This is a genomic window from Limimaricola cinnabarinus LL-001, assembly GCF_000466965.1.
GTDB classification, from domain to species: Bacteria; Pseudomonadota; Alphaproteobacteria; order Rhodobacterales; family Rhodobacteraceae; genus Limimaricola; species Limimaricola cinnabarinus.
The window spans coordinates 1-51,292 of record NZ_BATB01000019.1 but is presented as its reverse complement, the minus strand read 5'-3'; the positions used below and the strand labels follow the sequence as shown (position 1 = coordinate 51,292).

Genomic DNA, 51,292 nt, shown 5'->3' with positions numbered 1-51,292 from the left:
GACCGCCAAACCGCCGAAATCCAGATCCGCATCGCCATCATGAACCGCTTCTCAGCCCTCGGGCGGGCCGAGATCAAGGCCGTCCGCTGAAGAAAGGCGGGAAAGGGGGCAGTCATGCCCGAGGCTGATTTGCGCAACATCGCCGTCTACTGGCAAGGAGGCCCCATTACTCAATCCCTTCAGCAGGAGCCGAGAGTAGCTTAGAAAGCACCAGATTTTGTCGAGGGACCGGGGCAGCAGCCCAGATCAGCCGATCTCCGCCCTCAATACAGACCTTCGATCTCGAGCGGCAATTGACGCACTTCACGTTGAGTCAATAAGGGTCGAGGCAGGGGCGTGACATCTGCGGCCTGCAGTTTGTCATAGCGTTGCTCGGCCGCTTCGCGGATGTCGCCGCGATCGCGGAGGATCGTCGGGCGTAGGAACACGAACAAGGTACGCGTGGTCTTCTGCGCATTGCGCGATTTGAACAGGTTGCCGATCACGGGAACATCGCCCAAGCCCGGTACCTTATTGTCCTGCGATTGGCGATCGTCGGTGATCAGCCCGCCTAGGACCACCGTCCCGCGATCGTCAGCGAGAACCGTGGTGTTGATCACGCGGCGATTGGTGATCAGGTCGGCGGCCCCTTCGACATTGGCGCTCATGAGGCTCGACACTTCCTGTTCGATCATCAGTTGCACCACATTGCCGGCGGTGATGCGCGGCACGACGTTCATCGTGATGCCCACGTCGCGGCGCTCGATCGTGGTGAAGGGGGTGGCGGTGTTGCCGTCGGTGGCAAAGCTGCCGGTGCGGAACGGCACGTTCTGAGCGACCACGATAGTCGCGGGTTCGTTGTCGAGCGTGGTGACGCTCGGGGTGGACAGAAGCCGGGCCCGGCTCGATTGCGCCAATGCCTGCACCAGCGCGCCGAAATCATTGTTTCCGGCCCCGACGGTCAGACCGGTGGACAGCGCCACCGAGCTGGTGGCCCCGAGGGCGGCGAGCACGCCTTGCAGCGATACGCCGCCATTACCGAAAGAGGTGGCGGCGATGCGGCCCGGCGGCGCGGCGTCGCCGAAGCCGAGTTGCACGCCGAGCCGTTCCGCCACATCACCCGAAACCTCGACGATCGCGGCTTCGATCATCACCTGCGGGCGGCGCACGTCGAGCGCATGGATCAGACGGCCGGCCTCGGCCAGTTGGGCCGCGGTGCCGCGGACAATGACCGAATTGGTCTCGATCGAGGCTTGGATCGCGACCGAGATGGAGGCGGCGGGCGCGGCGCGGTCGAGCGCCACGAAGCCTTCTCCATCCTCGCCTGCGACGGCCGCGCCCTGATCGGCAGCGACGGGATTGCTCAACTCGACCGCGTCGCCGAGGGTGCCGCGAAGGATCTCGGCCACCACGGCGGCATCGCCGAACTGCATGCGAAACACCTGGGTCGAGATCGCCACCTGCGGGCTTTGCCGCTGCGCCACGTCCATGGAGCGGGCGAGGTCGCGGATCTCCTGGATGTCATCGGGGCTGCCGCGCACCAGAAGCTGGTTGGTCGAGGCGTTGACCGACAAACGCGCGCCGGTGCCCGCCTCGCCCAGCACTTCGACGATCGCGGCGCCGACGGCGACCGCATCGGCATTGGCGAAACGGATCACCTCGGCGCGGACGTTCTCGTCGCTGTCGAAGGCGCGGGCAATGGCGGAGATGCGGTCCACATTGGCGCGGGTGTCGGTGATTAGCACGGCGTTGGGATCCGCGATCGCCTCGATATACCCGGAGTCCGCCACGAGCGGCGCCAGCACGCGCACCGCTTCGGCCGATGGCAGGCGGTCGAGACGCAGCATCGTCGTCACGAAATCCTGGCTGCCCGCGTCGGCGTTGGTGGTCGAGCCGCTGATCGTGCGCGCCCGCGCTTCGGGCACCACCTGCCACGCCGTACCCGATTGCACGGCGACGAAGCCGCGCACCTGCAGGATCGACTGGAACAGGGCCCAGACGCCATCCTCGTCGAGAGGCTCGGCCGAGACGACGCTGACATCGCCGGAGAGGTTCGGGTCGAGCACGAGCGTCCGTCCCGTGATCTCGGAGACCTGCTCGGCCAGCACCGAGATCTCGGCGCCGCGCAGGTTGATGACGAAGGTGTCCTGCGCCTGTGCCGGCAACGCCACCGGCAGACACAAGGCGAGACCCAGAAACGATCGCAAGGAAAAGGTACTCATCGAAGCGGGAACGACATGCTGATGAGACGTCCATCGCGCTCGATCTCGATCTGCGCGAGGCCCGAGGCCGCGACCTCGTCATAAAGGCGTCGATCGCTGTCGACGTCTCCGACGGTCTGTCCATTCACGCGTGTCACTAGATCCCCTGCCAGCAGGCCCGCGCGGCCAACGCCGCTGTCGTGGTCATCCGCTATCCTATAGCCCTCGTCGGTCGGGATCAGCCCAATGCTGTCGAGAACCTCCGCGGGATTCTGTCTGATGCGTTCGCGCCACATGTCGATGTAGTCCTGAGGCGTCTCGGGCCCGCTGTCCTGATCGTCCTCGGGGGCATCCGCCGTTTCGGCCCCGGCGGTCTGCGACGCCACGAGGGCCTGCAATCGTCCGAGCCCCGCAAGATCCTGCTCGGGCGGCGCATCCGCGGGCCCCTCGGTTCCGGGAAAGGACAGCGTCTGCAATTCGCCTCCGACATCGAGCACCACATGGCCCGATGCGACCTCGATCAGCGTGGCGGCACCGGCCACGTCTTCACCCGGGCGGTAACCTTCATTGGTGCCGTTCGTGCCGATGAAGGCGATCGACCGGGCCGGATCGTCACGCACCACCACGCCGTGCAACACCAGATCGAGCGTTGTCTCGCCAACAGGGCCGGTGGGCTCGGGTGGCGGCGCCGAGACGTTGCCGAACGGCCCAAGCGCGAGAATCGGGCCGAGATCGGCGGGAGCGATCTCAGAAGTGTCCGGAGCAGGTGCCGTCGGGGCGGCGCGGGCGGCAGGGCCTCGGAATACCCCGCCAAATGCCACAGTACCGGCGGCGCGGTCACTGCGGTCCCCAGCAGCACCGCGAGCGTCGCAAGCGACCGCACCGGCAATGGAAAATGTGTCAGAGAAACGCCCATCCTGTCAGTCTATCCGTCGCGCGCCGTATCAATATAGCCCGTCAGCCTCACATTCGCGCCATCCGCCTCTGCCGGGGCCACACGGATCTCGAGCCGGTCTAGCGCAGCATCCGTCGTGGGCGTGGCCTCCACCGTCACGCGCCACGCCCGGCCGAACATCTCGACCTCTGCGCGGGTATGGGTCTCGTCGATCTCGGGCAGGCCGAGCCGCCATGCTGTCAGCCGCTCCTCGGCAACCCAGCGCGCGACGGTGCGGTCGGTCAGGTCGCCGATTCGGGCGCTGTGCCCTTCGGTCGCCCCGAGAAGCGATACCGCCCCCACCGCGAGCACGGCCATCGCGATCAGCGCCTCGATCATCGAGAACCCCGCCTGCGGGTCGCGACCGCTCATGGCGCAGGCTCGCGACGCGCCGAAGCCCCGTCCCAGACCAGCCGCTCGGCCCCGCCTTCGCCGACGCTCAGCACAAGCGGCGTCCCTTGGGCGGGCAGGAGCTGCGCCGTGACCACGAACACGCCTTCGCGCGCGTCCTCCTGGCGCAGCCGGACCGCATCGGGAAGCTCGTGAGGGGTGCCGAGGATCTCGACCCTGTGGGGGGCCCAACCCGCCGCGGTCCAGCCCAGAAACCGGTAGCCGGTCCCGCTCCAGGCAAAGGCCACCGGCGTCCCGGCCAGAAGCGCCTCGTCCGAGGCGCGCTCCATCCGGGCGCGCAGCAGCGCCAGCTCCGAATCGAGCGTTGCCTCGCCACGCCCCGGCCCGAGGTTGAGCCCGACCGCGCCCGCAACCGTGGCGATCAGCACCAGCACCACCAGCACTTCAACCAGCGTCAGACCGGCAGCGCCGTCGCGGGACACGGCGGGAGCGGTCAATTCTCGACCATCGCCTGTCCGTGGATGATGTCGGCATTCGCGCCGTCGCCGCCGGGCTGCGCATCCGCCCCGAGCGAGATCAGGTCGAAGCCGCCAGTGTCGCCGGGCGAGCGGTAGGTATAGGCGTTGCCCCAAGGGTCGACCGGCACCGCCCCGAGATAGCCACCCGCGGCCCAGTTGGGCGGCTGCGGCGGCGCGACGGGTTCTTTGACAAGGGCGTCGAGCCCCTGCGAACTGGTCGGATAGGTGCGGTTGTCGAGCCGGTAGAGTTCGAGCGCCGAGCCGATGGCGCGGATGTCGGTCCGGGCCACGGCAACCCGCGCCTCGTCGGGGCGGCCGATCACGTTGGGCACGATCATCGCGGCGACGAGGGCGATGATCACCAGCACCACCATCATCTCGATGAGGGTGACACCGGCGTCAGGTGATCGGGTCGCGGGAGACCGGGTTTCGGGCATGCGGCGCGCGCGGCGCGCCTTGGCTCCGATAAAGAGCTGGCGGATCATGAAACCTTTGCCTCTTGGGGGACGTACATATAGTAAGACTACACCAGCGGCGAGGTCTTGGAAAAGGCAAAAGCTCGTGAGAAATCAGGTGGTTCCAGAGGAAAAAGCGGCTCCTGAGCCGAGGCGCGAGGCGTTGTCCGACGGCCTTTCGACGCCCGTGACGCCGTTTCCCCGCTCCGGCCCGCCTTCCGCTCCCCTGTTCGAACGTTGCGCGGCGGCCATGGCCAAGGCGCGCCGGCCCGCTCCGGTGCTGATCGGATCGGAAGCCGTGACCGCCCTGCGCGTGGATCTTCCCGACGCGCCGGCCCGGCAGCGCCGGGCCCTGCTCACCTTCGCGGTCGAGGAGCGGCTTGCCACGCCGATCGAGGCGCTGGTGGTGTTGCCAGGGCCGTTGGCAGGCGCGCCCAAGGCCGAGGCGCTGGCGTTGGTGATCGACCGCGCCACCCTTGCCGCCGCCGAGGCGACGGCACCGGAGGGGGCGGCGATCCTGCCCGACTTTCTGGCCATCCCGCGCCCCGATGCGGCGGCGGACGGCCCGGGCTGGGCGGTGTGGCGCGACGGCGCGCGCTGCGTGGTGCGGGTCTCGGACGGGACCGGCTTCGCGGTGGCGACCGAGATGCTGGCGCTGGTCTGGCGGCGCGGCGGCCAGCCGTCTCTGACCAGCCTCGGCGCGGCGCTGCCCTCGGGCCTGCCCGCGACCGACCTGTCGCAGACCCCGCCGCCGCCGGACTCCGCCGATCTGGCCTTCAGCTTCTCGAATCGTGCCCGCGGCGAGGCGGCACAGGCCCTGCGCCGCCGGAGCGTCGTGGCCGCGGGCATCGTGGCGCTGGGGCTATTCTTGCAAGTCGGGCTGGCGGGGGCCGATGCCGTGGCACTGAGCCGGATCGCGCAGGCCGAACGGCGGGCCGCCGAAACCGCGCTGGAGCAGGTTCTTCCCGGCGCCGTCATCCCGGCCGATCCGGCACCGATCCTCGCACGGCTCGCCCCGAGCGTCGCCCGGCCCGAGCGCGGCGACCTGCTGCCGCTTTTGTCGGAGGTGTCCGAGACCTTGAACGCGGCGGATGAGACGGCGTCGTTCCGGCGGATGTCATGGGGCAAGGCCGACGGGGCGCTGATCGTGCAGGTGCAGGCGCCGGGGCTGGAGGATCTGCAACGTGTGCAGCGGGTTTTGCAGGCGGGCGGGTTCGGCGTGACCAGCGGGGCCGCAAATGCGGGCGACGGCATGGCCGAGGTCGAGATGCGCATCCAAAGGGAGGCGGCGAAGTGAGCGCTCTGTCGAGGCTCAACCCGCGAGAGCGGCTTCTGGTGCTCGGGGTCCTGCCGGTCGTGGCGGTGCTGGCGCTGATCTGGTATGTCTGGCTGCCCTTGCAGGACCATCGCCGCGCGCTCACGGAGCGAATCGCTGATTACCGGCTGGTCGAGGCCAGCGCACGGGCCGCCGCGGCCCGACCCGGGACCCAGCGCCCCGAATTGTCGCAAGACCGCGCACCGCTCGCCGCGCGGGTCACCCGAAGCGCCGAGGCCGCGGGGCTGCTGCTGCGGCGGCTCGAACCGGATGGCGGGCTCTTGCGGGTCACCATCGACGAGGCGGCCTTCGACACGGTGCTCCTGTGGATTTCGGATCTCGAAACCGACGAGGCGGTGGGCATCGCCGCGATCGAGGCCGAGCGACGGATCGAACCGGGCGTGGTGTCGCTGCGCCTGACGCTGGAGGAGATGGAATGACCGAGGCGATGACGGGCCCGGGCGCGAGGTCGCGACCGGCAAGGCGGATGGCACGGCGGAGGCCGCGCTGCCTCGGCTCGGCTACGGCTTTGCCAATGCGGGCGGTGTGATCCTGATGCGCGACGCCGAAGGACGGCCGGTCTGTCGTCATCGCCCCGAGGCGAGCCTTGAGGCGATGATCGAGGCGCAGCGCGTGGCAGGTCGTCTCGTCGCCTTCGAGGAGATCGACGCGAAGGCCTTCGAGGAGGAGCTTGGCCGCATCTACCGCGACAGCTCGTCCGAGGCGGCGCAGGTTGCAGCGGATGCCGATGGCGACCTTGCCCTGCTGGCCGACAGCGCCGCCTCGGTGGACGACCTGCTCGACCAGAAGGACGACGCCCCCGTGGTGCGGCTGATCAACGCGCTGCTGCTCGAGGCGGTGAAGGAGGGCGCGTCGGATGTGCATATCGAAACCGAGGAGCGCCGCCTGGTGGTGCGGTTCCGCATCGACGGTGTGCTGCGCGAGGTGATCTCTCCCAAGCGGGCGCTGGCCTCGCTTCTTGTGAGCCGGATCAAGGTGATGGGCAAGCTCGACATCGCCGAAAAGCGGATGCCGCAGGACGGGCGGGTTTCGCTGCGGGTCGGCGGCTACGATCTCGACGTGCGGGTCTCGACCATTCCCTCGCAATTCGGCGAAAGGGTCGTGCTGCGTCTTCTCGACCGGGGCCAGACGCTGCTCGGGCTCGATCACCTCGGTCTGTCGCCGCGCGATCTCGAGACGTTCAAGAGGGTGCTGGGCCGCCCCGACGGGCTGGTTCTGGTCACCGGGCCCACCGGTTCGGGCAAGACGACCTCGCTCTATGCCGCTCTCGATCTGCTCAACGATCGGCAGCGCAACATCATGACGGTCGAGGACCCGATCGAATACACGATGGACGGCGTCGGGCAGATGCAGGTCAACGCCCGCACCGAGCTGAGCTTTGCGCGCGGGCTTCGCGCGATCCTGCGACAGGACCCGGACGTCATCATGATCGGCGAGATCCGCGACCGCGAGACGGCGCAGATCGCGGTGGAATCCGCGATGACCGGCCATCTCGTGCTCTCGACGCTGCACACCAACACCGCCATCGGCGCGGTGTCGCGCCTCGTTGAGATGGGGGTCGAGCGGTTTCTTCTGGCACCGATGCTGCGCGGGCTGGTGGCGCAGCGGCTTGTGCGGCGGATCTGTCCCGATTGCGCCACGCCGCACGCGCTGACCGACACCGAGAGCGGGCTGCTCAACGGACTTTTGCCAGCGGGCGCACCGGTGTCGCGCGGGACGGGATGCTCACAATGTCACGGCAGCGGCTATCGCGGGCGGCTGCCGATCTACGAGATCATCGAGATCGACGGCGCGCTCGAGCGGCTGGTGCATGAAGGCGCCTCCGAGGCGCAGCTCACGGCGGCGGCGCGCAAGCGCGGCCCGGGGCTGCTTCAGGACGGTGTCGAAAAGCTGCGCGACGGGCTGACCACGGTCGAGGAGGTCGCGCGGGCGGTCCGTGAGGACACGACGCTGCCGGAGATCGCCTGACATGGCGGCCTTCGCCTACCGTGCCGTCGATGCGAAGGGCCGCAGCGCCAAGGGCATCGTCGAGGCGTCGAGTTCGGCCGCCGCGCGGCAGGCGCTGCGCGCGCAAAAGTTGTTGCCGGTCTCGGTCGAGCCGACGGCGGCGCGGCGGGCGCCGGGGGCGGGGGCCGCACGGCAGGGGCGCGGTGGCATCGGGCTGCGCACGCTGACCCTCGTGACGCGCCAGCTCGCCACGCTCATCGGATCGGGCATCCGGGTCGAGGACGCGCTGCGCACCGTGGCGGCGCAGGCGGGCTCGACGCGCGCCTCGTCGCTGCTGCTGAACCTGCGGGCCGCCGTCCTCGATGGCCGCAGCTTTGCCGCCGCGCTGGGAGATTATCCGCAGGTCTTCGGGGATTTCTATCGCGCCTCGGTGGCGGCGGGCGAAAGCTCGGGGCAATTGGGACATGTGATGGAGCATCTGTCGGGATTCGTCGAAACCCGCGCCAAGAACCGCCAGACGGTACAGCTCGCGCTGCTGTATCCCGCGATCCTCGCGCTGGTCTCTCTGGCGGTGATCGTGGCGCTTCTGACCTTCGTGGTGCCCGACATCGTGCGCGTCTTCACCTCGCGCGGGGCAGAGTTGCCGCTTCTTACCCGGACCCTGATCGGGCTGAGCGATCTCATCAATGACTGGGGCCTCGTCATGGGCGCCGCGATTGCGGGCATGGCGGCGGGGGCCGCGCTGGCGCTCCGGCGGCCCGCGGTGCGGATGCGCTGGCATCGCCTGCTCGCCACTGCGCCGGTTACCCGGCGCTTCGCGCTCAAATCCAACGCGGCTCAGTTCGCAGGCACGCTGGCCACCCTCACGGTAAGCCGGGTGCCGCTGATCGAGGCGCTGGGGGCGGCGGCGCAGACCGTGCCCAACCTGTATGTCCGCAAACGGGTGGAGATTGTCTCCACCCGGGTCCGCGAGGGGGTCGCGCTATCGGCCGCCCTGACCGAGGCGGGGGTGTTTCCGCCCATGATGATCGCCATGGTCGCCAGCGGAGAGGCAGGCGGCGTGCTGGGCCAGACCCTGACCCGCGCCGCCGAGGACCAGTCGCGCGATCTCAACGCGCTGGTCGCCGCCCTCGTGGCGCTGGTCGAGCCTGCGGTCCTGCTGATCATGGGGGGGATCGTGATGCTGCTGGTGCTGTCGATCCTCTTGCCGATCGTCAATCTCAACAGCCTCGTGGGCTGAGGCGGCCCGACCCCGGCCGGCCTTCTCAGAACGGCATGGCAAGCGAGGTCGGAGCCGAACTCGGCATGCCGGGCACGAGGGCGGCGCCCTGCGGCTCCACGGTCACACGCAGCATGCGCTCGCCGGTGACGGCAAGGCGGGCCAGCGTGGTGCCCGTGTCATCGCTCAGCACCGCGTTGGCGTCCGCGCCTTGGGTCGAAAGGCCCATGACCATGGCGGGCACCGGGATTTCCGTGCCGTTCCGGTCGAGGCAGACGCCCTGCGACGTCTCGATCGCGCCCTGCGCGGCAAAGGCGCGACGCCCGGCCGAGAGGCTGTCGATGGCGACCACCGCGCGCGGGCTGCAGCTTTCGACCGCGAGGCGTGGAAACAGCGCCAGCAACCCGGCCCCCGCGCGCCCGCGCAGGTCGTGGGCGGAGACCGCGAAAGGCGTCGCCTCGATCCGGCCTTCGAGACGCGTATCGGGACCCTGAAGTTCGACCCCGGCGGCGATCCGCCCGGTGAGCAGATCGCCCGGAGACCATGTCCAATCAAGCGTGTATCCGCCCAGAAGTCCGGCCCGGCCACGGCTCAGGCTGCCCGATAGCGTCTCGACTTGAGGGGGCAGGACAACTAGGGTCCGCACGACCGATGCGGGCATCGTCATGACCAGTGTCGCGCCAAATACGAGGGCCGTGAGACATGCCAGGGCAACCCCTGTTCCAATCCCCTTCAGCCAGCGCCGGGCGCGGTCCTTCGGGGTGGTCGCGTCGTGGGTTTCTGGGGCGTCTAGCTGCATCATCGGCCTTTTGGGTGTGGCGGGTTGCGGCGCTGGCGGGGCTGGTGGTGAAGCCACAGTGGCGCCGCCCGGGACGGTGGGGCGCGCGGCCCTGCTCGCGCCGCTCTCCGGCCCGCAGGCGAGTATAGGCCAGATCATGCGCGAAGCCGCAAGCCTCGGCGGCGCGGTCGGCGGTCCCGGAGCCGAGATCGACCTGCGCGACGCCGGCACCACCGAGCAGAGCGCCGTCGATGCGGCGCGCCAAGCGGTCGAAGCCGGGGCGGCGATGATTCTGGGGCCTCTGTTCTCGGGACAGAGCCGGGCCGTGGCGCAGGCGGTGGGCCGCAAGGTGCCGGTGGTCTCCTTTTCCAACGACAGCGCCATCGCCGGCGGCAATCTCTACGTCTATGGTGTCACGCCGTTGCAATCGGCCAAATCGGTGATGGGTTTCGCCGCGGCGCGTGGCCTGCGGCGCATCGCCGTCGTCGCCCCGCCGGGAGAGTTCGGCACCAGATCCGTCGCGGCGGCGCAGGCGGCGGCGCAGGGATATGGCATCGCCCTGTCCGAGCCGGTCGTCACCGACAGCGCCGAGAGCCTTGCCGCCCGGCTGAGCGCCGCGTCGGGGGGGCAACTGCCCGACGCCGTCTACCTGCCAAGCGTGCGCGGCGGGTTCGAGGCGCAGGCGGCGGCGATCAGCGCGGCAGGGGTGCAGATCCTCGGCTCCGACCAATGGGCGGCGATCACGCCGCAGCGGATTCCAGCGCTGCAGGGGGCGTGGTTCGCGGCCCCCGATCCGATCGGCTTCGAGGCCTTTGCCATCGCGTTGGAAGAGCGGGTCGAGACCGAGGCCGGGATCGTCGCCGGGCTGGCTTTCGACGCGATCGAGATGGCCCGGCTGCTGGGGCGGCTCGGACAGCAGAGCGCCGAGGGGCTCCAGCGCCCGGCGGGCTTCAGCGGCGTGCTCGGACCCTACAAGATCCTGCCTTCGGGCCTTGTCGAGCGTGGTCTCGCGGTTCTCAAGGTGGCCGATGGGGCCACGACGTTGATCGGTGCGCCCTCGGTATGAGGCGCACCGCGTCCCGGTGCCGGACCCGTCGGGAATGACCCCGCTCTGCGGCCGGGCGCAGGAGGGGCAGGTACATGAGGGGCAGGCGCGAGACGGGCAGGCCGGGTTCACCCTGATCGAGATGCTGGTGGCGCTGGCGCTCTTTGCGCTGGTGGGGCTTGCCTCCTTCGCTGTGCTCGACACGGTGATCCGCACGCGCGAGCGCACCGAGGGTCGGCTCGAGGCGGTGGCGCAGATCGACCGGGCCCTGATCCTGTTTGGCCGCGACGTGGCGCAGGGCCGGGCCGCCGACCTGCGCCTCGAAGAGGGGCGTCTGATGTTGACCGGGCCGGAGCGCGGCGCGCTCGACTGGACGGGCGAGGCGGGTGTGCTGCGTCGCCGCGCGCTGGGCCCCGATGGCGGTGTCCGGGTGACGCAGGCGCTGGTGTCCCCCGTTGACGGGGTGGTCCTTCGTGTTCTCGACAGCGGGGGACAGTGGCACGAGGCGTGGCCCCCCGAGGATGGTCCCGCCTCGCCACAGGGGGTGGAGCTGCGCTTCGACATCGCCCCCGGCGGACCGTTGGGCCGCGAAACGCTCAATGTGCGGCGTCTGGCCGAAACCGTGCGTCCGGTCGAGCCATGAGGGCACGCGGCACCGAAGATGGCGTGATCCTCGTCAACGTTCTGGTCACGCTGGCCATCGCCTCCTCGCTCGTTGTTTTGATGCTGACCTCGCAGGACAGCCTGCTCGACCGCGCGCGCCGGGTCTCGGCCACCGCGCAGGCCGAGGCGCTGGCGCTCGGGGCCGAGACATCGGTTCTGGTGGCGCTGCGGCGCGACATGGAGGCGGGCCCCGAGACCGACCACTATGCCGAAGCATGGGCGCTGGCGTCGCAGCAGGAGGTGGAGCTTGAGACGGGCCGCTTCTCGGTCGAGATCCGCGACGCGCATGCGCGGCTCGACCTGAACGGGTTGGCGGCGGGGGGGATCGCGCAGGTGCAGGTCCTGTCGCGGCTGATCGATGAACTTGAGCTGCCGCCCGAAACCGGGCCGCGCATCCTGACCTTCCTGCGCGACCGCGGCCCGGCGGCGTCACTTGAGCAGATCCCCGGTCTCGACGCCGTGGCGATTGAGCGTCTGCGTCCCGTGGCCGATGTGCTGCCGGTGCCGGGAAAGATCAACCTAAACACCGCCGACGCGCAGGTGATCGGAGCGGTGCTCCAGAGCCGGACGGCGGCGCGCCGGCTCGTGGCGCTGCGCGAGCGCAATGGTGGGTGGGTGGAGAGCGGCGACGTCGCGGCCCTGGGGCTGATCGGAGCCGGGGTGGGGCTGGTGTCGGACCTCTTCGACGTCACCGTGAGGGCCGAGGTCGACGGCATGGAGGTCCATCTCGAAAGCAGGCTTCAGCGGCGGCGCGGCATGGGCACGCGCGAGGTGGTGGTGATCTCGCGGCGGTTCGGGCCGGAAAACGGCGGGATCCCAACGCCCGACCCTTAGGACTTTCGAACGGGAACCGGCGCCCAAGTCCTCGAAAATGCGACAGGCGCGGCCCTTTCGGGGCCGCGCCTGCTCTTGATTTGTCTATCGAACGATCAGGGATTGAACGGCTCGATGGACGGGGTCATCGCAAGCTCGAGATCCGTGATGTCGATCGGCTCGGCATTGCGATCCTGGTTGAACACCTCGAGGAAGCCCAGTCCCAGCGATCCGATACCGCGCGTGCCGTTGGAATCGTCACAGGCCGCGACAAGCAGGACCAGCGATGACAGGCCGATGAGGCTCAGTCTGGTTTTCATGGCGTATCTCCTTTCGGCCCCTTAGGAGCGTGCGCCGGGGAGCGGCGTGTTCAGATAGGGGAACGCGTTCATGAATTCGGTCGCCTTGAGCGGCGCGCCGTCGGTGAAGGGCTGATTGCCCACCGGTGCGTCGGAGGGCTGGCACAGACCGAGATTCACGAAATCGCTGGAGGTGTCTTCCTCGGCCCCATCGACACCGAGTTCGGCGCCGAGCGGCACGTCGTAGCACAGCGCCCCCATGACGACCCGCAGCGCGATATCGACGGTGTCGTCACCCGGACGACGACCGTTCGGGAAGCCGGCGAGATCCTCGGCCACGACGCCGAAGGTGTGCTGCTGCTGAATCGGGGTGGCGGGCACCGCGGTGTTCAGACGCATCATCTCGGACGGCACGGCGTCGGGGTTGGACGAGGCGTTGAAGCCCGGGAATCCGGTCAGGAACGCCGCGACGAGGTCGTTGCGCGGGAAGTTCGACGGCGCGATGTTGTCGTCGGCACCGTCGGCACCGACGGCGTCGCGGAACAGCAGATCGAGCAGGGCGGGAAGGGTCGGGTTGGTCACGTAGGTGGCCAGCGCCCCGTCCTGGGTCGGCTCGGCGGCGTTGAACAGGTTCTTGTCGGGCAGACCGATGACGACCTCATTCACCAGCGGCGCCGAAAGACGCGACTGCTGCACCCACGCTCCGCCGAACTTGCTGTCCTGCTCATAGGTAGGCGAGGGATCCTCGACCTGGCCCTGCGGCAGGCTGGCGGTGGTCCAAGCGCCGATCACAGGGTCGTCGCCCTCGGTGAGGCAGGAGATGGGCACCTCGATGGCGATCGAGGTGACGTTGGCCTGACCGATCAGGTCGTCATTGGCACGATCTTGAGTGATTCCGCCGGGGAAGGGGTTGGCGGTGTTGTATTGCGGCCAGTCACCGCTCGGCGCGCCCTGGACCGGCACGAGGTTCACAAGGTCGAAGACCTCACCGAGATTGACGGCGAAGGCCTCGGCGCGCTGGCCTACGAAGACACGTGCATCGCCTTCGCAGCCGGGCAGGGCAACATCGTCGTAGATGAACCGATCGGCGTAGTTCTCGTAGTCGGGAAGAGTCTTGTTGCCGATATTGTCGACGGGCTTAACAAAACGCTTGCCGGTGCGGGGGTTGCTAAGATCCGATCGCTCGCCGCTGCGGCGATCGCCCTTGATCATCCTGAGAGTATAGCGTTCGTTCTCGTTGAGTGCGCCGAAGGGGTCCTTGGCGGTGATCTGTCCGGCCTGACGCAGCGGGATCGCCACGTCCTGCCCACCGATGTCCAGGGTGATGCCCTTGCCGTCGTTGGTCAGATCGTTGTCGAAATCGAATTGGAAGGTAATGTCCTCGATCGCATCGCCGTCGTTGTCGACATGGATCTCGTAGATCGCGTCGGGGTCCATCGTGAAGTAGTTCGGACCGCCATAGGGGGCTTGTATGGGCTGATAGTTGGCGATCAGCGTCACGTAGTCCTCACGGCCCGGCTCATAGCTGCGGAACATGTAGAAGTCGGTGCCGTCGATCTTGGGCGTCTCGGTGATCGCGGGGGCTTCGCGGTGGGACGACGCCCAGGCGGACGAGGCCGCAAGAAGGGCGATCGCCGTCATGGCCCCTGTTTTGACGGTCGTTGGTTTAATCAGCATTGCTCATACACTCCCATGACCCGTTCACCGCGCGGTTGAACGGTCTGTTTTCCGCCAGTATTCGCGATCGTTGTTCCAATCTGCGACCCGACGTCACAGACACTTAGCCCGAGGGATAGAAGTTTCAGCATCACAAAAACTTTTTTTGCATTGCATTCCCAACCTCTATGGTTCTCAACGATAAAAACGACACAGCCATGATCGAGACGGCATGAGCGAGATATGGCTCACCTTGGCTCTTGGTGGCGGACTTTTGCTGCTGTGCCTGATCGATATCCGGCAGCGGCGGCTTCCGGATGTGATCACTCTCCCGTTGATCGCAGCCGGGCTCATCCAAGGGGCGCTGGAACTGGGCGGATGGCCTACGGCGCGGATCGTCGGCGCCTGCTTGGGCTTTGGTGTCTTCTGGGTGATCGGCGAAGCGTTCTGGCGCTGGAGGGGGATCGAAGGTCTCGGGCAGGGCGATGCCAAGCTGCTTGCCGGGGCAGGGGCATGGCTCGGCTGGACGGCGCTGCCGACCGTCGTGCTTGTCGCGTCCCTCGGCGCCTTGCTGATGGAGCTTGGACAAGGTGCCGTGGCCGGACGGCGCATCGCGTTCGGTCCATGGCTGGCGGGCGCTTTCTGGCTTTACTGGCTATGGCAATCGGGACTGCGGTGAAACTCTCGGCCCCCATCCTGCTTGGTTGATGGCAGAAGAGAGGGGGGGGTCATCAGGGCCCCGCTCGTGCCGAGATGCCGGGGCCTTCGCCATTGGTCTTGACGAAGCGCGATACCTTCGGCGCAATCCTTAGCCGCACCACGGCGTCGGCGGTGATGCAGGCACTGCCGTGGTGATGCCCCCGCATCCAAGCCCCCGGATCGCAATCGTTCTGCCGGTATCCCTCGGGGAGAATGCGGATCGCCGCGCCGGGGCCATCCACGGTGCGGCGATACCGCTACGACGTGGCACCCGGACGGCGTCAGCCGGGCGACGGGTCCGCGCCTGCGTGCTGCGCGTCGCGCGCCAATGCGGCAAGGCTTCCGTTGAGCGGGCCCAGTGGGATCAGGCAGGCCTGAAGCGCGTGATAGATGTCGGGCTTGCCGTGAAACGGGTCCGACGACGGGCGGCCATCGGCGTCGATCTGCGGGTGCCAGCCACCCGCATCGCGGTCGATCAGGTGCCGTGCGGCAAAGTCCCAGAACCGGCGGTACCATGCCTCGAAACGCGGATCGCCGTCGAGTTCCGACAGCGCATGCGCCGCGCCGATCCCCTCGCAGACCGGCCACCAGTAACGCTCGGAGATGGCGGCACGGTCGTCCCAACCCAAGGTGTAATAGAGCCCGCCCTTCTGCGCGTCCCACCCGTCGGAAACGGCGCGCTCGAACAGGCGCGCGCCGCCTCCGGGGCCCAGCCGAGCCTGCGGCCTCCAGTCTCGTAAAGCTGCACCAGAAGCCGCGCCCATTCGAGAGAATGGCCGGGCGTCAGCCCGGCGGGGCGGAACATCGGGTCGCCATCATAGTCACGATCGACGCTCCAGTCGGCATGGAAATGCTCGGCCAGACGCCAGCCGTTTTCACGCGCGCGGCGGTTGACGATCAGCTCTGCGATGCGCTCGGCCATCGCCAGATGCGTCTCGTCGCCGGTGGCCTCGAAGGCCGCCATCAACGCCTCGGTCAGGTGCATGTTGCAGTTCTGGCCGCGATAGGCCTCGGTCTCGTGCCAGTCGGCGTCGAAGCCCTCGCGGATCGCGCCATGCGCCTCTTCCCAGAACCGCTCGCGGATCAGCGGCGTCACGTCGGCGATCATGCGCCGCGCCTGCGGGTGACCGGCCATCTCGGCGCTGGCGGCGGCGAGAAGAACGAAGGCATGGCCATAGCCGGTCAGCCGCGGATCGGGCACGTCGGTGGCGGTCACGCCCCAGGCATAGCCGCCGCCGGGCTGGCGGTGCCGCTCCCACAGGAAGCGCATTCCGTGATCGACGATCGCCATCGCGCCGGGGCGGCCCCCGAGCGCCGCTATGGCAAAGCAATGCACCATGCGCGCGGTGGCGTGGATCTCGCGCAAAGGCGCGTCGCGCAAGGCGTGCCCGCCGGCGTCGAGAACGAAGAAACCGCCTTCCGGATCGACGCTTTCGGCCTCGAACAGGCGCAGCAGGTCGTCGGCCTCGCGTGCGAGCCAGCGGCGATGGTCGGGCAGGGTGGTCCAGCGGGTGGTCATGTTCGTCTGCTCCTGATGGGTCGGCGGGGCGAGGGAGGGGCGGTCGTGTCGCGCGGCACCAGCGTGGCGTCGATGCGCAGCGTCGTCGGGGCGGCGGCGGGGTCGGACATGCGGGCGAGCAGGCGCTCGGCCAGGCGCCGCCCGAGATCGTAGGGCATGACCGAAAGCGTGGTCAGCGCCGGTGTCGCCAGCGCCGCCTCGGCCACGTCGTCGAAGCCGATGATCGACACCTCGCGGCCCGCCCGCTCGCCGCGGCTCGCGAGGCCGAGACAGGCGCCGAGTGCCACCATGTCGCCATTGCACACCACCGCGCCGATATCGGGATGCGCGGCGCGCAGCGACAGGATCGCGTCGCGCCCGCCGCGCCTGCTGTCCTCGCAAGGCCAGACCAGCGGCGCGCCGAGGCCGCGTTCGGCCACGGCCGCGAGATAGCCCGCGATCCGGTCCGTGCGCGGCGCGCGCGGCGCGGTGCCCCCCAGAAAGGCGATGCGGCGATGGCCGAGATCGGCCAGATGCGCCACCGCGTCGCGCAGCGCCCGCGCGTTGTTCAGCTCGACATGGTCGAGATCCGGTGACACCCGGTGCAGGAAGGTGACGACCGGCAGGCGCTGCGCCGCGAGAAGGTCGAGCGTCGCGGCATCGGTGCCGCTGGCCGGGACCCAGATCAACCCGCCGCGCATGTTGGCGATCAGGGCGCGCAGGTTGCGCTCCTGCCGTTCGGCGTCATCGCGCGAATCCAGCACCGAGACTAGGTAGCCGTCGCGCTCCAGCCTGTCGCTGACGCCGCTGACCAGCTCCGCGTTGAACGGGTTGGCGAGGTGGTGCAGCACGAGGCCGATCTCGCGGTTCTCGCCCGAGCGCATCGCCGCCGCGCGGCCATCGGGCAGATAGTTCACCGCGCGCGCCGCTTCGAGAACCCGGGCGCGGGTCTCTTCCGAAATGCGGCCCGTGCCCCGCAATACCTGACTGACCGTCGCGGGCGAGACGCCGGCCGCCGCGGCGACGGTGCTGAGTTTGGGTCTATGGGCCACGGATCGCGATCAGCCTGCCATGCGGTCTTTCAATGGCTTTAATATAACGATATATCAGAGGGGCGCAACGCCCCTTCACTGTGCCATTGCCTTGGCCCGATCTGCCTGCAAGGAGACCCCCGATGCAGCCCGTTTCCCCCCCGTCGCAGGACCCGCGCGGCTTTCTCGAAACGCTCTTCGCCGCCGCCGTGGCGCGCGCCGACCCGATGCAGGTCGTCGCCGCGTATCTGCCGCCGCGCCCGGAGGGGCGGCTCGTGGTGATCGGCGCAGGCAAGGCCAGCGCCCGCATGGCCGAGGCGGTCGAGGCGGTCTATGGCCCCTGCGAGGGGCTGGTGCTGACGCGCTATGGCTATGCGCGGCCCCGCCAGGGCATCGAGATCGTCGAGGCGGCGCACCCCGTGCCCGACCAGGCCGGGCTCGAAGCGACGGCGCGGCTTCTCGACCTGCTCTCGGGGCTGGGACCCGAGGATCACGTGCTGGCGCTGATCTCGGGGGGCGGCTCGGCGCTTCTCTGCGCGCCGATCGAGGGGCTGACGCTCGAGGACAAGAGGGCGGTGAACGCGGCCCTTTTGGCCTCCGGCGCGCCGATCTCGGCGATGAACGTGGTGCGCAAGCAGTTGAGCCGCGTGAAGGGCGGACGGCTCGGCGCGGCCTGCGCCCCGGCGCGGCTTTTGAACCTGATCATCTCGGACGTGCCCGGCGACGACCCGTCCGAGATCGCCTCCGGCCCGACCGTGGGCGATACCAGCACGCCCGAGCAGGCGCTCGAAATCATCGAGCGTTGGTCCATCGACGTGCCCGAGGCGGTGCGCGCCGCGCTGGAACGGCAGGGGGAGCAGGGGCCCGACCGCGTGGTCCCGGACGATCCGCGCCTCGCCCGCTCCGAGACCCGCATCGTCGCCGCCCCGGCGCAGTCGCTCGAGGCCGCCGCCGAGATCGCCCGCGCGGCGGGCTGCGAGGTGCGGATGCTGGGCGACGCGCTCGAAGGCGAGGCGCGCGATCTGGCGGTGACGCAGGCGCGGGCGGCGCGAGAGATCGCCGAGGGCCTCGCGCCGGAGGCGGCGCCGGTGCTGCTGTTGTCAGGGGGCGAATGTACCGTGACCCGGCGCGGGCAGGGGCGCGGCGGCCCGAATGCCGAGTTCGTCCTTGCCGCGGCGATCGAGCTTGCGGGCGATCCGCGCATCCACCTGCTGGCTTGCGACACCGACGGTGTGGACGGGGCGGACGAGGTGGCGGGCGCCTATGCCGGGCCCGCGACGCCCCTCGACACGGCCAAGCAGGCGCTCCGGGACAACGACGCGCATGGCTATTTCGGCCGGATCGGCGGTCAGATCGTGACCGGCCCGACCCTGACCAACGTCAACGACTTCCGGGCGCTGCTGGTGCTGCCGCCGGTCTGATCGCCGTCGCACCGCCGCCCTTCATGCGGCGGTGCAGCGACGAATATCGGTCGCGTTAACGAAATACCAATTGCCGAAACCGGTTTCGGAACTGAACTTCGACTCAAGGGAGATTCGAAGTGATCCAGACCGTTCAAGATCGCGGACCGGCCGACAGGCTTTCGGGGCGGGTGACCATCACCCAGCTTTCCGAGGCTCTCGGGCTGAGCAAGAGCACGGTCAGCCGGGCGCTGAACGGCTATCCCGACATCTCCGAAAGCACCCGGCTCAGGGTGCGCCGAGGCGCCGAGACGATGGGCTATCGGCCCCTGAGCCACGCACAGGCGATCCGCACGGGGCGGGTGCGCGCGCTCGGGCTGGTGGTGCAGATCGACGATCACGACTCGCAACGCCCGTTCCTCGCCGATTTTCTCGCCGGGATCTCGGTCACGGCCAGCGCCGAGGGCTGGACCCTCACCGTGGCGACCGCCGACAGCGAGGCGCGCACCGTCCGCACCATGGCGCAGCTGGTCGAGGACCGGAAGGCCGACGGCTTCATCCTGCCGCGCACTTTGTCCGACGACGCGCGCGTGACGCTGCTCCGGACGCATGACGTCCCCTTCGTGATGTTCGGCCGCACCGCCGAGCCCGAGGCTGCGCCTGGTTCGACATTCTGGGCGAAGACGCGATGCGCGACGCGGTCGTGCATCTGGCGCGGCTCGGTCATCGCCGGATCGCCTTCGTGAACGGCGGGGCGCGCTACAATTACAGCCGCCTGCGGCTCGCGGGCTACCGCGCCGGGCTCGCCGTCGCCGGGCTCGAGGAAGACCCCGCGCTGATCCGCGGCGACGCGCTGCGCACCGAGGATGGCGCGCGCGAGACCCGGGCGCTGCTGGCGCTCGACGCCCCGCCAACGGCGGTGGTCTTCGCGGTCGATCACGCGGCGCTCGGGCTCTACCGGGTCTGCGCCGATCTCGGCCTCGCGGTGGGGCGCGACCTGTCGGTCATCAGCTATGACGGCGTGCCCGACGGGGCCTATGCCGATCCGCCGCTGTCGTCGTTCAAGGTCGACACCCGCGCGGCGGGCCAGCGGCTTGCCGAGATGCTGATCGCGCGCATCCGGGGAGCGGCGCCCGAAGAACTGCGCGAAACGGCGCCCGCGATCTTCGACGACCGCGGATCGGCCGGGCCGCCGCGGCTGGAACCCGAGGCGCTGGCACGGCGCCTCCGGCAAGAAACGACATGATTTTCACCATGGGAGGAGAAACCATGACCACGACCCGCAAGACCCGACTGCTGACCGGTGCCGCGCTGATCGCGCTCACCGCAGGAGGTGCCCAAGCCGAAAGCCTGCGCTTCTGGACCACCGAGGAGCAGCCCGAGCGCCTTGCCGCGCAGCAGGAGCTGGCGGCCGAGTTCGAGGCGGCCTCGGGCCACACGGTCGAGGTGATCCCCGTCACCGAGAGCGATCTGGGCACCCGCGCCACGGCCGCCTACGCGGCGGGTGATCTGCCTGACGTGATCTATCACACGCTGCAATACGCCCTACCTTGGGTCGATGCGGGCATTCTCGACATCGATGCGGCGACCGACGTGATCGAGAACCTCGGCGGGGACAGCTTTGCCCCCGGCGCGCTCGCCATGGCCGAGCTCGAAGGCGGTGGCTATGCCAGCGTGCCGGTCGATGGCTGGACCCAGATGATCATCTATCGCAAGGACCTGTTCGAGGAGGCCGGTCTCGAAGCGCCGACCTCCTTCGACGCGGTGCGCGCGGCGATCGAGGCGCTGCACAACCCGCCCGAGATGTACGGCTTCGTCGCCGCCACCAAGGTCGACGAGAACTTTATGAGCCAGGTGCTCGAGCATGTCTTCCTCGCCAACGGCGTCTCGCCCGTGGGCCCCGACGGCGCGCAGCCGCTCGACGAGGCGGCGACCACCGAGGTGCTGGAGTTCTACAAGGCGATCGCCGAAGCCTCGCCTCCGGGTGAGCTCTACTGGGACCAGTCGCGCTCGCTCTACTTCTCGGGTGATGCGGCGATGATCATCTGGTCGCCCTTCATCCTCGACGAGCTCGCCGGCCTGCGCGACAGCAACCCGCCCACGATCAACGACGATCCGACCTCGCCCGAGCTGGCCTCCAAGACCGGGATCGTCACCAACTTCTCGGGTCCGTCCAACCCCGAGGGCGCGGCCTGGGCCGACATCCGCTATTTCGGGATCACCAACGACGCCTCGACCGACGCGGCGATGGAGTTCGTCGAGTTCTCGATGAACGAGGGCTACACCAAGACGCTGTCGATCGCGCCCGAGGGCAAGTTCCCGGTGCGGCGCGGCACCGCCGAGAACCCCTCCGAGTTCTCGGAGGAATGGGCCAAGCTGCCGATGGGCGTCGATCGCAAGAAGCCGATGTCCGAGCTCTACGATCAGGCGATGATCGACGAGATCGTCGGCGGGCTCGACGTGGCCCAGCGCTGGGGCGTCGAGGACGGACAGCTCGCGCTGGCCTCCAAGATGATCAACAGCCAGGCCATCAACCGCGTGGTGCGCCAGTACATCGACGGGCAGGTCGACGCCCCCGCCGCCGTTCAGGCCATGAACGACGAGCTGGCCGCGATCCAGTGATCGCGGCCGGGCGGCCTATCGCGCCCCTCCCCGCGAGGGGCCGCCCCCCATACCTTCATTTTCATCCGCCATCCGCGAGGACCGGACCATGACCGCCCAGACCCCACGAAGTGGGTCGGCACCGCTCGGCCAGAGCGCCGAAACGAGCCGACCCGCGCCGACACCGCCCAAGGGCCGCAATCCGCTGGAGCGCCGCGAGGCGCGGCTGGCCTGGGGCCTGCTGCTGCCGACCGTCACCGCCGTCACGCTTGTCGTGGTGCTGCCGCTGCTCGCGATCTTCTGGATCAGCGTGAAGCCCGTGGGCCTTGCTGATCTGCGCCCGCCGGTGCCGGTGGTCAGCGAGGATCTGCGCGGCCGCCCGGAGGCCGTGGGCGACGCGGCCACCCTGCGCTACCGGCTGCGAAATTCGAGCCAAGACCAGGTGATCTCGGGCGTGCTGCTGACCGACACGCTGCCCAAAGGGCTGGAGATCGGCGATCTCGACCCGCGCTGCGTGCTCGACGGCCGCGAGATGACCTGCGACCTCGGCGATTTCGAAGGCGGCTACCGCGAGACCATCGAGATCCCCGTCATCATCGGTCAGGCCTTCGCCGATGCCGGGATGGAGCTCCCCGACAGCCCGCCGGGCCTGACGGGCCGCGCCTCCAACGTGCTGACCTCGGGCAGCTTCACCTTCGAGAACTTCGCCCGCATCTTCGACGGGGCCGAGTTCTGGGGCGTGCTCTGGGTGACGCTGGTCTACACCGTCTTCGGCACGATCGGCGCGCTGCTCTTCGGGCTGTTCGCCGCGCTGCTTCTGGACAAGTCGTTCCGGGGGCAGGGCGTGCTGCGCGGGCTCTACCTCTTTCCCTACGTCGCGCCGGTGATCGCCGTGGCCTTCACGTGGATCATCCTGTTCGACCCGTTCTCGGGCTCGGCCAACGCGCTCCTGATCCAGATGGGCGTCACCGACGAGGCGATCAATTTCTTCGGGCAGAGGCCGCTCGCGCTGATCATGGTGATCCTGTTCGAGGTCTGGCGCTACTTCCCGCTGTCCTTCCTGTTCATCCTCGCGCGGATGCAGTCGATCGACACCGACATGTACGAGGCCGCCGACATGGATGGCGCGAGCCCGTTCCAGCAGTTCTGGTATCTCTCGATGCCGCAGCTTCTGGGCATTCTGTCGGTGCTGTTCCTGCTGCGCTTCATCTGGACCTTCAACAAGTTCGACGACATCTTCCTGCTTACGGGCGGCAACGCCGGCACCCGCACCCTCACCGTCAACGTCTATGAACAGGCCTTCGCCGTCTCCAACATCGGCGCTGGCGCGGCCGTGGCCGTGGTGATCTTCGCCTGCCTTCTGGTGTTCAGCTTCCTGTTCTTCCGCTTCATCAGCCAGGAGGAGGGGCTATGAGCATCTTTCGTCACGGATACGTCGCGGGGCCGATCTTGGGCCTTCTGTGGGCGCTCGTCATCGCCACCGCCACCGCCGTCGTCTTCTCCTTTGCCACGGGTGGCGCGTTTCGCCCGGGCGGCATCGGTGCGGGGCTTCTGGGCGCGGGCCTGGGCGCGCTCGCCGTCCTCTGGCCGCGTCTGGCGGGGCCGGTGGGCCTCGGTCTGGGGGCGCTGATGTCGCTCACCCCCCTCGCGCCGGTCGTCACCGGGCCGGACATCGCGGCCACGCCCGCGCTTCTGGCGGGCGGCGTCATGGGCGCCGCCACCGGCTGGCCGATCGCGGCGATGATGGCGGGCTGCCACAGCGGCGCGCTGACCCGGCACGAGTTCGAGGCTTCGGTGATCCGCTTTCTCACCGGTTTCGGCTACATCTTCTTCACCGCGATCGTCGCCATTCCCTTCTACGTGATGGTGATGACGTCGCTGAAGAACCAGTCCGAGCTGATCCAGAACCCGCTCGATTTCTCGATCGACCTATCCAAGGGCTGGGACCTGTTTCGCAGCTATTCCGAGCTGTTCGGCCAGTTCAACTTCGGCAGCTATCTCTGGACCTCCTTCCTGGTCTCGGTGCTGACCGTGTTCATCACGCTGCTGTTCGCGGTGCCGGGCGCCTATGCGGTGGCACGGCTCCGCTTTGCGGGCCGCGCCGCGATCTCGCGCTCGATCCTTCTTATTTACATGGTGCCGATGATCGTGCTGGCGCTGCCGATCTACATCGCCTTCTCGATGCTGGGCTTGCGGAACTCGATCTTCGGCATCGTCATGATCTACCCGGTCACCACGATCCCGGTCGCGCTCTACATGCTGCAGGGCTATTTCCGTGGGCTCCCGGCCGAGATCGAGGAGGCCGGGCTGATGGACGGTCTGAGCCGTCTCAAGGTGATCTGGCAGATCACCCTGCCGCTCTCGATGCCGGCGCTGGCGAGCGTGTCGCTCTACGTCTTCATGATCGCGTGGAACGAGTTCCTGCTGGCCTTCATGCTGCTCGACGACCCGTCGAAGTTCACGCTCACCCGCGGCATCGCCGCGCTCAACTCCTCCGAGATCCCGCGCCAGCACCTGATGGCGGGCTCCGTGATCGCCACCGTGCCGATCATGGCGCTGTTCCTCGGGCTCGAACGCTTCATGACCAAAGGCCTCACCGCAGGCTCCGTCAAAGGATGACTTCCATGACCAATCCCCGCATTTCGCCCGCGCTGGACGAACAGGCCCGCGCGATCCTCACGGGCAACGACCGCGGCGGCTACACGGTGCCGACCGACGGGCTCTACCCCTACCAGTGGAACTGGGACAGCGCCTTCGCCGCATGGGGCTTTGCCACCTTCGACCTCGATCGGGCGTGGACCGAACTCGACACGCTGTTCTCGGCCCAGTGGGCGGACGGCATGGTGCCGCACATCATCTTTCACAAGCCCGATCCGGGCTACTTCCCCGGTCCCGACGTCTGGGGCACGGGCCAGTCGCCCGAAACCTCCGGCATCAGCCAGCCGCCCGTCGCCGCCACCATGGCGCGCCTCATCTTCGAGATGGATGCGGAGGCGGGCCGCGACCGCCTTGCGGCGCTATATCCTCGGATGCTCGCCTGGCACCGCTGGTGGCGCGACCAACGCTGCGGCTCGGGGGTGGTGGCGATCACCCACCCGTGGGAATCGGGGCGCGACAACTGCCCCGACTGGGACATCGGCATGGCCAATGTGGATGGCTCGAATGTCGGCGAATACACCCGCCGCGACACCGGCCATGTCGATGCTTCGATGCGCCCCGGCAAGGCGGATTACGACCGCTACATCGCCATGGTGCAGTTCGGCCGCGACTGCGGCTGGGACCAGTCCGAGATCGTCGCGAACGGCCCTTTCCTGATGGCCGATCCGGGCATCACCTTCATCCTGCTGCGCGCGCATGACGACCTCGCAGCATTGGGCCGCGCGCTGGGCCACGACGTGAGCGAGGTCGAGGGCTGGGCCGCCGATCTGCGCGCCGCCGTGCCCTCGATCTGGAACGCCGAGACCCGCGGCTTTGATGCGCGCGACCTCAAGACGGGGCGCTTTTCGGGCCGGATCGGCTCGGCCGCCTTCCTCGCCTATCTGGCGAATGTCGAGAGCCCGGAGCTCGACGCGCGGATGACCGAGCTGTGGGACGCGGTGCGCTACGGCTTTCCCTCGGCCGACCCGGCCTCGGAGGAGTTCGACCCGCGCCGCTACTGGCGTGGCCCGTCATGGCCCGTGGTCAACGCGCTGATGGCGATCGGCCTCACCGACCGGGGCCGCCATGCCGCAGCCGAACGTCTGCGCCGCGAGACGGCGGAGCTGATCGAGGCGCATGGCTTCTTCGAGTATTTCGATCCGATCGACGGCACGCCCTGCGGCGGCGATGCCTTTACCTGGACGGCGGCGATCTGGCTCACCTGGGCGGGCGCGGCCGGCGATGCGAAGGGAGGTGCGTGATGGCATCCATCGAGCTCAAGGGCGTCGAGAAGTGGTTCGGCGAGGTGCAGGTCATCAAGGGGGTGGACCTCGCCATCGAGGAGGGCGAGTTCGTGATCTTCGTCGGCCCCTCGGGCTGCGGCAAATCCACGCTTTTGCGGATGATCGCGGGCCTCGAGGGCACCTCGCGCGGGCAGATCATGGTCGGCGACCGTGACGCCACCGCCGAGCCGCCCTCCAAGCGCGGCCTCGCCATGGTGTTCCAGTCCTACGCGCTCTACCCGCATATGTCGGTGGCCGAGAATATGGGCTTTTCGCTCAAGGCCGCCGGGGTCAAGCCTGCCGAGCGGCAGCGTCAGGTGGCCGAAGCCGCCCGCGCGCTCAGGCTCGAGGAATATCTCGACCGCAGGCCGCGCGACCTGTCGGGCGGGCAGCGCCAGCGCGTCGCCATCGGCCGCTCGATCGTGCGCGAGCCGACGGCGTTTCTCTTCGACGAACCGCTGTCGAACCTCGACGCCTCGCTGCGCGTCGAGATGCGCTACGAGATCGCCAAGCTGCACCAGACGCTGAAATCGACCATGATCTACGTCACCCACGACCAGATCGAGGCGATGACGCTGGCCGACCGGATCGTCGTCCTCTCAGCCGGGAAGATCGCGCAGGTGGGCACGCCCAAGGAGCTCTACGAGCATCCCGCCAACCTCTTCGTGGCGCAGTTCATCGGCAGCCCCAAGATGAACGTGCTGCCCTGCCGCACCGGGCGCGGCGAATGGCAGCTCGAAGGCGGGCGCGGCGGTGTCTTTGCAGGCGCGGACGAGGCGGTCACTCTCGGCATCCGGCCCGAGCATATCGAGATGCTGCCCGAGGGGCAGGGCGCCTGCGACGGCACCGTGGACCTTCTCGAATATCTCGGCGCCGATACCAACGTGATCGTCGATTGCGGCGGTGCTTTGGGCAAGGTGACGGTGCGGGTCATCGGCGGCACCGATCTTCAGCCGGGCGACCGTGTCGGCCTCGGCTTCGAGCCGTCGCGGATGCACTTCTTCGACAGCGACGAACAGAGCGTCGGGGCCGGCTGACGCCGCCTTCCGGCAGGTCCGTTGCACGATCGGCCACCGCCTCCGGGGCGGTGGCCGATGTCGTCTGTCTCAGGCGCCCTTGCGGCGATACGCCATGACGGCCGCCAGCGCGCAGAGCGCCATGGCCGCCAGCACGGTCTCGAACCCGTGGGGGTTCAGATGCGGCGCGGCCCCGCCGGTATGGGCCTGCGCGGGCAGTGCCGCGACCAGAGCGGCCAGCGCGCCTGCGGGGATCAGGTATTTCATCGGTCGAACTCCTGTTTGCGATCGGAAAGAAAGTCGCGGATGTCGAGCAGGCTCTTTTCGCGCATCGACACATAGACCAGCGACATGTTGGTGCGTTCGGTCACCATGGGGCCGGGAAAGGGCAGGTAACTCAGCTCGGCGCTGCCGAAGGAGGGCGCGGCGGTGCCGACCTGCCATTCGGTCCTGAGCTCCACGTCCACGAGTTTGAGAGCGGTGCTGCCGCCCGCGCCCGGACGCTCGAAGGGCACGCCCGCGAGCCGCAGGTAGGCGGCCTTGTCGCGGGCCTGCACGAAGCCGTCGATGAACTGGGTCGCCAGCACCTGCAAATCCGCTGCCGTGTCCTCGGGCGCGAGATGGCTGTGGAACGCCTCGCCGCCATGGGCATGGTTGTGGCCGGGGCCGGGGCCGGGATGCGGGTGATCGTGGTGGTGGTGATCATGAGGCATTGGACCACCTCTTGCCGCTGAACTCGCCATGCGGGATCTGCACCGGCTTGTCCATGTGCCGCTTATGCGCGCCCAGCGTGCCCGCCGACACCATCGAGCCCAGCACGTCGACGATCACCCGCGTGCCCATCAGGGCGGTGATGTCCGAAGTGTCGTAGGGTGGCGAGACCTCGACCAGTTCCATGCCGCAGATCCCCGCCGCCGCGACCTTGGAGACCAGCGCCAGCGCCTCGCGCGGCAGGAAGCCGCCCGGCTCGGGCCAGCCGGTGCCCGGCACGAAGCCGCAATCGATGCTGTCGATGTCGAAGGAGAGGTACACCATGTCCACCCCGTCCCACGCCAACTCCAGCGCCATCTCGACGGTCTTGTCGACGCCCATCCGCTCGAAATCGGACATGGTGATGATGTTGGTCTCGCGCTCGCGCGCGACCTGCACCGCCTCGCGCGGGACCTGCCAGCCGCCGATGCCGATCTGCACGAGGTTCTTGGCCGAGACGTTGGGCATGTTGGTGGCGTGGAACCACGGCGTGGTGTGCATCCGCTCGTCGAGATCCTTTTCCTGGATGTCGGCGTGGCGGTCGAAATGGATGATGCCGATCTTCTTGGAGGTGCATTGCGCGATGCCGCGCAGGCAGGGAAAGCCGATCGAATGGTCGCCGCCGATCATGATCGGCAGGCTCCCCGAGGAAGCCACGTGGCTCACCGCGCGGCTGATCTGGTCGAAGCTCTTCTCGATGTTGGCGGGGATGGTGAACACGTCGCCCGCGTCGCACAGCGTCATCTGCTCGCGCAGGTCGACGGCGAGTTCGTAGTTGTAGGGCGTGTAGAGCGCCGAGATCTTGCGCACGCCCTGCGGTCCGAAGCGGGTGCCGGCGCGGTAGGTGGTGCCGCCGTCGAAGGGGATGCCGAGCACGGTGGCGTCGTAGTTGCCGACCTCCAGCACGTCCTCGGTGTAGGGCGCCTTGAGAAAGGTGTTGATGCCCGCATAATGCGGCAGCTCCCCGCGCGCGAAGGTCGGGATCGACTTGTCCTCGATGCTGTCGGCCCCGGTGAGACCCATGCGCAGCGCCCAGGCGCGCTCTTCCTCGGCGCGGCGGTTGGGTAGCTTGGCCTCGCCGCGCATCGCCTGCCAGCCCTGAAGCCGGGTCAGGTCCGGGTGATGGCCACGCGCCTTCGGCAGGGACCGGTCGGCGGGGTGGTGCGACCGGGACAGGTCATGCGGATTGCAGAACACGTGTATCCTCCTTGAGGGTCTGGAACGGGATGCCGCCATGGCGGGCATCGAAGTCGTAGGTGATGGTCGCCCCGTAGGCGTCGGGGAATTGCGGATCCCAGCGGGGCTTGTCGAAGACGACGACCCGGTCGCCGAGCTTGAAGCCTTCCTGGATGTCGTGGGTGACCATGAAGACGGTCATGCCGGTCTCGGCGCGCATCTCCTGCAGGAAGTCGTGCATCGCGACCCGGGTGCCGGGATCGAGCGCGCCGAAGGGTTCGTCGAGCAGCAGGATGCGCGGCCGCGCGGTGAGCGCCTGCGCGATGGCAAGGCGCTGCTGCATGCCGCCCGACAGCGTCGAGGGGTAGGCCGCAGCCGCATGCGCCAGACCGATCCGCTCCAGCGTCGCGCGGGCCCGCTCGCGCGCCGCGCGCCGCGCCGCGCCGTGCAGCCGGCCCCAGCGGGTGCCGAGCCCCTCGGCGGCGACGAGATTGCCCTCCAGCGTCAGATGCGGGAACACCGAATAGCGCTGGAACACCACGCCGCGCGCCCGGTCCGGCTCGCGCGCGGGGGGCGCGCCGTCGATCGAGATGACGCCCCGGTCGGGCCGCTCCTCGGCCAGGAGCAGCCGCAGGAAGGTCGACTTGCCGCAGCCCGAGGCGCCGACGATCGAGATGAACTCGCCCTCCGCCACCGACAGGTTGACCCGTTCGAGGATCGGGCGGTGTCCGTAGGCGTGGAAGATGTCATGCGCGGTGACAAAGCTCATAGCCCGGCCTCCATCCACGGGAAAGCGCGGCGCGACAGTGCGCGCAGGCCCCAATCCATCACGAAAGCCAGCAGCGTGATCCACGCGACATAGGTCAGGATCACGTCCATCGCGAGATAGCGCCGCACCAGAAAGATCCGGTAGCCGAGGCCCTGATCGGCGGCGATCGCCTCGGCGGCGATGAGAAACAGCCATGCCGGACCGAGGCCGAGGCGCACGGCCCCGATCACGCGCGGCAGGATCTGCGGCAGCGCCACCCGCAGCGCGATCACCATGGACGAGGCGCCGAGCGTCTGCGCCTTGACGATCTGTTCGCGCGGGATGTCGAGCACGCGCTGGCTCAGGTCGCGGATCAGCACCGGGGTGATGCCGATCACGATAAGCATGATCTTCGACAGCTCTCCGAGACCGAAGACGATGAACAGGATCGGCAGGAGCGCCAGCGGCGGCACCATCGAGGCGACGCCGACGAAGCCCGCGAGCCCCGCCCGCAGATGCGGCACGAGACCGATGCAAAGGCCCGTGGCAAGACCGATGGCGGTGGCGATGCCGACGCCGGAGATGAGCCGCAGCAGGCTCGACCACGTGTCGTGCCACAGCAGGATGCGCCCGGTGCGGCGGTCGCCTTCGGTAAAGAGCCCCGCCGCCGTGTCGAGGATCGTGGACGGCGCTGGCAGCAGCTTGTCGGCGGGGTTGACCGCGAGCCGCAGGTCCGAGGCCACGGCATAGGCCAAGAGCACCAGCGCGAAGGGCGCCAGCGCCAGCGCCAGCCGCAGCGCCGGTCCGGGATGTCGATTGATCACCCGCATCGGATCAAAGCGCGCCCTCGGCGGCCATCGCCATGTAGCTGGCGTCGAAGCGCAGCGTCACGTTGTCCGGGTTTCCGACCACATCGCCCGAGGGGTACTCGATGCCCACGAAATCCGCGCTGGGCGCGCCGGTGCCGAGAATGCCCTTGTCGTAAAGGAACTCGGCCACGCCGGTCATGGTGCCGGGCAGGGCGGGGTCCGAGGCGAAGGCCACGGCGGCGGCGGGATCGGTGAACATCTCGGTCGAGGCGAGCTGTGCCTCGAAGCCCGCCAGATCGGTGCCCGACGCCTCGGCCATCGCCTCGCGCGCGGCCACGCCCTCGGGGCCTTCGTCGGCGATGAGCGCCAAGACCTCGTACCACGCCCCGACGAGCGCCTTGCCGAAATCGGGGTTCGCCGCCAGCGTGTCGGTGTTCACGACCATCAGGTCGATGATCTCGCCGGGGATGTCGGCGCTGGTGAAGACGGCCTTCGCCTGCGGGTCTTCGAGGATCGACGAGACCAGCGGGTTCCACGTCACCACCGCCTCGACCTCGGGCGCCGAGAAGGCGGCGATCATGTCGGCGTCGGAGGTGTTGACCACGCCGCTCAGATCGGCCTCCGACAGCCCCGCGCCGTCGAGCGCGCGCGCCAAGAGGTAATGCGAGACCGACAGTTCGACGAGGTTCACCGTCTTGTCCGCCAGGTCGGCGATGCCCAGATCGCCCTTCACGATCAGCGCGTCGTTGCCGTTCGAATAATCGCCGACGATCAGGGCGGTGGTGTCGACGCGCCGCCCGCCGGGATCGACAGCGCATCCATGTTGGTGACGCTGACCCCGTCGAAGGCGCCGGCGGCGTATTGGTTGATGCTCTCGACATAGTCGTTGATCTGCACGATCTCGACGTCGATGCCGTATTTTTCGGCCCATTCGTCCATGATGCCGCTCTCTTCGAGATAGCCCCATGGCATCCAGCCGACATAGATCGACCACGCGACGCGGAACGTATCCTTCTGCTGCGCCGTCGCCTGCGTGGCGAGGGCCGTGCTGGCGACGAGGGTCGCGAAAACGGTGGCCTTGAACATGTCGGTCTCCTGCTGCGTCCCCGGAGGCAAGAAACAGGTCGGCCGCTGGCGGGACGGAAGAGACGGCACGGGCGGACCTGTGCAGTAGTCTCCCGGGATTTTGTCCCGCCGTGTACCGGGTGGAATTTGCCACCGCGGCGGCGCTTCTCGGACCAGACCCTCGGTGAGGCGGAACCCTAAGCACCCTGCAGGTTCAGGCTGCCGCGTCGGTGCGCGCCGCGCAACGCGGCGGCAGCACGCCCGCGCGCAAAACCGGCATCTGCCCCCTATTTCATCGCTAAAGGGCCGCCATCGCCGTCGAATGAGGCACCGGTTGTGCGACCGGGGTGGGAACGATGCCCGGCGATCCGGATGCCGATGCCACGTGTCGCGGGGGTCTGGTCCGGATGGTCCACTCTCGTGGCGCGAAATGGACCCGGATCGCCGGGTAACACCATGCAACACCATGCGGTGGATGCACCGGGCTCTTCTTTGGCCCGATTTGGTCACATCAAGCCCGCAATGTCGCGGTCTTGTCTCTCCGAGATCCGCGGCGGGGGCGCATATGTCGACCTTTCTCTTTTCCGGCCTGCAAGAGCGATACCATGGCCGCGTCGATCATCGGCAGGGGCAACATCCTCGCCGGTTTCGCCGCGACCGCGAGAGAGCGACACCATGAAGGGCGCGCGCAGCGACAGCGCCTCGTTCGGGGGCGCGGGCGACGGCATGCAGGATCGGTCGACCGCCGGGCCCGCGGCATCCGGCACGACCGATGGGGCAGGTGGGAAACCGGCATCTGCGTCGATGGACAACGTCACGGGCGCGCGCTTCAGCCAGACCGAGCAGGTGATCTGTTTTGTCGCCGGCACCCGCATCGCCACGCCTTTCGGGCCGCGCCGGGTGGAGGATCTGGTTTTGGGCGACTTGGTGCTGACGCGCGATCACGGACCGCAACCATTGCGCTGGACGGGCAGCCGCCGCGCCGCGGCCACGGGGGCCTGCGCCCCGATCCGGCTGCGGCCCGGTGTGCTGCACGGGCTTGAGCGCGACCTGCTGGTCTCGCCGCGGCACCGGGTGCTGTTCGAGGGTTACCGCGCCCAACTCCTGTTCGGCGAAAACGAAGTGCTGGTCGCCGCGCGCCACCTCGTCGACGGGCGCGACGTGACGATCGAGGAGGGCGGCGAGGTCACCTATGTGCACCTGCTTTTCGACGCCCACGAGATCGTCACCGCCGAAGGCGCCGAGACCGAAAGCTTCCTGCCCGGTCTGCGCGGCATCATCGGCCTCGACGGGCCGTCGCGCGCCCGGCTGCTCGACGCCTGTCCGGGGCTGCGGAGCATGCCCGACAGCTGGGGCCCCGCGGCCCGCCCGACGCTGCGCGCGCACGAGGCGCGCGCGCTCTTCGCCTGATCGGGGACGCGGCGCGGGCGATCCCGCGCCGCGCCGTTCTTTTCAGAGCCGGATCACGAAGCGGGCGAAGCCGTCGGGCCCGTCGCCCGCGGGCGCGATCTGCACGCCCTTCACGTCGTTGAGATACTCCGCCGCGCGCGGGCCGGTGTCGAACAGCACCGTGGTCCCGTCCATCGGCACGAAGCTCCAATTGGCGTCCGCCGAGGGGCTGATCGTGCCCTGCTCCACGATGTAGCGCACGATCACGTCGCGGTTGGTATCGGGCCCCTCGAACACCACCGTGGAGCCGTCGGCACCGGGGAACGACCCGCCGCCGGTGGCGCGGTAGTTGTTGGTGGCGATGATGAACTCCTGTTCGGGGTCGATCGGCTGGCCCTCGAAGGTCAGATCCTTGATCCGGCCCCCGTCCGAGACGACGTTGCCGTCGCGGTCGAACCTGGCGGGCATGCCGAGGTCGATGCGGTAGCTCACCCCGTCGATCACGTCGAAATTGTAGGAGGGGAATTCGTCGTTCAGAAGGACCTGATCCTCGCGGCCGGGTTCGATCCGGTTGAACATCCCCGCCGAACGCTCGAGCCAGTCCTTGACCTCGGCCCCGGTCACGCGCACCGCGCGCACCGTGTTGGGATAGAGATAGAGGTCGGCTACGTTCTTGATCGCCACGTCGCCGGTCGCACGTCGGTATAGTATTCCGGCCCGCCGCGGCCGCCCGCCTTGAAGGGCGCCGCCGCAGAGAGGATCGGCAGCCCCTCATGCTCGGTCCCCGCGAGCATCTGCTCGATATACCATGTCTGGGCGTTCGAGACGATCTGCACCGAGGGGTCGTCGGCCACCAGCGCGAAGTAGCTGTGCAGCGGCGCGTCGGTCTTGCCCACGGCGCGGCGCACGTAGTCGAGCGTCTCCTGATGCTCCTGCGCGACCGACTCCAGCACCGCCTCTTCGCTCTCGACCAGCGCGGTGATCGCGCGGTCCTCGCCGCGCTCGTAGATCGGGCGCGCCTCGACCTGCGCCTCGCCGACGCGCCAGCTATCGCCGTCACGCTCGAGCATCAGGTCGATCAGCCCCATATGGCTGCCCCAGAAGCCCGCCATGACGCCGGGCTTGCCGTTGATGGTGCCCGCCGCGACATCGACGCCCTCGCGCCCCTCGTAATCGGGGCCCGGAAAGACGAGGTGGCTGTGCCCGGTCAGGATCACGTCGATCCCCTCGACCCCCGCGAGCGGGATGGCGGCGTTCTCCATGCCCTCCTCGTGCTCCACCGCGCCGATGCCGCTATGCGACAGCGCGATCACGATGTCGGCGCCTTCCTCGCGGATCCGGGGCACATGGGCCTGCGCCGCGCGCACGATGTCGCGCGCCTCGACCTTGCCTTCGAGATGCTTGCGATCCCAGTTCATGATCTGCGGCGGCACGAAACCGATGACGCCGATGCGGATGGCATGCGTCTTGCCCGCGCCGTCGGTGACCTCGCGGTCGAGGATCACATAGGGCGGCACGAGGGTCTCGTCCTCGGCCGGGGTGGCGCCCATCTTCGTCACCACGTTGGCCGAGACGATCGGGAAGGCCGCGCCCGAGACCGAGTTCATCAGGAACTCCAGCCCGTAGTTGAACTCGTGATTGCCCAGCGTCGAGGCATCGAAGCCAAGCGTGTTCATCGCCTCGATCACCGGGTGCATCGCGCCTTCGGGCATGCCGCGCTCATAGGCGATGTAATCGCCCATCGGGTTGCCCTGCAGGAAATCGCCATTGTCGAGCAGCACCGAGTTGGTGGCCTCGGCGCGGATGTCCTCGATCAGCGAGGCGGTGCGGGCGAGACCGACGGTGTCGATCTCCTTGTCGGCGTAATAGTCGTACGGATAGACGTGGACGTGGATGTCCGTGGTTTCCATGATGCGCAGATGCGCCTGTCCGCCTTGGGCCCTCACGGAAAAGGGGTGCAGCGCCAGCATGGCCGAGCCTCCGGCAAGAAAACCGCGGCGGTTCAGGATCAGTGTCATGATCGTCTCCCTGAAGATGTCGGGGATCGGACGCCCCCTTGTCGCATGGCCGCGAGGTTAGCCGCTTCGTGCGACGGGGGAATGACTTTTCGCCCCCTGCCGTGACGGAAAGCCGCTGGACGCGCGCGGGACGGGGTGCTGTTCTGGCCGCGCAACGGGGAGGACGGGATGCGATCCGAAAAGGACAAGATGCTCGAGGGCGAGCTTTACCGCGCGGGCGATCCGGAGCTTCAGGCGCTTGCATGGCGGGCCAAGCGCTGGATGGCCGAGTACAACGCCATGTCGGTGGCGCCGACGGCCGAGCGGCACGCCAAGCTCGCCGAGATCATGGCCGAGGTGGGCGAGGGCGCGGTGATCCGACCGCCGTTCCATTGCGACTACGGCATGAACATCCGGCTCGGGGCGGGTGTGTTCGTGAACTTCAACTGCGTGCTGCTGGACGTGGTCGAGATCGCGATCGGCGATCTCACGCAGATCGGCCCGGGGGTGCAGATCCTGACGCCGGACCACCCGAGGGGGGCCGAGGCGCGGCGCGACGGGCTGGAGTTCGGGCAGCCCATCCGCATCGGTGCGAATGTCTGGATCGGCGGCGGGGCGCTGTTGATGCCGGGCGTCACGGTGGGCGATGACGCGATCATCGGCGCGGGCGCGGTAGTGACGCGCGACGTGGCGGCGGGAACGACGGTCGGCGGCAACCCCGCGCGCGTGTTGAAACGATCCGCGGACGACGCTTGAGTGGGGCTGTCGCTGATCGGCGCGCGGCGGACCGGCACCACCGCCAGCACCTCTCCCGGCTAGGACGTGGCCCGCAGCGCATGGGCCAGACGCCTCGCCGCCTCGACCGCGTCGTCGCCGCGCAGCGACCATGTCTGCGTCAGCCCTTCGAGGATCACCAGAAGCGCGGTCTCGGACCCGCCAAGCCCGGTCGCCGCACCGGCGCGGGCCGCGACTTCGGCCTTGTGACGCTCAAGCAGTGCGCGCAGCCGCGCGCTGCCCGGTTCGGCCGCGACGGCGGCGTGGAACAGGCAGCCATGCGCCGCCTCGGTCTCCATCCATCTCCCCACGCGGGTCACGATGGCATCGAGCGACGCCCCGGACTCCTGCGGCAGATCGTCGAAGACATGGGCAAGGTATCGCCTGTGCCGATGTTCGAGCGCGGCCAGCACCATGTCGGCGCGCGAGGGCGCGTATTTGTAGAGCGTGCGCAAGCTCACCCCGGCGGCGTCGCGAAGGTCCTCGACGCTCGGCTCGGCAAAGCCGCGGCTGGCGAAGGCGCATTCGAGCCCTTCGGCGATCTTGGTCATCATCTCCGTCATGCTTGACGATGTAGAGCGATCCCTCTACCTACGCAAGTAGAGCAACCATTCTACATGCGAGGAAATCGGCGATGAAACTCCCCGACACGATGAAGGCGGTCGTCCTGACGGGCCATGGCGGGCTCGACAGGCTCGAATGGCGAGAGGATGTGCCGGTGCCCCGACCGGGCGCGGGAGAGGTGCTGATCCGGGTCGGCGCCGCGGCGGTGAACAACACCGACGTCAACACCCGCACGGGCTGGTATTCCAAGTCGGTGCGCGGCGATACGGGGTCGGCCGCGGCCGAGGGCTATGACGGGGCCTCTGACGCCGATGGCGGCTGGTCCGGCGCGCTGAGCTTTCCGCGCATTCAGGGCGCCGATTGCTGCGGCAGGATCGTGGCGATGGGCGAGGGCGTGGACCCCACGCGCGAGGGCGAGCGGGTTCTGGTGCGCCCGATGTACCGGCCCGAGGGCGGCGACGCGGACGCGCTCGTGACCTTCGGCTCGGAGCGTGATGGCGGTTTCGCGGAATACACCACCATCGGCGCCGAGAACGCGGTGCGGATCGACAGCCCGCTTTCGGATGTGGAGCTTGCCACCTTTCCCTGCGCCTTCTCGACGGCCGAGGGAATGATCCAGCGCGCGGGCCTCGGCGCGGAGCGGGTGCTGATCACCGGGGCCTCGGGCGGCGTCGGCTCGGCGGCGGTGCAGCTTGCCAAGCGGCGCGGTGCGCATGTCACGGCCATGACCAGCCCGGCCAAGAGGGACGCGCTGACGGCGCTCGGGGCCGATGCCACGCTCGGCCGCGACGACGCGTTTCCCGAAAGCGCCTTCGACGTGGTGCTCGATCTAGTGGGCGGTCCGCGCTGGCCGGGGCCGCTCGACGCGCTGGCGATCGGGGGGCGCTACGTGACCTCGGGGGCCATCGCCGGGCCGATCGTCGAGCTCGACCTGCGCACGCTCTACCTCAAGGACCTGACGCTGATCGGCAGCACGCGGCAGGACCCGCGCGTCTTCGCCGATCTCGTGCGCTACATCGAGGCGGGCGAAATCCGGCCCGTGGTCTCGCAAACCCACCCGCTGCACGAGCTGCGGGCGGCGCAGGAGGCGTTCTTGGGCAAATCGCACATGGGCAAGATCGGGATCGAGATTTCCGACGGAGCCTGAGACTCTAGGGGCCCCGCCTTCAAGGGCGGCCCCGGCGATCCCGACGCCGTCCGGCACCGAAATGCCGGGCGGCGTCTTCCGTCGCGAGAGCCGGACATATCCCTTGCAAACCCCTCGAAAACCTCTCGCAATGCGCGCTCACCTTTCGCAACCAAGCGTGCTCATGGACACCGACAACCTGCGTCTCTTCGTGATGGCGGCCGAACGGCTCAACATCTCCGCCGCGGGGCGCGAGTTGGGCCTCGCCCCCGCCGTGGCAAGCGCGCGCCTCGCCAAGCTGGAGCAGGAGCTTGGCGTCGAGCTTCTGCGCCGCACCACCCGCAAGGTGTCGCTGTCGCTGGAGGGCTCGGATTTCCTGCCCTACGCGCGCGAGATTCTCGCCCAGGCCGATGCGGGCCGGGCGGCGCTCGGGGGGACCGAGGCGGGGCCGAAGGGCACGCTGCGCTTCGCCGCACCGAGCAGCTTCGCGCAGTTGCATGTCATGCCGCTGCTGCCTCTCTTCCACGAGGCCTATCCCGACCTCACCCTTGATCTGCGCCTGTCGGACACGCGCTTCGACGCGATCGAGGGGAGCTTTGATCTCGCGCTGCGCAGCGGGCCGCTGAGCGACAGCAGCCTGAAGGGGCGCAAGCTCGCCGATGATGCCCGCGTCCTGTGCGCGTCGCCGGCCTATCTCGACGCACAGGGCACCCCGGGCAGCCCATCCGCACTTGATGGTCACCAGCTCATCGCGTGGAGCAATCTCGAACCGCGCGAGCTGGTGAACGCCGCAGGAGAAACGGCGCGACTGGACCCCGCGCGCATGATCTGCCGCACCATCGTCGATGATGGCGACGCGCAGCGCGAGGCGACCCTCGCGGGCGCCGGAGTGTCGATGAACTCCCTTTGGAACGTCGCGCACGAAATCGCGGGGGGTCGGCTGGTCCGGGTTCTGCCAGAGTGGAAGATGAACGACCGCTCGGTGCTCTGGCTGGTCTATCCGCGAACCAACGTGCTGACCCCCAAGACGCGGATCTTCATGGATTTCCTGATCCGTCATCTGGCCGATCGCGCGGGCTGGAGGGGGTAGGCCTCCGGGTTTGCCGAGCCGACCGCGCAGGGCCACCATCATCCGGCAAGGCCGCCTGAGGCTTCAACCGGTAAGAATGAATTCCGCCAGACACGAAAAAGGGCCGCATCCGGGGATGCGGCCCTGATCAGGCGCGTGATGGCAGAGCCTAAGGCTCAGTTGTCGTCGCCGTCCTCGTCATTGGCGGCGCCGCCGATGTCGTCGAACAGGCCCTGGATCTCGAACTCGGCTGCGGCTTCTTCTTCCGCGGCGAGGTCCTGGATCGACTTGCCCGACGCCTGAAGCTCGGCTTCCTCGTTCGAACGGGCGACGTTGATCTCGATCGTCGCCTCGACCTCGGGGTGCAGCACGACGGAGACGTCGTGGATGCCGAGATCCTTGATCGGGCCGCGTAGCACGACCTGCTTGCGGTCGACGGTGAAGCCTTCGGCGGTGGCGGATTCGGCGATGTCACGGGTGGTGACCGAGCCGTAGAGCGCGCCGCCGTCCGAGGCCGAGCGGATCACGACGAACTGCTGTCCGTCGAGCTTCCCGGCCATCGCTTCGGCTTCTTTCTTGGACTCGAGGTTCTGGGTCTCGAGCTGGGCCTTCTGGTCCTCGAAACGGGCCTTGTTGGCCTCGTTCGCGCGGAGCGCCTTGCCCTGGGGCAGAAGGAAGTTACGGGCGTAGCGTCCTTGACCTTCACGATTTCGCCCATCTGGCCAAGCTTGGCCACACGTTGCAGGAGGATCACGTCCATGTCCGGTCTCCTTATTTCACGGCGTAGGGCAGCAGCGCCAGGAACCGCGCGCGCTTGATCGCCTGGGCGAGCTTGCGCTGGTTCTTGGAGCCGACGGCGGTGATGCGCGAGGGTACGATCTTGCCGCGCTCGGAAATGTAGCGCTGCAGCAGACGCGTGTCCTTGTAGTCGATCTTCGGCGCGTTCTCGCCCTCGAACGGGTCGGTCTTGCGGCGGCGGAAAAACGGTTTGGTGGCCATTATGCTATCCTTTCCTGAGGGCGATCAGCGACGCTCGCGGCGTTCGCCACGCTCGCTGCGCTCTTCGCGCTTCTGCATCTGGACCGAGGGGCCCTCTTCGTGGGCGTCGACCTTGATGGTCAGGACGCGCATCACGTCGTCATGCAGGCGCATCAGGCGCTCCATTTCCTGCACGGCGGGCGACGGGGCGTCCGAGCGCAGGAAGGCATAGTGGCCCTTGCGGTTCTTGTTGATCTTGTAGGCCATCGTCTTGACGCCCCAGTACTCGTTCTCGAGCACCTTGCCGCCATTGTCGGCGAGGACGGTCGAGAAGTGCTCGACAAGGCTTTCGGCCTGCGCGTTGGACAGGTCCTGACGCGCGATGAAGACATGCTCGTAAAGCGGCATGTGAACTCCAGTTCGGTTTCCGAGCGCATTTCATAGAACGGGGCCGTGACCTTCCGCTCCCCGTTCACGAGAGTCTGCGCGGTTCATGCGAAAGCGCGGAAGGATGCGGCCTTATACAGATCATGCGGGTCGGCGCAAGCGGGGCGGCGAAAACCGCGACATCGACCCGCCCGCGCCCGCATCGCGACATATTCGCGCCCCGATCGCACCCAAGGATCGACCTGTCCGATAGCATAGGTCCGGAGAGCCTTTCGTGAGCGCAACCGCCCCGAACCCCCGTCTCGATGCCGCCCCCCTGGTGCTGGGATGCGGCCGCCGCTGCCGCAGGCTCGCGGTGACGGCGCTCTTTGCGGTCTGGGCCTTCGCGCTCGGCGCCACCGCGGCGGCGGGGGCGATCTGGCTGTCGCCCTTGGGCGCGCCGCTCGACGGCTCGCTTTTGGCGCGACTGGTCATGGCGGTGATCCTCGGCGGCGGGCTGATCTGCTATGCCGGGCGCGGCAGCCGCAGCGAGCTGCATTTCGACACCGAGGACCGGTTGCTGCGGCAAGTGCTGCGCCGTCCGAACGGGCGGATCGAACAGGTCGCGACCTGGCGCTTCGACGAATTCCGCGCCACCGAGATCCGCGACCATTGCGACGCGCGGCGGATGCGGCTGCGGGCCGAGCTGCGCCTGTCGGGCGAGAACCTGTCGGTGCGGGTGGCGCAGGGCGAGCTGCACGCGATGTCCACGCTGGCGCGGCGCATCGAATGCGATCTGGGTCTGCCGGCCCGTCCCGGTGTGCCGCTGTTCCGCCGCCGCGCCTGCGCCTGACGCATCGGCGCGCCCGCCCGCGAGATCCGACGCTTTCTTGTCGTGCCCGGGCCGAGCCGTTATGCGAGGGGCCGACGCACCGCATCACAAGGGAGCAGGGCCATGCGCGCATTCGTTTTCCGGGGCAGGGGTCGCAGACCATCGGCATGGGCCGCGCGCTGGCCGAGGCCTATCCGTCGGCGCGCGCGGTGTTCGACGAGGTCGACGCGGCCTTGGGCGAGAAGCTCAGCGCGCTGATCTTCGAGGGCGACATCGAGACCCTGACCCTCACCCGCAACGCGCAGCCCGCCCTGATGGCGACCTCGATCGCCGCGATGGCGGCGCTGAAATCCGAAGGCATCACCGTCTCGGACGCGGGCTTCGTCGCGGGCCATTCCTTGGGTGAATACTCGGCGCTCTGCGCCGCGGGCGCGCTGCGGCTCGACGACACCGCGCGGCTCCTGCGCCTACGCGGCGAGGCGATGCAGGCCGCCGTTCCAGTGGGCGAGGGCGCGATGGCGGCCCTTCTGGGTCTCGATCTCGCCGGGGCCCGCGAAGTGGCCGAAGAGGCCGCGCAGGGCGAAACCTGTCAGGCCGCTAACGACAACGATCCCTCCCAAGTGGTGATCTCGGGCAGCCGCGCCGCGGTCGAGCGTGCACTCGACATCGCCAAGGCCAAGGGCGCCAAGCGCGCGATCCTGCTGCCGGTCAGCGCACCGTTTCACTGCGCCCTGATGGCGCCCGCCGCCCGTGCGATGGCCGAGGCGCTGGAAGGCGTCGATATCCGCGAGCCCGCCGTGCCGCTGGTCGCCAATGTGCGCGCCGAGGCGGTCTGCGACCCGGCGCTGATCCGCTCGCTGCTGGTCGATCAGGTGACCGGCGCGGTGCGCTGGCGCGAAAGCGTGGAGTTCATGGCCCGCGAGGGCGTCACCGAATTCTGGGAGATCGGCGCGGGCAAGGCGCTGTCGGGCATGATCCGCCGCATCGCCAAGGGGGCCGAGACCCGTGCCATCGGCACGCCGGAGGACGTGGCGGCGGCCAAGGGCTGAGCGCCGGGGTCGCTTCACTCTCAAATACGCATCCCCCGCGCCCGATCCCTGGCGCGCGGGATGTGGTCCGGGTCCGGCCTTGCTGCTAGACCCGTGACCAAGCGAAGTTTCAGGAGACCACACATGTTCGATCTGACCGGAAAATGCGCCCTCGTGACCGGGGCCTCTGGCGGCATCGGCGGCGCCATCGCCACCGCCCTGCATGGCGCGGGGGCCACGGTGGGCCTGTCGGGCACGCGCACCGCGCCGCTCGAGGAGCTGGCGACTGCCTTGGGCGACCGCGCCCATGTGCTGCCATGCAACCTCGGTGATGCCGAGGCCGTCAACGCCCTGCCCAAACAGGCGGTCGAGGCGATGGGTGGGCTCGACATCCTCGTCAACAACGCCGGGATCACCCGCGACAACCTGTTCATGCGCATGTCCGAAGAGGATTGGGCGCAGGTGCTCGAGGTGAACCTCACCTCGACGATGCGGCTGTGCAAGGGCGTGGTGCGTCCGATGATGAAGGCGCGCTGGGGCCGGATCATCAACATCTCCTCGATCGTCGGCTCGACCGGCAACCCCGGTCAGGCCAACTACGCCGCCGCCAAGGCAGGCATGGTCGGCATGTCGAAATCCATCGCCTACGAAGTGGCGAGCCGCGGCATCACCGTGAACTGCGTGGCACCGGGCTTCATCGCCACGGCGATGACCGACAAGCTCAACGACGATCAGAAGTCGGGCATCCTGAACCAGATCCCCGCCGGTCGCATGGGCGAGGCCGACGAGATCGCCGCGGCGGTTCTCTATCTGGCAAGCCCCGAGGCGGGCTATGTCACCGGCGCCACGCTGCACGTCAATGGCGGCATGGCGATGCTCTGAGCCGGAATTTCAAGGGCCCGCGCCGTGCCACAAAGCGTTTGCGCGGCCCCGAAACTCTGCTAAAGGACGACGAGATTTTCCGGCGGAGGTCCGTTTCGGCCCCTGTCGGTGAGCGGCCCGCTCGGGCATGAGAATGCCCCTAGGGGCAAGACAAAAAGGCCCGAAGGGGCCGGAAAGACGTGAGGAATTGTTATGAGCGACGTCGCCGACCGCGTGCGCAAGATCGTTGTTGAGCATCTGGGTGTCGAAGAGGACAAGGTCGTCGAGAACGCCTCGTTCATCGACGATCTGGGTGCCGACAGCCTCGACACCGTCGAGCTGGTCATGGCCTTCGAGGAAGAGTTCGGGATCGAGATCCCCGACGACGCCGCCGAGACCATCCAGACTTTCGGCGACGCGGTCCGCTTCATCAAGGAAGCGCAGTAACCGACATCGCCTCGGCCCTCGGGCCCTGGCAGGAGACGGCACCCTTCGGGGTGCCGTTTTCGTTTCGGCCCCATTCTCGCGCCGTGAACCGCCACAGCCGGAGGGGGCCGCGCCCCGCTCAGGTCTCGGACATGGTCAGGATTGGCGTCACGACCTCGTCGGGCAGCGATTTCAGGAATTGCACCCCGACATGATGCCGGTCGCGCCATTGCACCGTGGCGCCAATGCGCCGGTCGCCCAGCACGATCGTCACCCCCTTGAGACCCGCGGGCTCGAACTCGGGCCCGAGGCGTAGCTTCGCGCCATGGCGGCTGATGTCGATCAGGCGCGTCCCGGTCTCGGCGGTGCCGCTGCGAAGCCGGGCGGGCAGGTCCACCGCGTGACGCGGCACACGTCGCCGGTTCCGGCCCCCCCTGACGCCGATGACATGCGCGGCCAGCATCAGCACCGTGCAGGCCCCCATCACACCGGCCCCGACCCCGGCGATCCGGGACAGGCTGATCCCGGCCAGTGCCCCCATCCGGACATCGCCACGCGCCCCGGACGTCACGACCGGCCCGCAGGCATGGCGCGACACCAGCGTGGCCAACCGTCCCGCGGTCGCGCGCGCGTCCTCGGTCGAAAGCACGGCCGCCGCCCCGGCGCGGCCCCGCATCCGCGCCGTCTCCACCGCCCTGGTGGCAAGCGAGAGGGACGCCCCGATGTCGCGACGATGGATGGCAAGCGGATGGCCCGACAGGTCCCACATCACGCCGTCGCTCTTGATGCGGCGCAACTCGCGCTCAGCCCCGCCGATATCGGCCGCCATGACCGAGGTCGCGAGACGCCCGAGCGTCTCCACCGCTTCGCAGGCCGGATCGGCCCGCAGCGGCCCGGTCATCACGATCAACATCGGCACAAACCACAGGCGCATGGCGGATCTCCTTACCTCTCCAGCTATGCTCCGACGAAGCTGAAATCCGCGTTAACTCGCCCGGTATGGCACCAACCGGCGATTCGGGGCCCCCGTGCTCTTGCTCCCGCGCGAAGCCCTGCGGTATCAGGGCGCGAGTTATTGCGAAGAGGATGGTCAGATGCGGCGAGTTGTCGTGACGGGGCTGGGGCTTGTGACGCCGCTGGCCGACAAGGTCGAGCCGAGCTGGGACGCGATCCTGGCCGGAAAATCCGGGGCAGGCACCATCACCCGCTTCGACGCGACCCACCTTGCCACGAATTATGCCTGCGAGGTGCCGCAGGGCGAGGGCGTCGATCCGGCGATCCGCTTCGATCCAGATGAATACATGGAGCCCAAGGACCAGCGGAAGGTCGACGACTTCATCCTGTTCGGCATCGCGGCGGCGCAGCAGGCGGTCGAGGACAGCGGCTGGACCCCGCAGACCGAGGACGAGCGCGAGCGCACCGGCGTGATGATCGGTTCGGGCATCGGCGGTCTGAACTCGATCGCCGAGACGGCGCTGCTCATCCGCGACAAGGGCCCGCGCCGCGTCTCGCCCTTCTTTATCCCCGGCGCGCTGATCAACCTGATCTCGGGTCAGGTCTCGATCCGCTACGGCTTCAAGGGGCCGAACCATTCGGTCGTCACCGCCTGCTCGACCGGCGCGCACGCCATCGGCGACGCGGCGCGTCTCATCAAATACGGCTCGGCCGACGTGATGGTCGCGGGCGGCGCCGAGGCTGCGATCTCCGAGATCGGCATCGCCGGCTTCAACGCCTGCAAGGCGCTCTCGACCAAGCGGCGCGACAACCCGCAGGCGGCGAGCCGCCCCTATGACGCCGACCGCGACGGCTTCGTCATGGGCGAGGGCGCGGGCATCGTCGTGCTCGAGGAATACGAGCACGCCAAGGCCCGGGGCGCCAAGATCTATGCCGAGGTGCTGGGCTATGGCCTGTCGGGCGACGCCTACCACATCACCGCCCCCGCCGAGGGCGGCGAAGGCGGCGAGCGGGCGATGCGCATGGCGATCAAGGATGCGGGCATCGATCCCGCTCGGATCGACTACATCAACGCGCATGGCACCTCGACCATGGCCGACACGATCGAACTTGGCGCGGTGGAGCGGCTGATGGGCGACGCGGTGTCGAACGTCACCATGTCCTCGACCAAGTCGATGACCGGCCACCTTCTCGGGGCGGCGGGCGCGATCGAGGCGATCTTCTGCATCCTCGCGATCCGCGATCAGGTCGCGCCGCCGACGATCAACCTCGACGATCTCGCGGTCGAAACCACCGTCGATCTCGCCCCCAACGCCAAACGCGAGCGCAAGATCGACATCGCGCTGTCCAACAGCTTCGGCTTTGGCGGCACCAATGCGAGCGTGCTCTTCGGAAAGGTCGCCTCCTGATGTGGCGTCACCTCGCCTCGAACACCATCACCTTCCTGATCGTCGGCCTCGCGGGGGCGGCGGGCGTCATCGCCTGGGGGGTCAACGCGTATTCGGACGAGGGGCCGCTCGAGGCGGCGATCTGCCTGCGGGTCGAGCCGGGCACCAACATGCGCAGCGTCAGCGCCCGGCTCGAAGAACAGGGCGCGATCGGCTCGGCTTCGGTGTTCCGCATCGGGGCCGAATATTCCGAGAAGGCCGGGCAGCTCAAGGCCGGCAGCCACCTGATCCCCGAGCGGTCCTCGATGTCGCGCATCGTCGATATCGTGACACGCGGCGGCGCTTCGACCTGCGGCACCGAGATCCTCTACAAGATCGGCGTCAACGCGGTGCTGGCCGAGGTGCGCGAGCTCGACCCCGCGACCTCGAACTATACCGAGCTGGCCGAGTTCGACCCCACCGCCGAGAGCGTCAAAATCCCGGCCGAATACCAGTCCATGCGCGCGCGGGCCGACACGCGCTACCGCATCTCCATGGCCGAGGGCGTGACCTCGTGGCAGGTGGTCAACGCGCTCAACGCGCTCGACACGCTCGAGGGCGATGTCGAGGAGATCCCGGCCGAGGGCAGCCTCGCGCCCGACAGTTACGAGATCGCGCCGGGCACGCAGGTCGGGGCGGTGCTCGACCGGATGGCCGCGGCGCAGGCCGCGATCCTCGCCGAGGCTTGGGAGAACCGGGCCGGCGATCTTCCGCTCGAGACTCCCGAGGAGGCGCTGATCCTCGCCTCTATCGTCGAGAAGGAAACCGGTGTCGGCGCCGAGCGCCCACAGGTGGCGAGCGTCTTCGTCAACCGCCTGCGCCAAGGCATGCGGCTTCAGACCGACCCGACGGTGATCTATGGCATTACCGAGGGCGAGGGCGTGTTGGGCCGCGGTCTGCGCCAGAGCGAGCTGCGCGCCGAGACGCCATGGAACACCTATGTCATCAACGGCCTGCCGCCGACACCCATCGCCAACCCCGGCCGCGCGGCGATCGAGGCGGCGCTGAACCCGGCGACGACCGACTACGTGTTCTTCGTGGCCGACGGCACGGGCGGCCACGCCTTTGCCGAGACGCTGGCCGAGCATAACAGCAACGTCGCCGTATGGCGCAAGATCGAGGCCGAGCGCGCAGCCGCCCAGAATTGATTTTTCGTAAACGGAACGGACGCTTGCGCGGCATTCCTAAGATCGGCATCATTGACTTTCAGGACGGTCTGACGTAAAGTCAAAGGCAGGCTGAGAGAGTTTGGCAAGGCGGCACCGGAGCAATCCGGGGCCGCCTTTTTCGTGTCCGCTCTCCGGCTGCGACAACAACAGACAGGCATGAGCATGGATGAAACGACCAGCGCCTCGGCGCCGGACGATGCGGCGCGGCGCAAGGAGTGGCAGGACGCTTGGGGGCTGTTGTCTTCGGTGCGCTCCACCTTGGCGGATCTTCTGGAAGATGTCCGCGATGAGGCCGCAGAGCCGAAGGAATTGCAAAAGAAGATCAACGATCTGGAGAGCGCTCTTAAGGGGGCGTTCGAGGTGGAGAGGAAGTTCAATGACTGGCTCAAGCGACAGGATGGCGGTCTCGTGGCCGGAGAGATCGACATCGACGACGCCCGGCGGCGGATCGGTTGCCGGCTGGATCGCCTGCGCGCCTGCTGCCGCGAGGGCTGAGTTCCTCGATGGTCTGGACGCGGCGGAGCTGGCGGCGCTGCCATGGCTCTTCGACCTCTGGGCGCTGCCGCATCAACTTGCGCCCAAGGGCGACTGGCGCACATGGGTGATCCTCGGCGGGCGCGGCGCGGGCAAGACCCGCGCCGGGGCCGAATGGGTGCGCGCGCAGGTCGAGGCGCGCGCCCCGGTGACGCGGGCCGGGCGCGGCGCGTGGCCTTGGTGGGCGAGACGCTCGATCAGGCGCGCGAGGTCATGGTGTTCGGCGAAAGCGGCATCATGGCCTGTTCGCCGCCCGACCGCAGACCGGTCTGGAGCGCGACGCGGCGGATGCTGACATGGTCCAACGGCGCCGTGGCGCAGATCTTCTCGGCGCATGATTACGAGGCGCTGCGCGGCCCGCAATTCGACGCGGCATGGGCCGACGAGCTGGCCAAGTGGAAGCGCGGGGCCGAGGCGTGGGATATGCTGCAATTCGGGCTGCGCCTGGGCGATCCGCGCGCCTGCGTGACGACGACGCCGCGCAATGCGCCGGTGCTGCGCGACCTGCTGGCCGCCGACAGCACGGTGGTCACCCACGCGGCCACGCAGGCCAACGCCGCCAATCTCGCGCGCGGGTTCCTCGACGAGATGCAGCGCCGCTACGCCGGCACGCGGCAGGGGCGCCAGGAGCTCGAAGGCGTGCTGCTGGCCGATGCCGAAGGCGCGCTCTGGACCGCCGAAATGCTCGCGGCCTGCCTGACCGACAGCGCGCCCGATCTCGACCGGATCGTCGTCGCGGTCGACCCGTCGGTGAGCGGCCACGCCGCCTCGGACGCCTGGCGGCATCGTGGTGGCGGGGGCGGTGATGCAGGGCCCGCCGCAGGACTGGCGGGCCTATGTGATCGAGGATGCGACGGTCGAGGCGGCCTCGCCGCTCGACTGGGCCCGGGCCGCCTGCGCCGCGATGGTCCGGCACGGGGCCGAGCGCATGGTCGCCGAGGTGAACCAGGGCGGCGCACTGGTCGAGACGGTGGTGCGGCAGGTCGATCCCATGGTGCCGTTCAAGGCGCTGCATGCCGGGCGGTCCAAGGGGCTTCGGGCCGAGCCGGTGGCGGCCCTCTACGAGCAGGGGCGCGTGCACCATTTGCGCGGCCTCGGCGCGCTCGAGGATCAGTTGGCGCAAATGACGGCGCGCGGTTTTCTGGGCGCGGGCTCGCCCGACCGCGCGGACGCCCTCGTCTGGGCCCTGCACGAGCTGTTGATCGCGCCCGCGCAGGCGTGGCGCAGGCCCCGGTTCAGGACGCTCTAGGCCGCACTTCACTCTGCAAATACTCGCGGGGGGCCGCGCGGCGGCGGGGGCGGCGGCCCCTCCGACGCCGGGGTGTTGCGCAGCCCCCCGACCACCGCGCGCCCCGTTCCCGGTTTCCCAACCCGGCGCTGTCATTCTCCTCGCCAAGACGCAGTGACGACCAGCGGGGGGCGGCGATGTTCGAGTTCTTCAAGCGCGACAAGGGGGCGCCCGAGGCCAAGGCCTCGGCGGCGGGGCGGTGCCTCGCATGGCCCGGCGCGGGACGACCGGCGTGGAGCGCGCGGGACACGGTCTCGCTCACTCGCGCGGGCTTTGTCGGCAACCCGGTGGGGTTCCGCGCGGTGCGGCTCATCTCAGAGGCGGCGGCGGCGCTGCCCCTGATGCTGCAGGATCGCGGACGCCGCTATGACGAACACCCCGCATTGGCGCTTCTGGCGCGGCCCAACCCCGGACAGGGCCGGGCCGAGCTGATCGAGGCGCTGGTCGGACAGATCCTTCTGACCGGCAATGGCTATGTCGAGGCGGTGGGCGACGGCGGCCTGCCGTTCGAGCTTCATGTGCTGCGCTCGGACCGGGTGTCGCTGGTGCCGGGGCCGGATGGCTGGCCGGTGGCCTATGACTATGCCGTGGGCGGCCGCAAGCACCGTTTCGCCGTGAGCGAGGCCGTCTCCCCGATCTGCCACATCAAGAGCTTTCACCCGCAGGACGACCATTACGGCCTCTCGGCGCTTTCGGCCGCCGCCACGGCGATCGACGTGCACAACGCCGCCTCGGCCTGGTCCAAGGCGCTTCTCGACAACGCCGCGCGTCCCTCGGGCGCGATCGTCTATCGCGGCGCCGACGGGCAGGCGGGGCTGACGCCCGATCAATACGACCGGCTGGTCGAGGAGATGGAGAGCCAGCACCAGGGCGCGCGCAACGCCGGACGCCCGATGCTGCTCGAAGGCGGGCTCGACTGGAAGCCGATGGGCTTTTCGCCCTCGGACATGGAGTTCCAGAAGACCAAGGAGGCGGCGGCGCGCGAGATCGCGGTGGCCTTCGGGGTGCCGCCGATGATCCTCGGGATACCGGGCGACGCCACCTACGCCAATTACCAGGAGGCGAACCGCGCCTTCTACCGCCTGACCGTGCTGCCCTTGATGTCGCGCATCGCAGGTGCGCTGGCCGAATGGCTGTCGGATGTCTCCGAGGCGCGGTTCGAGCTTCGGGTCGATCTCGATCAGGTGCCCGCCTTGGCCGCCGAGCGCGACGGGCAGTGGCGGCGGGTCTCGGAGGCGCTTTTCCTGACCGATGCGGAAAAGCGCGCGCTGCTGGGCCTTCCGGCGCACGAGGTCGGCTCCGATGGATGATCTGCGCGAGCACCGCTTCGCCTGCGCGCCGGGCCTCAGGATCGAGGCGCATGAGCGGCTGGTGGCGCTGCAATTCGCGCAGGTGGCCGCGACGCTGGAGCGGATCGAAGCGGTGATGGAGCGGCTGGAGCGCAGGCTCTGGCTCGCCGTCTACGGCGTCGTCGCCGCCATCGGCGCGCAGGCGGCGCAACAGATCGTGGGGCTGTGAGGGAGAGGATGATGGAGCTGGAACGCAAGTTCTGCGCGGGCGGCACAGAGGCGCCGGGCCATTGGAGATCGGGGAGGGCGCGGTGATCTCGGGCTACGCCTCGTTCTTCGGCAGGCCCGATCAGGGCGGCGACGTGGTGGAGCCCGGGGCCTACGCCGCCTCGCTCAAGCGGCTCGAAGGCTGCGGCGGGCGGGTGCGGATGCTGTGGCAGCACGATCCCGTGCGGCCCATCGGCGTCTGGGACGAGGTGCGCGAGGACGGCACCGGCCTCTGGGTCAAGGGCCGGATTCTCATGGAGGTGGCGCAGGGTCGCGAGGCGGCGGCGCTGGTCGCCGCCGGAGCGATCGACGGTCTGTCGATCGGCTACCGCACCCGACGCGCGAGGAAGGACGGTGCGGGCCGCAGGCTCGACGAGCTGGAGCTTTGGGAGGTGTCGCTGGTGACCTTCCCGATGCTGCGCGAGGCGCGCGTGAGCGCCAAGCACGAGGACGCGCTGGCGGCAAAGGTGCGGGCGGCGCGCTGCCTGCTCAGGGGCGAAGGGGAAGAACGCGATGCGTGACGACGACAACGAGCTTGGCCGCGAGATCGGCGGGCTGATGGACGAGCTTGGCCGCTTTTCGGCCGAGATCCGCACGAAACTCAAGGCACAGGACGATCGGATGACCAGACTGGACCGCAAGACCGCGCTCGCCGCGCGCCCCGCTCTCGAAGCCAAGGCCGAAGGCCAGCCGCACCGCACCGCCTTCGGCGCCTATCTGCGCACGGGCGAGGATGACGGGCTGCGCGGCCTCGACCTCGAAGGCAAGGCGATGAGCACGACCGTCGCCGCCGATGGCGGCTATCTCGTCGATCCGCAGACCGCCGAGCGCGTGCGCGGCGTGCTGGGTGCGACCGCCTCGCTGCGCGCCATCGCCTCCGTGGTGGCGGTCGATGCAGGCTCCTACGACGTGCTGATCGACCATGGCGAGCCCGGCGCCGGCTGGTCGGGCGAGGCGGCGTCCCGGACCGAGACCGGCACGCCGCAGATCGACCGGATCAGCATCCCGCTGCACGAGTTGTCGGCGCTGCCCAAGGCGAGCCAGCGGCTCCTGGACGACAGCGCCTTCGATATCGAGGGCTGGCTCGCGGGGCGCATCGCCGACACCTTCGCGCGCTCGGAGGCAGCCGCTTTCGTGTCGGGCGACGGCATCGACAAACCGACCGGCATCCTGAGCTACCCGCGGACGGATGATGACGGCTGGAGCTGGGGCAGCCTGGGCTATGTCGCGACCGGCACCGATGGCGGTTTCGATGCGACCAACCCCGCCGACGCGGTGATCGATCTGGTCTACCGTCTCGGCGCGCCCTACCGCGCGGGGGCGAGCTTCGTGATGAACTCGCGCACCGCGGGCGCCCTGCGCAAGCTCAAGGACGCCGATGGCCGGTTCTTGTGGTCCGACGGCCTCTCGGCGGGCGAACCGGCGCGGCTCCTGGGCTACCCGGTGCTGATCGCCGAGGACATGCCCGACATCGCAAGCGACGCCTGCGCGCTGGCCTTCGGCAATTTCGAGGCGGGCTACACCATCGCCGAGCGTCCCGACCTGCGGGTGCTGCGCGATCCCTTCTCGGCCAAGCCGCATGTCCTTTTCTACGCGACCAAGCGTGTCGGCGGCGCGGTGAGCGACTTCGCGGCGATCAAGCTTCTGAAGTTCGGCATCGCCTGATGCCGGGCCGGGCCGCCCTGCCGGGTGGCCCGGCGCTGTTGCCGTGACGTCGAAAGGACGGGTGATGAGACTGATCGAAACGGGCGTCGTGCCCGAGACATCGCTGCCGGTCGAGGGGCTTCGCGCGCATCTGCGGCTGGGCACCGGCTTTGCCGAGACCGGGCTGCAGGACACGGGCCTCGCCGGGTTCCTGCGCGCCGCCATCGCGGCGATCGAGGCCCGCACCGGCAAGGTGCTGCTCGCGCGCGGCTTCGCGCTCGAGCTGACCCGCTGGCGCGACGCGTGCCGCCAGCCGCTGCCGGTCGCGCTCTGCGCGCCGTCACGGGCTCGACATGGAGGACGCGCAGGGCGTGGTGCGCCGCAGGCGCGGGGCGGCTGGCGC

At 68.8% G+C, this 51,292-nt stretch carries 51 protein-coding genes, 5 pseudogenes and 1 riboswitch; of the genes and pseudogenes, 32 read left to right on the top strand and 24 right to left on the bottom strand.

Translation table 11 applies throughout. The features are described 5' to 3' along the window. Nucleotides 1–263 precede the first annotated feature (263 nt). The 5 genes from gspD to gspG all read right to left on the bottom strand — a co-directional run bounded on the left by gspD (nt 264) and on the right by gspG (nt 4,468). Nucleotides 264–2,186 (bottom strand): type II secretion system secretin GspD, encoded by a 1,923-nt coding sequence (gene gspD, locus MBELCI_RS08730; protein WP_021693833.1) that lies wholly within the window; start codon nt 2,184–2,186, stop codon nt 264–266. An 11-nt stretch (nt 2,187–2,197) separates the two neighbouring features. Further along, complete coding sequence (locus MBELCI_RS08725) at nt 2,198–3,001, bottom strand: type II secretion system protein N (RefSeq protein WP_021693832.1); 804 nt, start codon at nt 2,999–3,001, stop codon at nt 2,198–2,200. A gap of 104 nt (nt 3,002–3,105) precedes the next feature. Then, a complete protein-coding gene (gene gspI, locus MBELCI_RS08720; protein ID WP_021693831.1) occupies nt 3,106–3,486 on the bottom strand; it encodes a type II secretion system minor pseudopilin GspI in 381 nt (126 codons plus the stop codon). Further along, entirely contained in the window at nt 3,483–3,962 is a 480-nt protein-coding gene (locus MBELCI_RS08715) for a prepilin-type N-terminal cleavage/methylation domain-containing protein (protein ID WP_081698519.1), read from the bottom strand. The genes gspI and MBELCI_RS08715 overlap by 4 nt, the downstream gene beginning before the upstream one ends. Then, nucleotides 3,959–4,468 carry a type II secretion system major pseudopilin GspG gene (gspG, locus tag MBELCI_RS08710; RefSeq protein ID WP_021693829.1) on the bottom strand — a complete coding sequence of 170 codons (510 nt, stop codon included), beginning with the start codon at nt 4,466–4,468 and terminating at the stop codon, nt 3,959–3,961. Before gspG ends, MBELCI_RS08715 begins: the two co-directional genes overlap by 4 nt. 220 nt (nt 4,469–4,688) lie before the next feature. Here gspG and gspL point away from each other — a divergent pair, with 220 nt between their 5' ends. The 4 genes from gspL to MBELCI_RS08690 all read left to right on the top strand — a co-directional run bounded on the left by gspL (nt 4,689) and on the right by MBELCI_RS08690 (nt 8,961). Then, nucleotides 4,689–5,735 carry a type II secretion system protein GspL gene (gene gspL / locus MBELCI_RS08705; protein WP_021693827.1) on the top strand — a complete coding sequence of 349 codons (1,047 nt, stop codon included), beginning with the start codon at nt 4,689–4,691 and terminating at the stop codon, nt 5,733–5,735. Continuing rightward, a complete protein-coding gene (locus MBELCI_RS08700; protein ID WP_021693826.1) occupies nt 5,732–6,193 on the top strand; it encodes a type II secretion system protein M in 462 nt (153 codons plus the stop codon). Before gspL ends, MBELCI_RS08700 begins: the two co-directional genes overlap by 4 nt. Before the next feature lie 67 nt (nt 6,194–6,260). Then, nucleotides 6,261–7,742 carry a GspE/PulE family protein gene (locus MBELCI_RS08695; protein ID WP_045319896.1) on the top strand — a complete coding sequence of 494 codons (1,482 nt, stop codon included), beginning with the start codon at nt 6,261–6,263 and terminating at the stop codon, nt 7,740–7,742. A 1-nt stretch (nt 7,743) separates the two neighbouring features. Then, the gene (locus MBELCI_RS08690; RefSeq protein ID WP_021693824.1) at nt 7,744–8,961 is read left to right on the top strand and encodes a type II secretion system F family protein; all 1,218 of its coding nucleotides are present in this window, start codon (nt 7,744–7,746) and stop codon (nt 8,959–8,961) included. A 25-nt stretch (nt 8,962–8,986) separates the two neighbouring features. Here the strand turns inward: MBELCI_RS08690 and gspN are convergent, their stop codons facing one another. After that, nucleotides 8,987–9,607, bottom strand: a complete 621-nt coding sequence (gspN, locus tag MBELCI_RS08685) for a type II secretion system protein N (protein ID WP_021693823.1) — start codon at nt 9,605–9,607, stop codon at nt 8,987–8,989. Between the two features lie 190 nt (nt 9,608–9,797). Here gspN and MBELCI_RS08680 point away from each other — a divergent pair, with 190 nt between their 5' ends. Genes MBELCI_RS08680 through MBELCI_RS08670 form a run of 3 tightly spaced genes read left to right on the top strand, consistent with a single transcriptional unit; the run spans nt 9,798 to nt 12,260 of the window. Beyond that, a complete protein-coding gene (locus MBELCI_RS08680) occupies nt 9,798–10,784 on the top strand; it encodes a penicillin-binding protein activator (protein ID WP_045319895.1) in 987 nt (328 codons plus the stop codon). A gap of 34 nt (nt 10,785–10,818) precedes the next feature. Beyond that, entirely contained in the window at nt 10,819–11,406 is a 588-nt protein-coding gene (locus MBELCI_RS19270) for a type II secretion system protein GspJ (protein ID WP_021693821.1), read from the top strand. Further along, a complete protein-coding gene (locus tag MBELCI_RS08670; protein ID WP_021693820.1) occupies nt 11,403–12,260 on the top strand; it encodes a type II secretion system minor pseudopilin in 858 nt (285 codons plus the stop codon). The genes MBELCI_RS19270 and MBELCI_RS08670 overlap by 4 nt, the downstream gene beginning before the upstream one ends. A gap of 95 nt (nt 12,261–12,355) precedes the next feature. On the opposite strand, the gene MBELCI_RS08665 is transcribed toward MBELCI_RS08670, so the two are convergent. Continuing rightward, complete coding sequence (locus MBELCI_RS08665) at nt 12,356–12,559, bottom strand: hypothetical protein (RefSeq protein WP_021693819.1); 204 nt, start codon at nt 12,557–12,559, stop codon at nt 12,356–12,358. Nucleotides 12,560–12,580: 21 nt separating this feature from the next. Continuing rightward, nucleotides 12,581–14,179 carry a DUF4331 domain-containing protein gene (locus tag MBELCI_RS08660; protein WP_021693818.1) on the bottom strand — a complete coding sequence of 533 codons (1,599 nt, stop codon included), beginning with the start codon at nt 14,177–14,179 and terminating at the stop codon, nt 12,581–12,583. 247 nt (nt 14,180–14,426) lie between these two features. Here MBELCI_RS08660 and MBELCI_RS08655 point away from each other — a divergent pair, with 247 nt between their 5' ends. Continuing rightward, complete coding sequence (locus MBELCI_RS08655) at nt 14,427–14,873, top strand: prepilin peptidase (protein ID WP_052512697.1); 447 nt, start codon at nt 14,427–14,429, stop codon at nt 14,871–14,873. A gap of 52 nt (nt 14,874–14,925) precedes the next feature. On the opposite strand, the gene MBELCI_RS20705 is transcribed toward MBELCI_RS08655, so the two are convergent. From MBELCI_RS20705 to MBELCI_RS08645, 3 genes and pseudogenes are all read right to left on the bottom strand, one after another. After that, on the bottom strand, nt 14,926–15,135 hold the full coding sequence (locus tag MBELCI_RS20705) for a hypothetical protein (protein WP_021693816.1): 210 nt from the start codon (nt 15,133–15,135) through the stop codon (nt 14,926–14,928). Nucleotides 15,136–15,174: 39 nt separating this feature from the next. Beyond that, nucleotides 15,175–16,412, bottom strand: a pseudogene (locus tag MBELCI_RS08650) (AGE family epimerase/isomerase). Then, the gene (locus MBELCI_RS08645; RefSeq protein ID WP_045319894.1) at nt 16,409–17,443 is read right to left on the bottom strand and encodes a LacI family DNA-binding transcriptional regulator; all 1,035 of its coding nucleotides are present in this window, start codon (nt 17,441–17,443) and stop codon (nt 16,409–16,411) included. Before MBELCI_RS08645 ends, MBELCI_RS08650 begins: the two are co-directional and overlap by 4 nt. Before the next feature lie 122 nt (nt 17,444–17,565). Here MBELCI_RS08645 and MBELCI_RS08640 point away from each other — a divergent pair, with 122 nt between their 5' ends. The 7 genes and pseudogenes from MBELCI_RS08640 to MBELCI_RS08610 all read left to right on the top strand — a co-directional run bounded on the left by MBELCI_RS08640 (nt 17,566) and on the right by MBELCI_RS08610 (nt 26,380). After that, nucleotides 17,566–18,843, top strand: coding sequence for a glycerate kinase type-2 family protein (locus MBELCI_RS08640; RefSeq protein ID WP_021693813.1), 1,278 nt, complete (start codon nt 17,566–17,568; stop codon nt 18,841–18,843). A 119-nt stretch (nt 18,844–18,962) separates the two neighbouring features. Next, a pseudogene (locus MBELCI_RS08635) lies at nt 18,963–20,068 on the top strand (LacI family DNA-binding transcriptional regulator). Between the two features lie 23 nt (nt 20,069–20,091). Next, nucleotides 20,092–21,444 carry an ABC transporter substrate-binding protein gene (locus tag MBELCI_RS08630; RefSeq protein WP_045319893.1) on the top strand — a complete coding sequence of 451 codons (1,353 nt, stop codon included), beginning with the start codon at nt 20,092–20,094 and terminating at the stop codon, nt 21,442–21,444. Nucleotides 21,445–21,532: 88 nt separating this feature from the next. Beyond that, complete coding sequence (locus MBELCI_RS08625) at nt 21,533–22,837, top strand: carbohydrate ABC transporter permease (protein ID WP_021693810.1); 1,305 nt, start codon at nt 21,533–21,535, stop codon at nt 22,835–22,837. Next, nucleotides 22,834–24,042 (top strand): carbohydrate ABC transporter permease, encoded by a 1,209-nt coding sequence (locus MBELCI_RS08620; RefSeq protein ID WP_021693809.1) that lies wholly within the window; start codon nt 22,834–22,836, stop codon nt 24,040–24,042. Before MBELCI_RS08625 ends, MBELCI_RS08620 begins: the two co-directional genes overlap by 4 nt. Before the next feature lie 5 nt (nt 24,043–24,047). Further along, nucleotides 24,048–25,322, top strand: a complete 1,275-nt coding sequence (locus MBELCI_RS08615) for an MGH1-like glycoside hydrolase domain-containing protein (protein WP_021693808.1) — start codon at nt 24,048–24,050, stop codon at nt 25,320–25,322. Then, complete coding sequence (locus tag MBELCI_RS08610) at nt 25,322–26,380, top strand: ABC transporter ATP-binding protein (protein ID WP_021693807.1); 1,059 nt, start codon at nt 25,322–25,324, stop codon at nt 26,378–26,380. Before MBELCI_RS08615 ends, MBELCI_RS08610 begins: the two co-directional genes overlap by 1 nt. A 69-nt stretch (nt 26,381–26,449) precedes the next feature. On the opposite strand, the gene MBELCI_RS20995 is transcribed toward MBELCI_RS08610, so the two are convergent. The 7 genes from MBELCI_RS20995 to MBELCI_RS21560 are packed head-to-tail and all read right to left on the bottom strand — an operon-like array spanning nt 26,450 to nt 30,928. Next, nucleotides 26,450–26,626, bottom strand: a complete 177-nt coding sequence (locus tag MBELCI_RS20995; protein WP_021693806.1) for a hypothetical protein — start codon at nt 26,624–26,626, stop codon at nt 26,450–26,452. Next, nucleotides 26,623–27,072: a hypothetical protein gene (locus MBELCI_RS08605; RefSeq protein ID WP_045319892.1), complete on the bottom strand. Its 450-nt coding sequence runs from the start codon at nt 27,070–27,072 to the stop codon at nt 26,623–26,625. The genes MBELCI_RS20995 and MBELCI_RS08605 overlap by 4 nt, the downstream gene beginning before the upstream one ends. Further along, nucleotides 27,062–28,306, bottom strand: coding sequence for an agmatinase family protein (locus tag MBELCI_RS08600; RefSeq protein ID WP_021693804.1), 1,245 nt, complete (start codon nt 28,304–28,306; stop codon nt 27,062–27,064). The genes MBELCI_RS08605 and MBELCI_RS08600 overlap by 11 nt, the downstream gene beginning before the upstream one ends. Next, nucleotides 28,287–29,054, bottom strand: coding sequence for an ATP-binding cassette domain-containing protein (locus tag MBELCI_RS08595; protein WP_021693803.1), 768 nt, complete (start codon nt 29,052–29,054; stop codon nt 28,287–28,289). Before MBELCI_RS08595 ends, MBELCI_RS08600 begins: the two co-directional genes overlap by 20 nt. Beyond that, on the bottom strand, nt 29,051–29,863 hold the full coding sequence (locus MBELCI_RS08590; protein WP_021693802.1) for an ABC transporter permease: 813 nt from the start codon (nt 29,861–29,863) through the stop codon (nt 29,051–29,053). Before MBELCI_RS08590 ends, MBELCI_RS08595 begins: the two co-directional genes overlap by 4 nt. A 4-nt stretch (nt 29,864–29,867) precedes the next feature. Further along, on the bottom strand, nt 29,868–30,578 hold the full coding sequence (locus tag MBELCI_RS08585) for a type 2 periplasmic-binding domain-containing protein (RefSeq protein WP_235047599.1): 711 nt from the start codon (nt 30,576–30,578) through the stop codon (nt 29,868–29,870). A gap of 35 nt (nt 30,579–30,613) precedes the next feature. After that, nucleotides 30,614–30,928, bottom strand: coding sequence for a type 2 periplasmic-binding domain-containing protein (locus MBELCI_RS21560; protein ID WP_021693800.1), 315 nt, complete (start codon nt 30,926–30,928; stop codon nt 30,614–30,616). 87 nt (nt 30,929–31,015) lie between these two features. After that, nucleotides 31,016–31,119: riboswitch (guanidine-I (ykkC/yxkD leader) on the bottom strand. 463 nt (nt 31,120–31,582) lie between these two features. Here MBELCI_RS21560 and MBELCI_RS08580 point away from each other — a divergent pair. Then, nucleotides 31,583–32,317: a Hint domain-containing protein gene (locus MBELCI_RS08580; RefSeq protein WP_052512696.1), complete on the top strand. Its 735-nt coding sequence runs from the start codon at nt 31,583–31,585 to the stop codon at nt 32,315–32,317. Nucleotides 32,318–32,359: 42 nt separating this feature from the next. Here MBELCI_RS08580 and MBELCI_RS08575 read toward each other — a convergent pair. After that, nucleotides 32,360–34,314, bottom strand: a pseudogene (locus tag MBELCI_RS08575) (bifunctional 2',3'-cyclic-nucleotide 2'-phosphodiesterase/3'-nucleotidase). Between the two features lie 168 nt (nt 34,315–34,482). On the opposite strand from MBELCI_RS08575, the gene MBELCI_RS08570 reads away from it, so the two are divergent. Continuing rightward, nucleotides 34,483–35,049, top strand: a complete 567-nt coding sequence (locus tag MBELCI_RS08570) for a sugar O-acetyltransferase (protein WP_021693796.1) — start codon at nt 34,483–34,485, stop codon at nt 35,047–35,049. A 59-nt stretch (nt 35,050–35,108) separates the two neighbouring features. Here the strand turns inward: MBELCI_RS08570 and MBELCI_RS08565 are convergent, their stop codons facing one another. After that, nucleotides 35,109–35,618 carry a TetR/AcrR family transcriptional regulator gene (locus tag MBELCI_RS08565; RefSeq protein WP_021693795.1) on the bottom strand — a complete coding sequence of 170 codons (510 nt, stop codon included), beginning with the start codon at nt 35,616–35,618 and terminating at the stop codon, nt 35,109–35,111. An 83-nt stretch (nt 35,619–35,701) separates the two neighbouring features. Between MBELCI_RS08565 and MBELCI_RS08560 the strand changes: the two genes are divergently transcribed. Both MBELCI_RS08560 and MBELCI_RS08555 read left to right on the top strand, forming a co-directional pair. Then, nucleotides 35,702–36,778 (top strand): alcohol dehydrogenase family protein, encoded by a 1,077-nt coding sequence (locus MBELCI_RS08560; RefSeq protein ID WP_021693794.1) that lies wholly within the window; start codon nt 35,702–35,704, stop codon nt 36,776–36,778. A gap of 163 nt (nt 36,779–36,941) precedes the next feature. Next, entirely contained in the window at nt 36,942–37,847 is a 906-nt protein-coding gene (locus MBELCI_RS08555) for a LysR family transcriptional regulator (RefSeq protein ID WP_021693793.1), read from the top strand. Between the two features lie 155 nt (nt 37,848–38,002). Here the strand turns inward: MBELCI_RS08555 and rplI are convergent. From rplI to rpsF, 3 genes and pseudogenes are all read right to left on the bottom strand, one after another. Next, a pseudogene (rplI, locus tag MBELCI_RS08550) lies at nt 38,003–38,586 on the bottom strand (50S ribosomal protein L9). 11 nt (nt 38,587–38,597) lie between these two features. Next, a complete protein-coding gene (gene rpsR, locus MBELCI_RS08545) occupies nt 38,598–38,825 on the bottom strand; it encodes a 30S ribosomal protein S18 (RefSeq protein ID WP_017929480.1) in 228 nt (75 codons plus the stop codon). 24 nt (nt 38,826–38,849) lie between these two features. Further along, nucleotides 38,850–39,212 carry a 30S ribosomal protein S6 gene (rpsF, locus tag MBELCI_RS08540; RefSeq protein WP_021693791.1) on the bottom strand — a complete coding sequence of 121 codons (363 nt, stop codon included), beginning with the start codon at nt 39,210–39,212 and terminating at the stop codon, nt 38,850–38,852. 253 nt (nt 39,213–39,465) lie between these two features. Here rpsF and MBELCI_RS08535 point away from each other — a divergent pair, with 253 nt between their 5' ends. From MBELCI_RS08535 to MBELCI_RS08520, 4 genes are all read left to right on the top strand, one after another. Beyond that, the gene (locus MBELCI_RS08535; RefSeq protein ID WP_021693790.1) at nt 39,466–40,023 is read left to right on the top strand and encodes a hypothetical protein; all 558 of its coding nucleotides are present in this window, start codon (nt 39,466–39,468) and stop codon (nt 40,021–40,023) included. A 146-nt stretch (nt 40,024–40,169) separates the two neighbouring features. Then, nucleotides 40,170–41,051: an ACP S-malonyltransferase gene (gene fabD, locus MBELCI_RS08530; RefSeq protein ID WP_021693789.1), complete on the top strand. Its 882-nt coding sequence runs from the start codon at nt 40,170–40,172 to the stop codon at nt 41,049–41,051. A gap of 123 nt (nt 41,052–41,174) precedes the next feature. Continuing rightward, the gene (gene fabG, locus MBELCI_RS08525; protein ID WP_021693788.1) at nt 41,175–41,912 is read left to right on the top strand and encodes a 3-oxoacyl-[acyl-carrier-protein] reductase; all 738 of its coding nucleotides are present in this window, start codon (nt 41,175–41,177) and stop codon (nt 41,910–41,912) included. 192 nt (nt 41,913–42,104) lie between these two features. Continuing rightward, nucleotides 42,105–42,338, top strand: coding sequence for an acyl carrier protein (locus tag MBELCI_RS08520; RefSeq protein ID WP_017929475.1), 234 nt, complete (start codon nt 42,105–42,107; stop codon nt 42,336–42,338). A 118-nt stretch (nt 42,339–42,456) separates the two neighbouring features. On the opposite strand, the gene MBELCI_RS08515 is transcribed toward MBELCI_RS08520, so the two are convergent. Beyond that, complete coding sequence (locus MBELCI_RS08515; RefSeq protein ID WP_021693787.1) at nt 42,457–43,251, bottom strand: PilZ domain-containing protein; 795 nt, start codon at nt 43,249–43,251, stop codon at nt 42,457–42,459. 160 nt (nt 43,252–43,411) lie between these two features. Here MBELCI_RS08515 and fabF point away from each other — a divergent pair, with 160 nt between their 5' ends. The 9 genes and pseudogenes from fabF to MBELCI_RS08470 form a co-directional block, all read left to right on the top strand. Beyond that, nucleotides 43,412–44,680 (top strand): beta-ketoacyl-ACP synthase II, encoded by a 1,269-nt coding sequence (fabF, locus tag MBELCI_RS08510; protein WP_021693786.1) that lies wholly within the window; start codon nt 43,412–43,414, stop codon nt 44,678–44,680. Continuing rightward, nucleotides 44,680–45,846: an endolytic transglycosylase MltG gene (gene mltG, locus MBELCI_RS08505; RefSeq protein WP_021693785.1), complete on the top strand. Its 1,167-nt coding sequence runs from the start codon at nt 44,680–44,682 to the stop codon at nt 45,844–45,846. Before fabF ends, mltG begins: the two co-directional genes overlap by 1 nt. A gap of 141 nt (nt 45,847–45,987) precedes the next feature. After that, nucleotides 45,988–46,362, top strand: a complete 375-nt coding sequence (locus MBELCI_RS08500) for a hypothetical protein (protein ID WP_131505517.1) — start codon at nt 45,988–45,990, stop codon at nt 46,360–46,362. Next, nucleotides 46,265–47,650 (top strand): annotated as a pseudogene (locus MBELCI_RS08495) (DNA-packaging protein). Before MBELCI_RS08500 ends, MBELCI_RS08495 begins: the two are co-directional and overlap by 98 nt. A 176-nt stretch (nt 47,651–47,826) precedes the next feature. Next, entirely contained in the window at nt 47,827–48,999 is a 1,173-nt protein-coding gene (locus MBELCI_RS08490) for a phage portal protein (RefSeq protein ID WP_045319889.1), read from the top strand. Then, nucleotides 48,992–49,207, top strand: a complete 216-nt coding sequence (locus tag MBELCI_RS08485; protein ID WP_021693782.1) for a GTA head formation protein, RCAP_rcc01685 family — start codon at nt 48,992–48,994, stop codon at nt 49,205–49,207. Before MBELCI_RS08490 ends, MBELCI_RS08485 begins: the two co-directional genes overlap by 8 nt. Nucleotides 49,208–49,268: 61 nt before the next feature. Further along, nucleotides 49,269–49,766 carry an HK97 family phage prohead protease gene (locus MBELCI_RS08480; protein ID WP_021693781.1) on the top strand — a complete coding sequence of 166 codons (498 nt, stop codon included), beginning with the start codon at nt 49,269–49,271 and terminating at the stop codon, nt 49,764–49,766. Continuing rightward, on the top strand, nt 49,759–50,910 hold the full coding sequence (locus tag MBELCI_RS08475) for a phage major capsid protein (RefSeq protein WP_021693780.1): 1,152 nt from the start codon (nt 49,759–49,761) through the stop codon (nt 50,908–50,910). Before MBELCI_RS08480 ends, MBELCI_RS08475 begins: the two co-directional genes overlap by 8 nt. A 64-nt stretch (nt 50,911–50,974) precedes the next feature. Continuing rightward, nucleotides 50,975–51,292 (top strand): head-tail connector protein (locus tag MBELCI_RS08470; protein ID WP_045319901.1); only part of this gene is annotated, 318 nt, incomplete at its 3' end.

Bases quoted from the DNA above. Each gene is read 5' to 3' on its own strand.
- MBELCI_RS08555 (WP_021693793.1), top strand. From the start codon at position 36,942: ATGGACACCGACAACCTGCGTCTCTTCGTGATGGCGGCCGAACGGCTC.
- MBELCI_RS08565 (WP_021693795.1), bottom strand. From the start codon at position 35,618: ATGACCAAGATCGCCGAAGGGCTCGAATGCGCCTTCGCCAGCCGCGGC.
- MBELCI_RS08560 (WP_021693794.1), top strand. From the start codon at position 35,702: ATGAAACTCCCCGACACGATGAAGGCGGTCGTCCTGACGGGCCATGGC.
- MBELCI_RS19270 (WP_021693821.1), top strand. From the start codon at position 10,819: ATGACCCCGCTCTGCGGCCGGGCGCAGGAGGGGCAGGTACATGAGGGG.
- MBELCI_RS08605 (WP_045319892.1), bottom strand. From the start codon at position 27,072: ATGCCTCATGATCACCACCACCACGATCACCCGCATCCCGGCCCCGGC.
- gspG (WP_021693829.1), bottom strand. From the start codon at position 4,468: ATGATCCGCCAGCTCTTTATCGGAGCCAAGGCGCGCCGCGCGCGCCGC.
- MBELCI_RS08485 (WP_021693782.1), top strand. From the start codon at position 48,992: ATGGATGATCTGCGCGAGCACCGCTTCGCCTGCGCGCCGGGCCTCAGG.
- MBELCI_RS08655 (WP_052512697.1), top strand. From the start codon at position 14,427: ATGAGCGAGATATGGCTCACCTTGGCTCTTGGTGGCGGACTTTTGCTG.
- MBELCI_RS08625 (WP_021693810.1), top strand. From the start codon at position 21,533: ATGACCGCCCAGACCCCACGAAGTGGGTCGGCACCGCTCGGCCAGAGC.
- gspN (WP_021693823.1), bottom strand. From the start codon at position 9,607: ATGACGATGCCCGCATCGGTCGTGCGGACCCTAGTTGTCCTGCCCCCT.
- MBELCI_RS08580 (WP_052512696.1), top strand. From the start codon at position 31,583: ATGAAGGGCGCGCGCAGCGACAGCGCCTCGTTCGGGGGCGCGGGCGAC.
- fabD (WP_021693789.1), top strand. From the start codon at position 40,170: ATGGGCCGCGCGCTGGCCGAGGCCTATCCGTCGGCGCGCGCGGTGTTC.
- MBELCI_RS08520 (WP_017929475.1), top strand. From the start codon at position 42,105: ATGAGCGACGTCGCCGACCGCGTGCGCAAGATCGTTGTTGAGCATCTG.
- MBELCI_RS08665 (WP_021693819.1), bottom strand. From the start codon at position 12,559: ATGAAAACCAGACTGAGCCTCATCGGCCTGTCATCGCTGGTCCTGCTT.
- gspL (WP_021693827.1), top strand. From the start codon at position 4,689: ATGGCCAAGGCGCGCCGGCCCGCTCCGGTGCTGATCGGATCGGAAGCC.
- rpsF (WP_021693791.1), bottom strand. From the start codon at position 39,212: ATGCCGCTTTACGAGCATGTCTTCATCGCGCGTCAGGACCTGTCCAAC.
- MBELCI_RS08590 (WP_021693802.1), bottom strand. From the start codon at position 29,863: ATGCGGGTGATCAATCGACATCCCGGACCGGCGCTGCGGCTGGCGCTG.
- MBELCI_RS08690 (WP_021693824.1), top strand. From the start codon at position 7,744: ATGGCGGCCTTCGCCTACCGTGCCGTCGATGCGAAGGGCCGCAGCGCC.
- MBELCI_RS08595 (WP_021693803.1), bottom strand. From the start codon at position 29,054: ATGAGCTTTGTCACCGCGCATGACATCTTCCACGCCTACGGACACCGC.
- MBELCI_RS08490 (WP_045319889.1), top strand. From the start codon at position 47,827: ATGTTCGAGTTCTTCAAGCGCGACAAGGGGGCGCCCGAGGCCAAGGCC.
- MBELCI_RS08640 (WP_021693813.1), top strand. From the start codon at position 17,566: ATGCAGCCCGTTTCCCCCCCGTCGCAGGACCCGCGCGGCTTTCTCGAA.
- MBELCI_RS08615 (WP_021693808.1), top strand. From the start codon at position 24,048: ATGACCAATCCCCGCATTTCGCCCGCGCTGGACGAACAGGCCCGCGCG.
- MBELCI_RS08475 (WP_021693780.1), top strand. From the start codon at position 49,759: ATGCGTGACGACGACAACGAGCTTGGCCGCGAGATCGGCGGGCTGATG.
- MBELCI_RS08660 (WP_021693818.1), bottom strand. From the start codon at position 14,179: ATGACGGCGATCGCCCTTCTTGCGGCCTCGTCCGCCTGGGCGTCGTCC.
- MBELCI_RS08630 (WP_045319893.1), top strand. From the start codon at position 20,092: ATGACCACGACCCGCAAGACCCGACTGCTGACCGGTGCCGCGCTGATC.
- MBELCI_RS08515 (WP_021693787.1), bottom strand. From the start codon at position 43,251: ATGCGCCTGTGGTTTGTGCCGATGTTGATCGTGATGACCGGGCCGCTG.
- fabF (WP_021693786.1), top strand. From the start codon at position 43,412: ATGCGGCGAGTTGTCGTGACGGGGCTGGGGCTTGTGACGCCGCTGGCC.
- MBELCI_RS08570 (WP_021693796.1), top strand. From the start codon at position 34,483: ATGCGATCCGAAAAGGACAAGATGCTCGAGGGCGAGCTTTACCGCGCG.
- MBELCI_RS21560 (WP_021693800.1), bottom strand. From the start codon at position 30,928: ATGTTCAAGGCCACCGTTTTCGCGACCCTCGTCGCCAGCACGGCCCTC.
- gspI (WP_021693831.1), bottom strand. From the start codon at position 3,486: ATGAGCGGTCGCGACCCGCAGGCGGGGTTCTCGATGATCGAGGCGCTG.
- mltG (WP_021693785.1), top strand. From the start codon at position 44,680: ATGTGGCGTCACCTCGCCTCGAACACCATCACCTTCCTGATCGTCGGC.
- fabG (WP_021693788.1), top strand. From the start codon at position 41,175: ATGTTCGATCTGACCGGAAAATGCGCCCTCGTGACCGGGGCCTCTGGC.
- MBELCI_RS08620 (WP_021693809.1), top strand. From the start codon at position 22,834: ATGAGCATCTTTCGTCACGGATACGTCGCGGGGCCGATCTTGGGCCTT.
- MBELCI_RS20995 (WP_021693806.1), bottom strand. From the start codon at position 26,626: ATGAAATACCTGATCCCCGCAGGCGCGCTGGCCGCTCTGGTCGCGGCA.
- MBELCI_RS08670 (WP_021693820.1), top strand. From the start codon at position 11,403: ATGAGGGCACGCGGCACCGAAGATGGCGTGATCCTCGTCAACGTTCTG.
- rpsR (WP_017929480.1), bottom strand. From the start codon at position 38,825: ATGGCCACCAAACCGTTTTTCCGCCGCCGCAAGACCGACCCGTTCGAG.
- MBELCI_RS08610 (WP_021693807.1), top strand. From the start codon at position 25,322: ATGGCATCCATCGAGCTCAAGGGCGTCGAGAAGTGGTTCGGCGAGGTG.